The sequence below is a fragment of the Polynucleobacter sp. AP-Latsch-80-C2 genome, assembly GCF_018882185.1.
Taxonomy (GTDB): Bacteria; Pseudomonadota; Gammaproteobacteria; order Burkholderiales; family Burkholderiaceae; genus Polynucleobacter.
The window spans coordinates 56,948-111,997 of record NZ_JACVOY010000005.1 but is presented as its reverse complement, the minus strand read 5'-3'; the positions used below and the strand labels follow the sequence as shown (position 1 = coordinate 111,997).

The window sequence follows — 55,050 nt, the reverse complement described above, 5'->3', positions numbered from 1 at the left end:
ATTGAGCCGCGCTCAACCAGTGCTGGTGGTGGTGACCAAGTACTTGAAGATGCTCCTATTACCTCAGAAATGTTCCGCTCCGCCTATCAAGGAAAATTTATGACTGCGGGTGGATATGATCAGGCGATGGGTGAGAAGGTTTTGGAAGATGGTTTAGCGGATGCAGTAGCTTACGGACGTTTGTATATTTCGAATCCAGATTTAGCGGAGCGTTTCCAGAAAAATGCACCGTTAAATCCTTATAACCGAGCTACCTTTTATGGCGGACAAGAGGCTGGTTATACCGACTACCCAACGCTCTAATGTCACTTCTGCTTAACGCAGAATATAAGACCTCATTCTTTCGGGAATAGAGGTCTTATTTTTTATCTTCAGGATCTTTGAGAAGATCGTAATGATTGGCTACAAGCAGCAATGCGAGAGAGGCGCAGCCCATTGCAAAGAATTGCCATTGATGCAACATGGCAGTGCCTACAACGGTCATTAATACAGTCCAGCCAATTGCCACTTTAGCTTTTTTAGAGAGTGGTTTCATCCTGTGTAATCCTTAAGCGTGCGCTTTAATCTTATTTAACATGCGACGAAGTGTATCGTCTTTCAGTACGTAATGTTGCCATAAGCCGGCTAAGGCATGTATTCCAATTAAGAAATACAGCGAGTTTCCTAAGAATTCATGAATTCCTTCTACTGTCTTTTTCATCTCTGGATTAGGGGTGAGCAGTTGAGGCCATACCAATCCAAAGAAATGGATTTCTTTGCCACCATACTGAAAATACAGTACGCCAAAGATAGGCGCTATTAAAAGCAGGGCGTACAGTAACCAATGCATTGCTTTAGCTAAAGAGATGAATACAGGTTTTGGGTTGCTGGGCTTAGGAACGCCATAAACTAAACGAATTATCAGTCTGAGAGCCATTGCTATAAAGATGAGTTGTCCAAAGACACCGTGAACAGTTTTACAAAGCTCACGAGGCTCGCTACCCTTTGGGAATTGCCCTTTTAATTCGATGGCAATGAAGGCCGCTATGAATAGGAGGAAAACGAGCCAATGTAGGAAGATGGAAGCAGGGTGATAGTGTTTGGTTTGCATACATTGGATGTGAATAATTTATTCATTAATATAAATGATAATCATTCTTATTACCAATACATCTTATAGGGTTAATTCATCTCTAATTACCCCCTGAGGGTGGGGATGATCTTAGTTATTGAGTCTAACTTTGGCGCTCAACTCGTTTACAGCGCCTCGCTTATCGAGTTGCGAGAGCCTCAAAGCCTCGATTTCAAAGTCTGCTTGGCCAGGATGAAATTCTTCATCATTTCTCAGGTCAATGACGTATGTCCAGATGAGTTCGCGGCCGCGGTTCTTAAAAACATCTACTACTCGTTTCATGTATACCGCCTATTTATGGACGCTGAATTGCTGCGGGTAAATGAGTCTTTAAAGACTCTTTGAGTGTAATTAAATTCTTTGGTTGAATGCGAATGACTCCGCCTCTAGGGCTATCAATATCTGCAATCAAGAAAAAAGAGATGGCAATCACAAAGGGGAAGATGATGAATAAGCCAACATTCTTTTTGAAGTTGCGTGCACCAAAACCAATCAATAGACTAGCGCAGATTGCAATAGCACCCATCAAAGTCCAGGCCGTATTGGGAATGCGATTCCACCAAGCCGCTTGAACAAAGCCCTGAGCATTCAGAACATCATTCATGCCTGAAACTACTAACATCATCATGGGAGTATTGTGAGTGCGAGCTTGTGGAAGCACCTCATTCCATAAAGCTTCTTGTAACTCATCAGTCTGTTGGCGAATATTGATCACGACTTCATGAGGTTGTTTGGAATAAAACAAAATACGAAGATCTAAATATTGATTAAGTAAATCTTTAGTTTTGGCCGCAGAGCTTGAGGGTAAGAGGTCAGCCCTAAGGTACTCGGTACCAATCGCATTGGCTTCGGCCTCCTCTAATACCTCACGTTGATCATGGCGATTGATCGCCATGGAGAAGGTAAAGCCGATGATGAGGGCTAGCAGGGTGAGGGTTGCTGTTTGAATAACTCCCAGATCCTGCGAGGTTTCACTGTCTTTCGTGCGATAGCGGCTGAGAAAGATGTTGCCAATCCAAACCGCTAGGGTAAATACGACAAAGGAAACCCCAAATAGGATGATAGGGTGGTTTAGTAAATATTTAATTTAAAAAGTTCCTGGGTACAAAATATCGGTCGTTACATTTTGAATATCGCGATGGCCAACGTGTGCCATAGTGATATCTAATTCATTTTGAATGATCTCAAGACATTTGGTGACGCCTGCTTCACCCATAGCGCCCAAGCCATAAAGAAATGGACGTCCGATCATGGTGCCCCGTGCACCTAGAGCCCAAGCTTTCAATACATCTTGACCTGAACGAATGCCGCCGTCCATCCATACTTCAATATCGTTTCCAACTGCATTTACGATGCCAGGGAGCGCGGCGATGCTAGAGATGGCGCCATCTAATTGACGTCCACCATGATTCGAAACTACCAAAGCATCGGCGCCAGAATTTGCTGCCATGCGAGCATCTTCTTCATCCAAAATACCTTTGATGATGAGTTTTCCGCCCCAGAGTTTTTTAATCCACTCCACATCTGCCCAGCTCAAGCTAGGATCAAATTGCTCTGCGGTCCAAGAAGAAAGCGAAGACATGTCACCTACACCGGATGCATGACCAACAATATTGCGAAAAGTTCTACGTGGCGTCATCGCCATACCCATACACCAGCGCGGCTTGGTGGCCATATTGATCATATTGGCAATGGTGAGTTTAGGAGGCGCTGTTAAACCGTTTTTTAAATCCTTATGTCGTTGCCCCAGAATTTGTAGATCAAGCGTGAGTACTAAGGCTGAGCATTTTGCGGCTTTAGCGCGCTCAATGAGTCGTTCTATAAAGCCGCGGTCTTTCATCACGTAGAGCTGAAACCAAAATGGTTTAGTAGTTCTCTCGGCCACATCTTCAATTGAGCAAATACTCATGGTGGATAAGCAGAAGGGAACGCCAAATTTTTCTGCAGCAATCGCCGCCAAAATTTCTCCATCAGCGTGTTGCATGCCAGTGAGGCCGGTAGGTGCTAAAGCAACTGGCATGGTAACTTCTTGGCCAACCATGGTGGTTTTGGTCGTGCGGTTATTCATATCAACGGCTACGCGTTGACGGAATTTAATTTTTTGAAAATCAGACTCATTCGCTCGATAGGTGGACTCTGTCCAAGAGCCTGAATCGGCATAGTCATAAAACATCTTGGGAGTGCGTTTTTTATGAAGTACTCGTAAGTCTTCAATATTGGTGATGATTGCCACTATTTGTCCTTCAATTAATTGAGTATTGCCTTATTTATGCTCTATCTTAGCAATACCGAGGATTTGTTTCTACAATGGTGGGGTATCCCTTGCTTGGGGCCCCTGAATACCTATTCATCCTTGAACCTCCTAAATGCCCCAGCTTAATCTTGCAACCGTTTTCTACCTCCTCACTGCCACGGCCTTATGGGCTGGAAACGCTATTGCAGGACGCGCATTGGTTGGAAGTGTTTCTCCGATTACCTTAAGCGCTTTACGCTGGGGTTTGGCTGCCTTATTGCTGCTGCCTTTTGGTTGGCGTGTATTTAAGCCCAGCAGCCCATTATGGAAGAATAAAGTTCGCTTTTTACTGCTCGGATTATTTGGGGTGGGAAGCTATAACGTGCTGCTCTACCTTGCACTACAGACTTCTTCAGCTATTAATGTGACGCTGATTGGAGCAAGCATGCCGATTTGGATGCTGATCATTGGCGCAGTCTTTTATCAAGTCAAACCCAGTTTCTTGCAGATGATTGGAGCGGCCGTCTCTCTTGTCGGCGTCTCAGTTGTATTGACCAGGGGCGATCTCAGCGCTTTGATGTCAATGGAGATGGTGGCAGGGGATCTATTAATCATGATCGCCACAATCCTTTGGGCTTTTTACAGTTGGATGATCAGTCGTCCTGGAGCCAGTACTGAGCGTCAGTGGCCATGGGCAGATTTCTTGATGGCTCAAGTTTTAGTAGGTCTTGTTTGGACAGGTTTTTTTGATAGCTTTGAAATTGCTACTGGACATGCCTATGTTGACCTTAACTTATGGACGGGATCATTGATCCTATTTGTGGCTATTGGCCCCTCATTGATTGCTTATCGTTGCTGGGGCTTGGGCGTTAATGGGGCTGGACCTACGGTTGCTGCCTTTTTTGCTAATTTCATTCCTTTGTTCACGGCACTTTTATCAGCAGCCATCCTGGGCGAACCACCTCGCTTATTCCACGGCGCTGCCTTTGCATTAATTGTGGCTGGCATCTGGGTCTCATCGCCAAAAGGGCGCCCTCCCAAGTCTTGAGAGCTTGGCCCTGGTCCAGGTAAGAAACGCAAAAAAATAGTACAGTTACTCCTTTAGCTTTTTTGATTTTTCGGAATGTATGGTCGATGTTCTCGTAATTGGTGGCGGCAATGCTGCTCTTTGCGCCGCCTTGATGGCGCGTGAAGCTGGTGCTAGCGTAACAATCCTGGAGTCAGCCCCCAAAGAGTGGCGGGGCGGAAACTCTAGCCACACTCGAAATTTGCGTGCGATGCATGATGGTCCTCAGGACGTCTTGTTGGGAACCTATTCTGAAGAAGAGTATTGGGAAGACTTGCTCAAAGTAACGGGTGGCCTAACGAATGAAGCGCTTGCTAGGATGGTCATTCGATCTTCATCCAGTTGTCGTGCATGGATGATGAAGCATGGTGTCCACTTTCAAGCGCCTTTGTCGGGAACCCTACATCTCTCACGAACCAATGCATTCTTTATGGGTGGTGGCAAAGCGTTGGTGAATGCCTATTACCGTAGTGCCGAGAAATTGGGCATTCAGATTCGCTACGATTCCCCAGTAGATTCTCTTGAAATTAAAGACGGACAATTTATAGCGGCCTATGTTGGCAAAGAGCGTATCGAAGCAAAGTCGTGCGTATTAGCTGCTGGTGGATTTGAGTCCAACCGTGAGTGGTTGAAAGAGGCGTGGGGAAAAAATGATATTGGTGAGTTCCCAGCAGATAATTTCTTGATTCGCGGTACTAAATTTAATATGGGTGTTCTTCTCAAATACATGATTGGGGCTGGAGCAGATTCCATTGGCGATCCAACCCAGGCACATATGGTTGCTATTGATGCGCGAGCACCTCTGTATGACGGTGGCATCTGCACCCGCATTGATTGCGTATCTTTGGGCGTAGTGGTGAATAAAAATGCAGAGCGTTTTTATGATGAGGGTGAAGACTTTTGGCCCAAGCGTTACGCTATTTGGGGTCGATTAGTTGCACAACAGCCTGGTCAAACTGCTTACTCCATTATTGACTCCAAAGCCCTTGGGCGTTTTATGCCACCCGTCTTTCCTGGAGAGAAGGCAGATACCTTAGAAGAATTGGCGGATAAGCTAGGTCTTGATCGCGCCACTTTTTTGAAAACGATTCAGGATTTTAATGATGCATGCGTTGATGGCAGTTTTGACCATACTTCTTTAGATGATTGTCATACCGAAAACTTAAGCCCTCCGAAAACCCATTGGGCAAGAAAGATTAATGTGGGCCCTTTTTATGGTTATGCCGTGAAGCCAGGAGTGACGTTTACTTACTTAGGCCTAAAGACTGATCACGATGCCACCGTTTACTTCGATGGTAAGCCCAGCAAAAACCTTTTTGTTGCAGGCGAGATGATGGCCGGTAATGTGCTGGGTAAGGGCTATACAGCAGGAATTGGCATGACTATTGGTACGGTGTTTGGCAGGATTGCTGGTGTGAGTGCTGCAAAATCAATTGGCTTAAAAGCGGAGTTAAATGATGCAGCAGCTTAATTCTTTAATCAAGGAAGCATCTAATCTTGGTGGCGGAAGCGCAGACCAAGAGGTCGCACGCATCATGCAGATTTGTAATGCTTGTCGCTATTGCGAAGGTTTTTGCGCTGTCTTTCCAGCGATGACAAGACGGATTGAATTTAATACAGCAGATGTGCATTACCTTGCAAACCTCTGTCATAACTGCGGCGCTTGTTTGCATTCATGCCAATATGCACCTCCACATGACTTCGCGGTCAATGTCCCTTTAGCGATGGCGAAGGTCCGTCAGGAAACTTACATTGATTTTGCATGGCCACATGCCTTTGGAAAACTCTATAAAAAGAATGGCATTACGGTTGCACTGGCAAGTTCGCTTTCTCTCATTGCATTCTTGCTGTTAACTCTAGCGATCAATGGCAACTTGATGATCACTCCCAATGGCGGAAACTTTTATGCCATCTTCTCGCACAACACTTTAGCGTTGATGTTTGGCGCAGTATTCTTATTTGCTATTCTGGCTTTAGGGATTGGCGTTACCCGTTTTTGGAGTCAAATTTCCTCTGGATCTATTTCCGGTGCGGCTGCTGCTGAAGCTACGCATGATGTCTTAACACTGAAGTATCTCGGTGGTGGACACGGTGAGGGTTGCAACAATGAGAATGATGCATTCTCCCTTTGGAGAAAGCGTTTTCATCACTTCACTTTTTATGGTTTTATGCTGTGCTTTGCTGCAACTAGTGTGGCCACTTTGTATCACTACCTTTTAGGATTGTCAGCACCTTATGCTTTGAATAGCTTGCCGGTGATCTTGGGAACACTTGGCGGTATTGGTTTGCTTGTTGGCCCGTCTGGTTTGCTCTATCTCAATTTCAAGCGCGATAAGGCGCATGGCGATATCGATCAAAAGCCAATGGATAGGGCGTTTATTTTGCTGCTCTTGCTTATCAGCGCTTCTGGATTATTGCTATTGGTATATCGCGATACCGCTTGGATGTCAGTTTGGTTAGCGGTACACCTAGGTTTTGTGATGGGTTTCTTTTTGACGATGCCTTATGGCAAGTTTGCCCATGGCATTTTCCGCACTGCAGCATTATTAAAGAATGCAGTTGAAAAAAGGCAAAAAAGTACGCTTCAACTTGGTGCCGATTAAGTTAATGCATCCAAAACCCAACATGGGATGCCTCCAATAGGGGTCGTAAATCCCTTTTTATTTTCGATCCCCATAAATAGCCTTAAATCAGTATCATTTAGGGCTCACCTCAGAAATTCTTAGGAAACTACTATGCCAGGCTTATTACCAAACGTTGATCCAGATGGATTATTGGAGTTCTCAGTCGTTTATACCGACCGCTCCCTCAATCACATGTCTGAAGAATTCAAGCGTGTAATGGTTGATATTTCAAGCGTCCTCAAGGACGCCTACAACGCAAGCTCCGCGGTCATTGTTCCCGGTAGCGGCACTTTTGGTATGGAAGCGGTTGCGCGCCAATTTGCAAACCAGCAGAAGTGTTTGATCTTGCGTAATGGTTGGTTTAGTTATCGCTGGACCCAGATTTTTGATATGGCCAACATTACGAATGACATTTCGGTTTTGAAGGGCAAGCAATTAGAAGATACGACACAGGGTGTCTTTGCTCCTGCGCCAATCGAAGAGGTGGTTGCTTTCATTAAAAAAGAAAAGCCAGCTGTAGTCTTTGCTCCTCACGTGGAAACTTCTGCCGGAATTATTTTGCCGGATGATTACCTTAAAGCGGTAGGCGAAGCAGTTCGCTCGGTGAATGGTTTGTTTGTTTTGGATTGCATCGCCTCTGGCGCGATGTGGGTTGATATGAAGGCATGTAATGTCGATGTATTAATTACAGCACCACAAAAAGGTTGGAGTAGTTCACCATGCTGCGCATTAATTGCCCTCGGCGATAGAGCTCGTGAGCGTATTGATGCAACTCAAAGTAGCAGCTTCTCAATGGATCTCAAAAAATGGCTCCAAATTATGGAGGCCTATGAAAAGGGTGGCCATGTGTATCACACCACGATGCCTACTGATGCCTTGAAGATCTTGCGCAATGTGATGAAAGAAACTCAAGCGCTTGGTTTTGCTGCTCTAAAAGAGAAGCAGATTGAGTTGGGCAATAAGGTGCGTCAATTGCTAGTCTCTCAGGGTTATGACTCCGTTTCAGCTAAAGGCTTCCAAGCCCCAGGCGTGGTGGTGAGTTACACCAAGGATCCGGACATTCAATCTGGTAAGAAATTTATTGCTCTTGGCCTACAGACTGCTGCAGGTGTTCCACTGCAATGCGATGAAAGACCAGATTTCCGCACATTCCGTATCGGTTTGTTCGGCCTAGAAAAATTGGCCAATGTAGATCGTACCGTGCAGAGTCTTGCAAATGCGTTGGAGAAAATTACTGAAGCAGAAGCTCAGCCAGCTTAAGTTACAGTAGTTATAGATTTAAAAGGCCATCAGTTGATGGCCTTTTTTATTTACGGGCGAGTGGGTTGGGAGTAGCTTCACCAATTTTATGAAGTGTATTGTTGTCTACATGATGGAATAAGGCATCCTGATCTTTAATCTTCATCACGGTATCTTGCTCATACGACCAGGTTCCATTGTCATGAATATTAACCTGAATACGATATTCAACCGTTCTAAAGGCGTATTCTAAAAATGGATTAGAGGAGATGCCGGCATTAGGATCTCCTTCTTTTGCATAGAGCTCAAACTGTCTCGCATCCATCTTTGCTGTTCCACACGCCATTGTTGTCATTCCGCGTGGAATGGTGAGCGTGTGAATGACGTTACCTGTTGCAGGTTCCCATAACCAATAACCCACTTGATCATGATAGGTTTTGACTTGATCTGGCTTGGTGATGTGGGTGTGATAACGCAGTCCATAAAATAATTGGGGGCCATTAGTCTGGGGGTCAATGGGTTGCAACTCAATGCGCTCAACATAGGCTTGCTTCTTTGGTCCGTCTGCCTTGGGTTTGACATCAAGACCTCGTACCCCCTCCCAAATTCCGGCCATACCAGTCAAGGGTCCCAGCATGCTGAGGGTATCAACTGAGTAGCCTTGAGGCTCAGTAAAAATATCACTGGGAAAATCGTTCATAGACAACTTTCTAAAAATGAAGCATTTAAGTCAAATTTTTGAGTATTATCAAATTATCCACAAACATTAATGGAGAATTTCATGATTTCTCGTTTTGCTCGCTTAAGTATTACCTCCTTGATCTCGGCTGCTATTGGCCTATCCCCTTTATCAGTCATGGCGGCTGATCCTGCTCCAGCCCCAGCGCCGGCGCCTGTTGCTGCACCTGCCGCCGCTCCAGCTCCTGCACCTGTTGAGCAGACGGTGGAGAAAAAGACTAAGAAATCAAAGAAAGATAAAAAAGCGGAGAAAAAAGCAAAGAAGAAGTCTAAGAAAAAGGCTAAATCTGTTAGTCAACCTGCTGCACCTGCCGCTGCTCCAGCGCCAGCACCTGCTGCACAGTAGCTTGGTAAACCCCTCCTCAGTTGAGGGGTTCAGCACCGTCAAAGTCATCAGATTTATTTTTATCTGATGACTTTTTGCTTTCTGGGTTGTTCCGCACCAATAACCACATTGCTGCAATCACTAGGGACATTCCGCTAATCTGCATCCAGGTAATGGGTTCAGCTAAAAAGAGATAGCCCATAAAAATAGTGGAGACTGGGCCTAGTATTCCGGCCTGTGCAACCAAAGGCGACCCAATCCGATTAATCGACACCATAATCATGAGCATGGGAATGACGGTACATAGGCTGGCATTCAATAAGCTTAGCCAATAGATTTGAGGTAGCTGTTCAAATATTGCGCTTGGGTTATAGAGGAGTGATTGCGTGATGCTAAATACTGCAGATGCAGAGCTGGCATAGAACACTAAACGTACGCTACCAATGCGTTTGACCATTTCTCCGGCGCCAATCATATAGATAGCGTAGAAGCATGCACTGGAAAATACGAGAATCATTCCAAGCCACGCGCGTATCCCGCTGGAGCTAGCATCTTGAATGAAGACAATGATGACCCCTAGGTAGCCGACTACTAAGGCATACCATTGCAAACGTGAGATCGGTTTTTGTAAAACAAAGTAGGAGATGAGCAGCACAATCGTTGGGGTGAGATATAAAACGATTCTCTCTAGTCCTACTGAAATATATTGCAAGCCTAAGAAATCAACGTAACTAGAAAGAAAGTAGCCCAGAAAGCCTAGGCCAATTAACTTGCCTCGATCAAGCCAAGTAAGAGGGCTCATTACGCTCTTGCGTGAGTGCCACCAGTAGATTCCACAAAACATGGGAAATGCCATCAGCATCCGGAGGGCAATGAGGGTCTCAGCATTAGCCCCATCAGCATAGGCAAACTTAATCAGAACCGCTTTTCCGGAAAACAGCATCGACCCAATCGCGGCCATAAGGATGCCGTACACATAACGTCGATGATGTGCTGCGCTTACTGAATGCATAAAGATTTATAGAAGCTTATTCAGTAAGCTTCTCATCTCCAAAATAGTTTCGGATGGCGTGAGTCCAATGGGACCCACCCCTTTGCTCACCAAGCTATCCGCTGCAAGAGCATGGAGTTGAACGGCAATTTCAGTAGACTCCCAAAGACTAAGGTGATGCTTCACCCCTTGGGCAGCAATTGCAGCAATGCTCCCAGTGAGAACATCGCCCATCCCACCGGTACCCATACCGGGATTTCCTTCTTGACAAACGGTAATGGGGTTTACTGGGGAAGAGAGTAGGGTGTGTTGACCCTTCAGAACCACTATTGAACCTGTCAACTCAACGAGTTTCTCTATAGAGCCCAATCTGTCCGACTGAATTTCTGCTCCACTACATTTCAGTAGCTGAGCGGCTTCACCGGGGTGAGGGGTCAGAACAGTTTGACCTGGAAATTGTTGATTGCGGCCTTGCAGAGTTTTTAGTAATTCTTTCGAGGACGCTATTTGGTTAATAGCATCTGCATCGATTACCAAAGGGATCTTAGGTATGCTCAGTGCCTTCTCAAGACTAGTCAGGGCTAAGGTTGAATTTCCGAGCCCAGGTCCAATGGCGATGACATCAGACTTGATATGCTCAAGACCATTCACTACTTCCATATTGGCCAGTCGAATCATGAGTTCGGGATGATCCATGCAGGCATGGGCTGAGCTAGGGTCAAGCATTTCTAAAATAGTCCATCCCGCACCCAAATGCATACAAGCATTACCTGCTAGTAAAAGTGCGCCCGCCATCCCTGGTGCACCACCAATGAGTACAACTTTGCCGGCATCTCCTTTGTGCTCAGCGGGGTCTCGCTTAAGGTGAACAGCTAAGGAAAGCGCATTGAGTTGAGTTGGAGTTTGGGTCATCTTTCTAGGGGATCGGATAGATATCTAGGCTGTTTTCTTATTGTAAGGCGGAGTATGCTGGAAGAATGAAGATTCAATTTCTGGGTGCGGCAGGCGAGGTAACCGGCTCACGTCATTCGATAGAGGTTTTCCTCTCCGGAAGATCGCGTCGTTTCATGGTTGATTTTGGGATGTTTCAAGGGGGTCGTGAGGCCACCAACAAAAATCTAGAGCCATTACCATTTGCTGCTAAAGATTTAGATTTTGTCGTGCTGACTCATGCGCATATTGACCATAGCGGCTTATTGCCTCGGCTGTGTGCGCAAGGATTTAGTGGCCCCATCTATTGCACTAGCGCTACTTTTGAATTACTAAAAATCTTATTGCCCGATAGCGCCTATTTGCAGCGCTCAGATGTAGATAGAGCTGAAAGAAAACAAAAGGCAGGAAAGTGGCATGGTGAGATGCCCGTCGCACTCTATTCTCGTGAAGAAGTTGAGATGGCTCTGGCACAACTTGAGGTGCTAGATTATGGTCAAGTGATAAGCCCTTTGCCAGGCATCCATTTAGAGTTTCATAATGCTGGGCACATCTTAGGTTCAGCTATTGCAGTTCTTGATATTGAGGAGGATGGGCAGCAGAAAAAACGCTGTGTATTTTCTGGTGATATTGGCATGAAGGGTAAAGTGCTAATGCCCGATCCCGATCTTATTTCCAATGCAGATGTTCTGGTAGTTGAATCTACTTATGGCGATCGATTGCATCGTAGCTTGCAAGATACCGAGAAAGAATTTATTGAAGTAGTTTCCTCAACCCTGCAGGGACATGGCAATGTCGTTATCCCTGCATTTGCAGTGGGGCGTACACAAGAAATCTTATTTTTATTAATTGACTTAGTGAAAAGAGGTTTACTGCCACATCTGAGTATCTGGGTAGATTCCCCAATGGCCACAGCAGCAACCCATTTGACTCAGCATTTTTTCTCTCAGCTTGATACGCAATCTCAAGAGACTTTCGCCTGGTTTAAGGACCATCCAGCAGCAGTAGATCTGCGCTTTATTGCAGACGTGGAAGAGTCTAAGGCCCTCAATAGAATTAAGGGCGGTGCAATTATTATTTCTGCAAGTGGCATGTGTGATGCTGGACGGATTGTGCATCATTTGTTTAATAATTTACCGCGAGCTCAGAGCTCGATTGTGATTACGGGCTTTCAAGCCTACGGCAGCTTAGGTAGACGTTTGGTGGATAAAGCTAAGAAGGTACGTCTATTCGGAGAGGAGGTGCTGGTAAGAGCCTCTGTGCATACTATCGGCGGTTTATCAGCGCATGCTGATCAAGCGGGCTTGTTGGATTGGCTTAAAGGCTTTACTGCATCACCAAAAACAGTATTCGTGGTGCATGGTGAGCCTGAGTCTTCTTCTGTATTTGCTGCGACCATCCGCGAGGAATTGGGTTGGCAGCAGGTCATCATCCCTGAGAGATTGCATACCTATCAGTGCTAAAGTAAATTGGCTTATTCAGCCACCTTAGCACCTTGAATGTTATGACGTTTCATTGCTTCAGCGACAAAACCAGAAGACTTCAAGTCAGTAATGATGCTACTTAAGTATGTCGTTGTCTTTTCATAATCGGGACGTGCTTTCGGAATGCCGATGGCTTGATTAATGACCATGAATCGACCAGGCAACATACGTAACCCTTGGTAGCGTTTTGCATCGCTTTCTAATTGCTGCTTTACTCCAGCGGCAACATTACCTTTACCGGCCATAAAGTCATCAATCACCGCTTGGGAGCTGGCGGCACGTAATAAAGCAGCATTTTTGATTTCACGTGTCAGATATAAATCGTAGGCGCTCCCTTTACCAACGACGATTTCTACTCCCGAGCGATCCACTTCTTCATTGGTCTTTAATGAAGAATTTGCTTTCACCATATAGGCACCCTCTATTTGTATATAAGGTGGGGTATAGCTGACATCAGCTCCTCGCACAGGATCAATGGCAACAAAAATCATATCGATATTGCCTGTCTTGATAGCATCCACAGTTGATCCAGCAGTTTGAAAAGGAATCAACTCGACTGGAATGCCTGAGCGCTTACCAATTTCATTGGCAATATCAATCGTGACCCCTTTTGGTTTTTGGGTAGCAGTATCAAGACCCGCTAATACTGGGTTACCAAGATTAATGCCGACTCGTAGGGTTCCTGTAGGGGCAAAGGATTGAATCATTTTGGGGTCGATTTGGTTCATGGGCTGGCAAAAGCTTGCTGGTGAAATTAATAGGAAGAGCAGGGCGGCGATGATTTTCATCAGGTAATGATATAAAAAAACCGCGGCGAACCGCGGTTTAATTTTCCTTGAAAAAGAATTATTTCTTAGCGTCTGCTGCAGGGGCAGCTGGAGCTGCGGCTGGAGCATCTTTTTTAGCCTCTTCAACGTGAGTAGCTTCAGCACCGTGCTTCTCGCCACCCATATCAATATTACCGTCACCCTTAAGGAGTAAATAGGCTGTGGCACCAACTAATACTAGTACCATGATGATGATTGAACGGTTGCTCATTGCTTTTCCTTCGATTTGGTTGAAATTGTGACAATATTAACCTTTCTTCGAACCTGGGTAAATCCATATAAGCCCTAGGCTAGGTGTTAATACTAGTTTTTGGCTCAAAGCCAATAAATGGAAGGCTTGGTATTCAAGCGCTAATATGAAACATTGTCTACATCAAAGATAGCCTTATGAACTCCAAGCTTCCAACCAATAATTCTCAAACAATCACGGATTTTCTAAACCTGAAGAAGAGTCAGATTTCAGAGGAAAGTTCTAGCGATTCCTATAAATTTGCCTTTGACGATGAGGCATTTCTAGCGCGTCGAGAAACCATTGGAATTCGTTTTGAGCTCGAATTACTCAAGCCAGAAATTCTGTTAAATGAGCATGGCATTGAGCACACTATTACTGTGTTTGGTTCGACCCGTTTTGTCAGTTACGACCATGCGCTAGACATGGAAGCTAAAGCTACTACGCCTGAGGCTTTAGAGATTGCTAAAAAAGCCGTATTGCACAGTAAATATTATGAATCGGCCAGAGAGTTTGGTGGCATCGTAGCGCAATACAACGCCACACAATCCGAGGGAAGCAATAAGCTTTATATCTGTACCGGTGGTGGCCCTGGAATTATGGAGGCTGCGAATCGCGGCGCTTTTGAGGCGGGTGATGAAACAATCGGATTTAATATCAGTCTGCCAAGAGAGCAGCATCCGAATCCTTATATCAGCGAGGGTTTAAGTTTTCGGTTTCATTACTTTGCGCTACGCAAGATGCACTTCATGCTCAGGGCAAGAGCAATTGTGGCTTTCCCAGGTGGATTTGGATCCTTTGATGAGTTGTTTGAAGTGCTAACTTTAATGCAGACCAAGAAGGTGGCTCGCTTCCCAGTCATTTTGGTGAGTAAGTCTTTTTGGATGGAGATGGTGAATTTCAAGCAAATGATTGAATTTGGTGTGATAGATGAAACGGACCTCGAGGGGGTATATTTTGTCGAAACTGCTCAAGAGGCATGGAACATCATTCGTGATTGGTACAGCCTGGCTTAACAGCCCCTGTAAAATGGCCTAAATATCTCAGACCATGAATACACATCTCAGCCTCGCTACCGAACTAGACTTGCCAGCCTATTTGCTAGGTGCAAGCATCTTGATCGTGGTGATCATCTTTCACGGTATCGCGCTGCTGCAAATTGCTAAGCGCTACGAAGTGAGAACATTCTTATATCTCTCTGAAAAGAGATATTCATCAGTTGCCATTTGTTTTTATATCAGCGTATTTGGTTTGTTCTTAGCCCATATCGCTGAGATTGTGATCTGGGGATTTGCTTTATATCTATTCCGCTTATTACCTAATCTTGGGGATAGCATTCTTTTTGCTGGCAGCACTTATACCGCCATGGGCTTTATGGAAGATATCCTGCCAAACGGCTGGAAGATGCTGGCAGTCATTATTGCGTTCTCTGGCATGTTTGCTTTTGCTTGGACAGCATCTGTCATGATTTCTATGACGAAAAATTTTCGTCAGGCTTACACCAAACTGCACATGGAAAAACTCAATATTTCTTCGGAAATCATTGATCGCTTTCATTGATCCATGAGCAAAATATGGGATGCCGTCATTATTGGCGGTGGTGCTGCAGGTTTATTTTGCGCTGGTGTTGCGGGGCAGTTGGGTAAAAACGTTTTAGTGCTTGACCATGCTGAAGTATTGGGTGAAAAGATTCGCATTAGTGGCGGAGGCCGCTGTAATTTCACTAATGTGCATAGTAGCCCAGCCAATTTTCTTTCTTTAAATCCCCATTTTGTTAAAAGTGCATTAGCCCGATATTCCTCGAAGGATTTCATCAAGCTTGTCACTGCATATGGAATCGATTATCACGAGAAACATCAAGGACAATTATTTTGCGATGACTCTGCTATGCAAATTATTGCGATGTTGATGGCAGAGTGCGCTAAGGGAAAGGTGACGATACGTCATCCTGTCTCTGTGCAGTCCATCGGACATGAAGGTGATGAATGGCTCGTGCAAACTCAGCAAGGTGTCGAGAAGGCAAAGGCAGTTGTCATGGCCACTGGCGGATTACCAGTTCCGGCTATTGGAGCCAGCGCCTATTCTTTGGATATTGCTAAGCAGCTTGGTTTGAATGTGATTGAGCCAAGGCCGGCATTAGTACCTTTGTCCTTTACGGCCGAAACTTTCGGAAATCTGAATGACTTAGCGGGACTGGCTGTCCCAGTCAGGATTGCCTCGGGCTCTAAAGGCCAGCGCTATGGTGCCTGCCGCTTTAATGAAGATCTGCTACTAACGCACAAGGGGCTTTCTGGTCCAGCAGTGCTGCAAGCAAGTAGTTATTGGGTCGAGGGTGAACCTATACATGTAGATTGGTTGGGTGCAATTGAGCGCCCTGGCGGTTTTAATTGTGATGCGTTATTTAATCATGAAGATAATCATTTAAAGCTCACGGAAACAATACTGGCATCTGTCTTGCCTCAGCGCCTAGCCAAAGCATTTGCTGAGCAAAAAAATCTACTCGGAAAGAAGTGGGCTGAAGTTTCAAAAAAGGATCGACAGTCACTCAAAGAATTGCTCACCAACTGGTCAGTTAAACCAGCCGGAACCTTGGGCTGGAAAAAAGCAGAAGTGATGTTAGGTGGAGTCGATACTAAAGACTTAGATGGTCAAACGATGATGTCTCGTAAGCATCGGGGACTATTCTTTATCGGCGAATGCGTGGACGTCACCGGCCATTTAGGCGGGCATAATTTTCAGTGGGCCTGGGCAAGCGGTTTTGCCTGTGCGCAAGCACTTTAGGCTAGCAAGGTAGCCTTACCTAACCGCTTATTTTTTCTTCTTTTCTCGAGAGCGGATATTGAGCAACTCTACAGATAAAGAAAAGGCCATAGCCACATACACATATCCCTTGGGTATGTGAACGCCCATACCTTCGGCAATCAGAACCACACCTACGACCGTCAAAAAAGAAAGTGCCAATACTTTGATCGAGGGGTGACGATGTACAAAGTCTCCGATGGGTTTTGCTGCAATGAGCATGATCATCACAGAGACAAGTACTGCCGCAATCATGACGCTAATTTGATCCACCATACCGACGGCAGTAATCACGCTATCAAGTGAGAAAATGATATCGAGTAGTCCAATCTGAATGACAGAGCCTATAAATAAAGTAAACATCGATTTATTAGCATTCGAACTACTGCTAGCGCTGTCACCATCCGCATGATCGCCAACTTCTACCTCTGTATAAATTTCTTTTGAAGCTTTCCAAATTAGAAAGAAGCCGCCCAGTAATAAAATTAAATCTCTTCCGCTAATGGAGTGATCCAGAATGATCAACAGCGGGTTGGTTAAGCTCATGACCCAAGATAGGCTGAGCAATAAAAGAATGCGGGTTACCAGCGCAAATATCAAACCAAAACGACGCACCTTTTCACGAATCTCTAGAGGAAGGCGATTGGCTATGACGCTAATAAAAATAATGTTATCAATGCCCAGAATAATTTCCAAGGCAGAGAGTGTTAAAAAAGCGATCCAGGCATTGGGGTCGCTCACTAGCTGTAGAAGGCTATCGATCATGTTTGCTTTTGCAGGGTTTTACTTAAGGTAAAGTGTATCTAAGTAAATTGAAGGTGTAATTTCTATGGTTAAGCCCACACAAATCATCAGGACATTCTTGCTTGGGGCCTTGCTTCTGTTAGCTTTTGGCGCTGTGCATGCTGCTTACCCCGATAAACCAATCAAAATCATCATTGGATTTCCGGCGGGCGGACCTCTAGATGCCCATATCCGCCTGTTGATTGAAAAATTGCAAGCTTCACTGGGGCAACCTATTATTGTGGATTACAAGGTTGGTGCGGGTGGTGCTGTGGGCGCTCAATTCGTCGCGCAATCTCCGCCGGATGGCTACACATTGCTATTGGCGAATACCGGCACAATGGTGATCAATCCAGCGATTTATACAAAATCACCCTATGACACTCTGAAGGACTTTCAGCCGATAGCGCGGACTGCCCAACAACCATTAGCGTTAATTGTGAATAAGGATGTCGCCGCAAATTCTTTAAAAGAGTTTGTTGCTTATGCCAAAGCAAACCCAGGTCTAATAAATTACGGCTCTGCTGGTAATGGCGGCATTTCACATTTAGTTCCTGAGATGTTGAAAAATGAAACGGGCATATTCATGGTGCACATTCCATTTAAGGGGAGTGCGCCTGCGTTTACCGATTTGATTGCTGGGCATGTGCAATTTATGGCGGAATCCGTTCCTCAAGCTGCAAACTATGCCAAACAAGGAAAGGTGAAGGCCCTTGCGGTTACTAGCGCAAAGCGTAACCCTGCATTGCCCAATACACCAACCGTCCTAGAGACGGGTGTAGCTAATCTTGAGGTAGTTGGTTTTTATGGAATCTTGGCACCTAAAGCCACTCCTCCTGAAATTACTAACAAGCTGAGTCAGGCATTTAAGGAAACTCTTGAATCTCCTGATATACAAAAGAAGATGATTGATCAGGGTGCAGATCCCGCTTATTTAAACGCCGAGCAATTTACAAAGTTTTTAAATAACGAAATGCCACGTTGGGCTAAGGCGGTCAAGCAAGCAGGGGCAAAAGTGGATTAGAGCAAGACTTGTTGCTTAATTAGGCTGGTTGCGCATCCAGTCTGCAGTATTAAAAAAAGATTCCTCTAATTGCTTGGCCACATCGCCCTCGATACCACAATCCTCTAACGCTTGATACATACAAGTTAACCATTGATTGCGCTCTTTAAGGCCAATCTTAAAAGGTAAATGTCGTGCGCGTAGCATTGGGTGGCCATACTTTGGTGAGTAGATATCAGGTCCACCCATCCAGCCAGTGAGGAAAAATTTCAGCTTCTCTCGTGAGTTTGAGAGGTCCTGAGGATGCATTTCCCTTAGCTCCACCAAGCTAGGCTCAAGAGCCATGAGGTCATAGAAGCGATCAACCAATTCATCGATCTTATCGACCCCACCAATACAGTCATAAAGGTTTTTTCGTTCACTCATACCTTTATTTTAATGCCTGGAAACGGGACAATTGGCAGTTTTCCTTTTTCGGTATAGAGTGGAATCAGAGTCAGATAGGGCAGTTTCATAAACTTTAAAACAAGGGAGAGTGAAGATGGATACAAAAGATCTACAAAAATGGCAAAGAGAAAAAGCAAAAGAGCTTTTTGAATATTCGCATAAGCTATTAGATGCCGCTAAAAAATTAAGTGAGCATCATATTGCCGAGATGGAATGGGGTATGAAAAATGCCTTGGATAGCGCTAAATCAGCAGCTAAGAATGACTTGTCGAAGCTAAAAGACTTACAAGAAGAAGCTGCGAAAGAGGCTGCTAAGCGTGCAGCTTCATACCAAAAGAAAGTTAAGTCAGTGCTTAAGGATATCAGCGAAGGCGCGGCTGATGAGACTGAGAAGCATCTTGAGCAAGTTCGAAGTTCATTAGTAAGTTGGCTGGAGGATGCTGAAAATAAAATGCCGGCTCAGGCAGATCGGTTATCTAAGGTCGTGAATGAAATGTCCACTACGGGGCAGAATATGTTTAAAGAAGGTAGAAAAATTGTCAATCAAGTGGCGGAAGCTGCTGAAAATAAAATTGATGATCTCGTGAATAAATCTTCTGGCGGAAAAAAGTAAAGCGCGTTACTTCAATCAATCAAGCCGCCCTTAGCAAATAAGTGGCGGCTTTTTTATTTCCAGCCCTGTAACCATTTTTCAGAATTCGTGAGATCGCGCCAAGGAATCTGCGAAGTTTTCTTGCTGTAAACCGCTTCAATCTCGACGAATTCAATGGCTTGCTCAGGCTCTTCAGGTAGGATGACTTTGCTTACTAAGAAGTGCTTTTGTTTAGCAATGGGCTGAACCGCAGTCCATTTGCTGAGTAGTAATTTCTTGGGGCTGATGCGGTTCATGGGCTTAAAGTGCGTTGCATTGATATTGCTGACGATTGCCTAGGAGCGCCCCTGTTGAAGAGGTGAAGGTATAAGTGGATTCTTGAATATCAGCCGGGCACTTTTGTGCAAAGTAGCTGCGCTCACCTAAGCTGCCACAATAATCGAGCTGAAGATCCTTAAATTGCATTTGTGCTTTTTTAAGCACCATAGATATCTTTGTCTCCGTTGATGATGTGCAGGTCCAGGTGGTGTAGTTATCTCGCTCACATGCAGTAAGGGACATAAGGGCAATCAAAATTACTAGGAGTTGAGGCTTTTGGCTAATCATGGACCAAGCATAGCGAAGTTTTCAATTTTCTGCCCTAGAACTCTTTTTAGGATTAATATTTACAGCAGATTGTTTGCTAAAACAACGACTAACCAAATAGATCAAGGAGACGAAGTGGATACAAATCGAAGAGATGCCCTTAAATTAGGTGCTTCAGCCGCTATGGGCAGTATGTTTATTTCTAGTGCAATCGCAGCCCCAGGTGACTCCCAAAATATCGTTGTTGAACCGCTGACTGGTAAGGCGGGCTTCCGGGTTGCTAATTACATTCCAAAAATGGGCGCTTCATCAAGATTGGGTCTTGTTACCAATGATGGCTTTGTGGTGGATATACCCGCAGAAGCTACGCGTCAAAAAATCAAACTTTCTTTTGATCCGACTTCCATGGTTTCATTGGCAGCCGCTGGAAATCAAGGGCTATTAGATTTAGCTGCGATCTTTAAGGGGCGTAGCACTAAGCTAGCTAATGTAAATCAAGTAGCCTTACTTTCTCCCATCCCTAATCCTAGTAGCAATATTTATTGCGTCGGCTGGAACTATCTAGATCATTTTGAAGAGGGTAAAGATAGACGTGCTGATCAGGGTGTAAAAGAATATCCAACGGTGCCGGTGCTCTTCACTAAGGGAACGCAAACCATGAACGGTCCGTTTGACACCATTCCTTATGATGGAAGTTATTCCACCATGATTGATTGGGAGGCGGAACTCGCTGTGGTGATTGGGAAGAAGGGTAAAAATATCTCTGAGGAAAATGCCATGGATTATGTTTTTGGATACGCGGCTTATAACGATACTACGGCTCGTGATGTCCAACAAAAGCGCCATTCTGGCCAATGGTTTAAAGGTAAGAGCTTGGATGGCCATGGGCCTATGGGGCCTTGGATCGTGACTGCAGGCGGTGTTAACTTGGATGACACGCGGATTATTTGTCGTGTGAATGGCGTGGAGAAGCAAAACGCCAGTTACAAACAGATGTTCTTCAAAATTCCAGTAGTGATTGCCGAGCTTTCTCGCAGCCTCACTCTATTGCCGGGCGACATCATTGCCACTGGAACGCCATCAGGCGTTGGCAATAGTAGAAAGCCTCCAGAGTTTTTGAAGCCAGGCGATATGATGGAAACTGAAATTACCGGGGTCGGCATCATCCGCAACAAGATTGCTTAATTGCAAAATGAAAATGCCGGAGCTTAAAGGCTCCGGCATTTTTTTATGGCTAAAACTCACAGTACCCAAAAGTGGTGAGTGCCATCCTTGCCTAGCTGCTCCACAAGACCAAACTCCCAATCCAAGTAGGCTTGCATCGCTTTTGGATCAACGCTGGTCCCCTCATAGGGGCGCTTATATCGGTCTAAGGCTGGGGAGGCTAAATGGGTAGGCCCCTTTTCTACCTCTAAACCTGCATCCATCCAGGCTTTAGTGCCGCCCTCTAATACGTAGACCTCTGCATTGCTGAGCGCTGCAAATTCAGGGGCTGCAAAAAAGGCTAATTCACTAGGGGTACTAGTCAGTACGTAGCGGTCGACTTGAGGAATGCTTTTTAGCGCTTCCTTCAGTTGTGAGCGAAGGGCATACCAACTACCGGGAACGTGTCCCTTAACGTAATTAGCATGGGTACTGAAATCAATGGCGATCGTATTGCTATCAGTCTTTAGCCATGAAGAAACCGTTTTAGCATCAACGGTTTTTACTCGAGGGAGTGAGGGCAAAGCAGCCCTCCAAATACCTTTTTCAGTAAGCATTTCTTTTTGCATGCCATCCAGTACATAAACATCCCAAGCCATTTGAGCTAACCAGGATGCTGGCATATTGGCTCTCACGCCACTTGGATCGGCAAGCACAATCCGTGCACCCCGAACAGGAGCCACCATTTCAGTTTCTTGAACTAGTTGGCCCCCTGGCACTGATCGAAAGCCTGGAAGATGACCCGCTTCATATTCTTCTGGTGTACGGGTATCAAAGAAGTAAGTAGTGCGGTCTGTTTGTGTTTTCCAATTCTCGATATCGGCTAGGGTAGCTCTTTTAACTCCAGTGCGATCGGCAACACTACGTGCACGATCTGCGGCAGTATTTGCTGTGCCTTCGCTCACTTCGGTAAAGCGACGCGTTTGTCCTTTATCGAGATCCTGTCCTGCCAAGGTCCAGCCAATAGTCCCGTTGCGCAGAGCGTTGACCTCATTAGGGATACCCGCATTAATCAAGGATTGTGTGCCGATAATGCTACGGGTTCTCCCGGCGCAATTGACAATAATTTTCGTTTTAGGATTGGGCGCAAGCTCTGGTACCCGTAGTACTAACTCTGCACCAGGGACACTAATGCCAGTTGGAATACTCATGGTGTTGTATTCATCAAAGCGGCGGACATCAACTACCACTACATCTTCTTTGGCATCTAGCATCTGCTTCACCTCCTGAGCAGAGAGGGAAGGGGTATGTCTTTTTGATTCAACAAACTCACCAAAGGACTTGCTTGGTACATTGACGTCCTTAAATACTTCACCACCAGCAGATTTCCAGTTGGAAACCCCACCAGAAAAGACGGACACGTCGCTATAACCTAGAGCAATTAAACGTTCCGCAGCAAGTTGTGCATAACCTTCGCCATCATCCAAAGTAACCACTGGAATATCATTGCGCGGTAGTTTGCTAAAGGCATCTATTTCAATGTGAGATAGAGGAAGATTAGCGGCAAATAGTGGATGCTCTTGTGCATGGGGATCTTCTTCGCGTACGTCTAAGAAAGCAATCTCCTCTTTATTGAGAAGTTTGTTACGAATAAATGTGTAGTCTTTAGTGTTGATGCTCATATTGCCTCTAATGATTTAAATTAATCTAATTTGGCGTTGGATTTTTTAACCACTTCACTCCAGCGCACTACTTCTTGGTTGATATAGGTAGAAAGCTCAGAGCGTGACATTTTGGGAACGCTTGCACCCATGCCTGCCCAGCGCTCCTTGATATCGGGAGAGGCTAGGGCTGTTTGCACTTCGGCACTCATCTTTTCAACAATATCTTTTGGCGTCCCTTTAATTGCCCAAAGAGCATACCAGCTAGAGACAACGAAATTGGAGATGCCTAATTCTTGCGCTGTTGGAACATTCGGAAATGCATCGCTTCGTTTGCTGCTGGCGATAGCAATCGCTGTGAGCTGGCCATTTTTAATAAATGGTGCAGCACCTGCCAATGTGTCAAACATCATATCTACTTGTCCTGCCACTACATCTTGGAGTGCCGGTCCTGTGCCGCGATAGGGAATGTGGGTGATGAATAACTTGTTTTGCATCTTAAATAATTCACCTGTCAAATGCTGTGAGGTGCCGTTGCCAGTGGAGGCGTAATTATATTTACCTGGATGCTTACGAATCTCTTCAATGATGGATTTGAGATCATTCTTTGGAAACTTAGTGGGGTTAACAACAATCACATGCGGAACACTGCCGATAATTGCAATCGGCTCAAAATCTTTGGTGATGTCATAAGGAAGACTGGGGTACATGCTTGGAGCAATCGAGTGGTGCACTGCACCAAGTAGCCAGGTATATCCATCGGGTGCCATTTTTGCTGCAACTGCAGCACCAAGAGTGCCTCCGGCGCCACCGCGGTTATCGACTACGATGGAAGTGCCAAGCTGAGTGGAGAGTTGTCTCGCCAAAGGACGCCCAAAGGCATCTACGGCGCCACCTGGAGGAAAGGGGTTAATAAAGGTGATCGGCTTTCCTGGGTTGGGCCAGGAGCTCGTTTGGGCGCCTGCCGTGAGGGCAATTAGGCTTGTTACCGCCAATAGAATCCACTTTTTTAGCATCTCTTAAGTCTCCGAGTATATTTTTATCCAATGTACCCATTTTGGCTGAACCCTGCTTTCTAAGCGTTATCCCTGATGAAATGGGCTAATTTCTATAGTTTTTATAGGGATATACTGACTGCGTTGTTGGAATGAATATTTTTTAGATTAATAGGAGACACGATGTCACAACACGATACATTGTTAGCTGCTTTTGAAACTTACAAAGCCGAAAACGAAAAATTTATTGAAAAAGGAATTAAGGCATCAGCAGCGCGTGCTCGTAAAGCCTTGCAAGAAATTGCTGGTGCATGCAAAGAGCGTCGCAAAGAAATTACTGCTGCAAAAGAGGCGATGGAAGCTAAGAAGTAATTCTTTCCCCAATGTCATAGCAAGCCTAGCCTTCAAACGCTAGGCTTCTTTTTTGGGTGCGTTAAATAGCTACCCCAAACAGGGTTAGCTTCATGGCTTTATTTCGAATGGGAACTAAAGCTTGGTAGTCGGGACTATGCGCCCATGCATAGGCATCTTCCGTGCTGGGAAACTCAAGTTCAACATAAGCATGAAAGGGTGCACAGCCTAGCTCATTCCAAAAGAGTTCAGTTATCGTTCCGCGCACATGGATGTGGCCTCTATATAGCTCTACTGTTTGACTGACCTGATTGCGGTATTGCTCAAAAGCACCTTGATCCGTTAATTCAATTAAACCTATAACTTTGAATGACATATCACCTCGTGAAATTAGCGCAATGATAGGAGTGTATATCCGCGCTATAGTAAAGGAATGAACCGTGAAGAATTTATCCAATTACTAAAACGAGAGGCTTATCCTGATCCCGTGGAGGTGCAGCGTGAACCTAATGGGCATTTAGATCTGCATACGCATCCATTTGAGGTTAAAGCGCTTGTCTTAAGTGGCAGTATTGATTTGGTCATTGACCATCAGAGTCAAACCTTTGGGCCGGGTGATATTTTTCATTTGAGTTACGAAGAGTTGCATGCAGAATCCTATGGCTTACAGGGCGTGAAATATTTAGCCGCTAGAAAGCAATCCGTTATTTAATTGGGGGCGATATGAAAGTCGGATTTATTGGTTTAGGCAATATGGGTTTGCCAATGGCGCTCAACTTGCTAAAAGTAGGTCATGAAGTGATGGGTTTTGATTTAGTCCAGAGTCAGTTGGAGGCATTCTCTGGTGCTGGTGGTGCTATTGCATCCAATGCAAATGCCACCGCCAAAGATGCCGATATTGTGATTACCATGCTGCCGGCCTCACGGCATGTTGAAGGCCTATATCTTGGGGTTGATGGTTTATTAGTACATGCAAATCCCAAGACTTTATTAGTTGATTGCTCAACAATTTCACCTAAGGTTGCCCAGGCCGTAGCAGCCGCCGCAAAAGAAAAAGGTCTCGCTATGATTGATGCGCCGGTTTCCGGTGGAACTGCTGGCGCGCAAGCGGGCACCTTGACCTTTATGGTTGGCGGAGAAGGGGTGGATGTAGAGCGTGCTCGTCCCTTACTGGAAAAAATGGGTAAGAATATTTTTCACGCAGGTAACAGTGGTGCCGGCCAAACGGTGAAGGTCTGTAACAACATGTTGTTGGGTATCCAGATGCTGGGCACTAGTGAGGCTCTCCGTTTAGGAATTGCCAATGGCATGGATCCCAAAGTGCTATCGGACATTATGTCTAAAAGTTCGGGTCGCAATTGGGCATTAGAGTTGTACAACCCTTGTCCAGGTGTAATGGAAAATGTACCCTCATCTAAAGGCTACGCTGGTGGCTTTGGCGTTGATTTAATGCTGAAAGATTTGGGGCTGGCTGTAGAAAATGCTGAAAATCTAGAAGCTAATATTCCGCTGGGTAAATTGGCGCAATACTTATATGAAAGCCATAGCAAAGCCGGCAATGGACAGCTCGATTTCTCGAGTGTCTTCAATCTACAGAAAGCCGATTAAGAAACCACCACCGGTTTATCTTGAGATTTACTCATCTGCCCAATGACGCGAGCGCCTAAAAAGTGGTGTTGATTGAAAATTTCTAGTACCGTCTTAACAGTTTCAGGGCTGCACGATACTAAGAGTCCGCCACTAGTTTGAGGATCGGTTAATAGTGCTAACTGTGCTGCGCTAAAGTTTGCAGGGATGGCAACATCATGCCCATAACTCTCCCAGTTGCGACCAGAGGCGCCAGTCACTATTCCATCCTCAGCAAATTGCTCAACATTCGAAAGAAGGGGCACTTGGCTCCAGTCAATGTGCGCCGTGCAATGAGACCCTCTTGCTAGCTCTAACATGTGCCCCGCCAAACCAAAGCCAGTGACATCGGTGAGGGCATGAACACCTGGAAGCTTTGCAAGGTCGGGGCCTGCAGAATTGAGTTTGGTGGTGTTGGCAATCATCTCTTTGTAACCATCTGGTCCGAGCACATCTTTTTTTAGCGCTGCTGACAAGACGCCAACACCTAGTGGTTTGCCGAGAATGAGAACATCACCTGCCTGTGCGGAAGCATTACTTTTAACGCGCTTAGGATCAACGATTCCAATGGCCACTAGTCCATAAATTGGTTCAACAGAATCAATCGTGTGTCCGCCAGCAATGGGAATGCCTGCGCTACGACATGCTTCAGCGCCACCTTCCAGGATGCGAGCAATCGTTTTGTTGGATAAGACTTTAATGGGCATACCCACTAATGCCAGAGCAAACAAAGGGGTGCCGCCCATTGCATAGATATCGCTGATGGCATTGGTAGCCGCAATTTTCCCAAAATCAAATGGGTCATCCACAATCGGCATGAAGAAATCGGTTGTTGCTACGATTGCCTGGGATTCATTAATTTGATAAACCGCCGCGTCATCGGATGTCTCAATGCCGATGAGTAGTTCTTTCGGAAAGGGCAGTTGCGGAACATTCTTCAAAATCTCAGAAAGAACACCTGGTGCAATTTTGCAGCCACAGCCGCCTCCATGCGATAGGGAGGTTAGGCGGGGTTCAGTGGGGGTAGTGGGTAAATTCATAGCAGAACAGTATCAGACTTCAATCTATTGACGTAAAAGGGACTCAATTTTTCCTTTGACCGCATCGGAATCAACATTATCTATGGCGCCTATCCACACACCCTCAACCTTAGCATTTTTACCAATGAGGAAAGTAGTTGGAATGCCTCTAGCTTTCCAGGATTTGTAGGCAATGCTATTTCGGTCTAGCAAAATTTCAAGCTTATTCTCTGAAATCCCATTACCCTTCAAGAACTGGGTAATACGAGGCTGCATTTCTGCAAGATTTACTGCAAGAACAACCAAGCCTTTGGATCGATAGTCTTCCTGCAGTTGAATGAGTTCATTGAATTCTTCTCTGCAGGGTTCACACCAGCTTGCCCAGAAATTGACAACGACAACTTTGCCTTTATAGGCGTTCAGGTCAATTGTTTGGCCTGATAAATTCTTTAGCTGCAAGCTAGGAGTTTGATTTACTCCTATTTGGGAGGGCGACTTCCATTCTGCATGTGAATGGCTGCTCAAAAGCACTAGACAAGAAAATGCCAGCGAAAAAATTGAAGTCTTGGCTGGCATATCCATTAGAAGAAAAGAGTAATAGGAAAGGAAATGCTTACCCAATACGTCTGCTAGTGATTTTGTATTTAAAGTTGTCTGGATCCAAGGAGTCGAAGCGACCTTCTGTATTTTCGGCTTGCGGATACATCAAGAAAGGAATGTCTCCATTTTTACCTAATTTAGATCCAGGCAGGGATAAATCATGGTCGTAGTTATAGGCCATCCAATTCATTTCCCAGTTGCCGAAAAGATAATCACGAATTGCCACTACCCTGGGATCGGTGACTGCTAAACCGCCAGTTTCTTCTAGGATGACTTTACGCACATCGGCAGGATCAACGGGGATCCAACCATAGCCAGCTGCATAGAATTCTGCACGGCAATGTTGAGCTTTGGTGATATCGCCAGCCTTACCCAAGCTCTTATAGCCACGAGCAGAGTCCGCGACACGAATACCGTAGACATCACGCGCAGGAAGGCCGGCGGATCGTGCTAATGCCACAAATACGGCATTGATATCAGCGCACTTACCACCAAGATTATTGGTTTCAAGCATGAGCTTCACATCGCCTTGACCGCAACCACGAGTGCTGGCGTTGCGATAGGTATTGTCAACAACCCAGTTGTATATAGCTTTTGCTTTATCGATATCACTAGCGTTATTTGGTAGCTTGGCAAGGGCTTCTATAGATTTGGATTTAACGATGCCATCTACAGGTAGGTAGTGGGTTCCACGAGTCCAAAACTTTTGCTCACCCTTGCTTAATTTGATGGCGGGGTTAGGAGTAGAAAACGTTTGATTACGATTGCGTGTGCTTATCAACATAGATACCTTGACGGTATGACTATCTGCTGACTTATCCCATTTAGTCCAAAGCATGCGAGCTTGCCTGTTTGGGGTTTCGTAGACTTGACTGATTGCTTTTGGATCGCTCGCTTCAGATCTAATGGCTAGCGTTTTAAAGTAGTCAGTATCGAGAACCAGTGGCAGAGGAATCCAAGTTTCTGCAAAGCCTTTTGGGGACTCTAAGTTAACTTCCGTCACTATTTCGTAAGTAGTCCACTCGGATGTAGTTTGAGACAAAGCATTCGAGATTGGGTTGAATACTGGCAGCACGAAAGCGCCAGCGAGAGTTTTGAGGACTGAACGGCGATTAAAGGTCATATGTTTTTGCTTATGCTGTGGTCAATTAAAGTTCTATTTTATAGGATGAGTTATCTGCTAAAGCTCTTCTTTGGTGGGCTGCTGCGCTTGGCTGCAGGTTTACCTCGTCCTGAGTTCGCGTTACCGCCACCAGGTTTTTGAGTACTCGGTTTTCTAGATTGTTGGTGCTGCTGGCTGCGTAATTGGATCGGTTGTGCCACAGCATTTGGATCTGGTTCAAATCCAGCAATAATTTCTTGCGGCAGTTTTTGCTTAATCAGCCTCTCAATATCTCGAAGCATTTGGTGTTCATCGACACATACCAAAGAAACTGCCACACCATTTGAGCCAGCACGGCCCGTTCTGCCGATGCGGTGAACATAGTCTTCTGAAACATTTGGCAGATCAAAGTTCACCACATGGGGTAGTTGATCAATATCAATACCGCGTGCAGCAATATCGGTTGCAACTAATGCTGTGAGTTTCCCAGCTTTAAAGTCAGCCAAGGCTTTGGTACGTGCTGACTGGCTTTTATTGCCATGAATAGCCATACAAGTAATGCCATCTTTTTCTAATTGAGTTACCAGCTTATTGGCACCATGCTTTGTGCGCGTAAAGACTAGGACTTGTTTCCAATCGTTGCCTTTAATGAGGTGAGCAAGCAAAGCCTGCTTCTTAGTGCGATCCACAGGATGGATTAATTGGGCAATTGCCTCATTGGTGCTATTGCTACGCGCTACTTCAATTAACTCAGGAGAATTCAATAAGCCGTCAGCGAGGGATTTGATTTCATCTGAAAAGGTTGCAGAAAATAACAGGTTCTGACGCTTTTTGGGCAAGGCTGCCAAGACTTTTTTAATATCCCGTAAAAAGCCCATATCCAGCATGCGATCTGCTTCATCTAAAACCAAAATCTCAACCGCATCCAAAGAGACGCATTTCTGTGACATTAAATCTAAAAGTCGACCTGGCGTTGCCACCAAGATATCTAGGCCAGCAGCAATCGCTTTGATTTGTGGATTGGCACCAACACCGCCAAAGATGACGGTGGACTTGAGGTCGGTATATCTGCCATAAGTCATTACAGACTCTTGAACTTGAGCGGCTAATTCACGGGTAGGGGTCAGAATCAATACACGCAATAAACGCTTACCGCCGCTTGTTTTGCTGCTACTAAGCCGTTGCAGAATAGGAAGCGTAAATCCAGCGGTTTTACCCGTGCCGGTTTGAGCTGCAGCAAGTAGATCCCCCCCTTTTAAAACAGCGGGAATAGATTTGGCTTGAATAGGGGTAGGGCTGGTGTAGCCTTCTTCTGCGATAGCGCGAAGAATGGGTTCGGATAAACCGAGTTCTGTAAATAACATAGGGACCAAAGAAATATTGGCCCGTATTCAATTAAAAGACTATCCCGGCCAATGGGGTGAACTGCCACGCTAAAGCATTTGCAGTAAGAATCTCTATTTTAAGCCATTAGCTCCGTGTGCCAATTTATTGAGACTGGCTCCAGAGGTTAGGCACAAGCCTATTGGCATAGCCGGAAATAAAGACTTTCTCGCTACCCGTAATAGGATCAAATACGGCGCGCTCAACTTTGACCATATTTCCGCCATAAACATGAATGCTGATTGAAGTTTGGTCTTGATGGTTATTGGCAACTTCATGAATGTCATGTGTATTGGGGGAGACGGTATCGACATGGCCTGGTGAACAGATCGTGGGTGATCCAGGCTTATAGCTTCCATCCGCTTGTTGGTAGTAGAGAGTACCTTTCTCTTGACCGCGTAATTGGCCAATCATGCCCCAAACAGTATGGTTATGTACTGGCGTTTTTTGACCAGGGCCCCATACAAAGCTGAGGATTGAAAATCGATCAAAGGGATCTGCATACAGTAAATATTGCTGGTAATACTGAGGGTGCGGCTGAGCGAATTCATTAGGAAGCCAGTCATCAACCGAGATTAAATTCTCGAGCAGCTTTTTTCCTTGGGTGAATATCACTTCTTCGCTAGCGTGTTGTTCTAGCAAAACAGTGAGTCCTTTGACAAAAGTCAGTAATTTTCCATCAGCCATATTTCAATCAATCAATAAAAAGCCAGTCAGGTATTGCTTTAGGTTTTAGCGTCGTGGTGTCGACACAAACAATGTGAAGTAGAGCGCTTGCAATAATTTGTAAGTCATCGGCATTGCCTTCATGAATCATGCGACTAGCGGTTTGCTTTACTGCAACCTGGGTTCGGCCGCGATGTTCAATTACTTGATCAATATAGAGAAGATCGTCTAGTCGACCCGGTTTATAAAAGTTCATCGTGAGCTCGCGAACGGGCAATAGAATGCCAAACTCATTCACTAACTTGGTGGGGCTGAGGTCGTGTTGATAGAGCCATTCAGCTCGGCTGCGTTCAAAAATCTCAAGATAGCGACCATGGTAGACAAAGCCAGCTGCATCAGTATCGGAGTAACAAACGCGATGTAAATAGGGGGTAGGGGTCGTAGGCATTTGAACTGAATTTAATTTCGGTAATAGAAGAATCATATTACGATGTGGAATACCTGCTTCATCGTAAATATCCCCCTGTACCCGAAAACCGTGTTTTTCATAAAAGGGAATAGCTACGACTTGAGAATGTAGGACGAGGCTCTGTATGCCAAGGGATCGTGCATGTTCAATGAGTTGCTCTAATAGGGCTCGTCCAACCCCAGTATTTCTATAGTCAGGAAGCACGGCCATTCGGCCGATTTGGCCGCATTTATCCTTAAGGGGCACTAGTCGGCCTGTGCCTATGCACTCAGATTTCTGAAAAGCGAGGGCATGGGTTGCCAGTGGGTCGAATTCATCTAACTCCAGATCTTCTGGAACCCCTTGCTCTTCGATAAAGACTTTTTGACGAATGGCAAATGCTGCCTTTGCAGCTTCTTGCCAGGATTGAATCAAGATCACTAAGGTCCAGTTCTCTAAGTTATGCGCTTGGGTTGAATTCCTAAGCTAATTTACCAAACTTGCCAAAACAGGGTCTAAAGGGAGAATGGCACTAGGACTAGGAATTTAAGGTGGCATGGGTACAATGAATGTGTGACCTCCCTTTGGATGCACATTTAACCTTCACCCCTTATTAGGAGTTATCTTGAAAAAAACACTCATTGCTAGTTTATTTGCATCGGCAGGTCTTGTTTTCGCAGCCTCTGCAATCGCCCAAGTGCCAGCCAAAATGGTGCCATTGGCAGCGGATGCAGTTGTATTAAATGCTACGGTTGATTCTGTTGACGTTAAAAAGCGCATCATCGTTCTAAAGGACGCAAACGGTAATTTGGCGCAAATGAATGTATCAAAACAGATTAAAGATTTAGAAAAAGTTAAAAAGGGAGATGTATTTTTGGTTGAGCATGCGCAAGCTGTTGCTGTTGGTCTTACTGCCGCAGTGAAGGATGCAAAACCAGGCGTTTCTGGAGTGCGCTCAGTCACTATTGCTGGCAAAGGTTCTGCCAAGCCATTTGAAGAAACTACAGATACTATTTATGCCACCGTCAAGATTTCTACGATCGATGCAAAAACACGTATTGTGACTTTCACTATGCCTAGTGGTGAGAAGCAAAAAGTTAAAGTGGATCCAAGCGTTCTTGGACTTGAGAAATTTAAAGCAGGCGATGACGTGATGATTGAGTTCGTAGACGACACTGCGATTGGTTTCGTAACGCCTAAGAAATAAATCAGTAAATCAGTATGAGATCCAGTAGTTTATGGATGTAAAAAGCCCGCAATTGCGGGCTTTTTCATTAGCCTTGCATCACTTAAGCGCTTTTGGCTACCATCACATCAGAGGCTTTAATAACCGCCCATGCTTCATCGCCTACCTTGAGGTTGAGCTCATCGACCGCCTCATTGGTGATAGATGCAGTGACAATATGACCGGCGCCAATATCTATCTTCACATGTGAAGTCGTTTGGCCCATCTTGAGCTCAACAACTTTTCCATTGAGCGTATTGCGTGCGCTGAGTTTAACTTTTAGTTCCATGATTTCTCCTAGTTAAATTTATTTCTTAGCATTTGGGAAGAAAAGTTGTTCCCCACCAACTTGATAACTGGCGATAACGTCTTGACCATTCTTTGACAGAAGCCAGTCAATGAATGCTTGTCCTTCTGCCTTTTTAACATTGGGAAATTTTGCGGGATTCACTAACATTACACCGTACTGATTAAAGAGCTTGGGATCGCCTTGAACAAGGATTGCAAGATCGCCACGATTTTTAAAGGTGAGCCAGGTAGCACGATCTGCCAGGATGTAACCGTTCATGGCGGAGGCGGTATTGAGGGCAGGCCCAATCCCTGAACCAGTTTCTTTGTACCAATTTGTTCCTGGGGCGATGGTAATTCCGGCATCCTTCCAATAGCGCAGCTCAGCTGCATGGGTGCCACTCTTATCGCCGCGAGATACAAAAGGTGCTTGTGAGCTAGCAATCTTTTTAAAGGCTGCTTGAATATCTTTGCCTCCACTAATTTTTGCTGGGTCAGACTTTGGTCCAATGAGGACGAAATCGTTGTACATCACTTCATTGCGCTGGGTAGCATAGCCTTCAGCAACAAATTTCTCTTCCGCTGGTTTGTCATGAACAAAAACTACGTCAGCATCACCACGGCGTCCAATATCAAGGGCTTGTCCTGTGCCAACGGCAACAACCTTGACATCAATGCCGGTCTTCATTTTAAAAATAGGCAAAATGAATCCAAATAAACCAGATTGCTCTGTAGAAGTGGTCGAGGAAACGACGATGCTTTTTTCCTGAGCATTTACAGGCTGGATCATGAGGCTGATGGTTGTGATTGCGAGTGCAAGGAAGCGCATCAATAAAGCTTTCATTTGTTGTCCCTAAGGTGTTCAGTTAATATCTGTCATATTACAAAATATCAATATGCAATAAATTACATATGCGAATTCAGATTAGGCCAACCTTAGTCTTTGGCAGCAAGGCAAGCAAAGATCCTGCAGTCATTGATTTGGTATGGCTGACGGGCTTATTAAAGGATATAGATCAGGGCAAAACCTTGATGGCAGCATGTAAAAAGGCTGGCCTGTCTTATCGCAATGTTTGGCAAAAGGTCAATGAAGTAGAAACTGCATTGGGCTTTAAGCTGATGGATCGTGTCCGTGGGCATGGCTCCCAACTTTCTGAATACGCTCAATATCTCATTCAATTTACAGATGACTTTGATGATAAGACTCGGCGTCTTGGTCAAACCAGTCTTGCACACTTAGAAGAAGGCTTTGCACTCTTTCGTGATAAGTCTGAGAAACAGTGGAAATTTGCCAGCAGTAGTGATCCCATTATTCAGGCTGCTGTAGGTGATTTTGAAAAATTCGAATTAAGCACTGCAGGTTCTGGTGAAGCTCTAGAGCGTTTGTTCAACTACGAAGTAGATATTGCCGGATACCATGTTTCAGAGCCTCAAGCCTCGAAGACCATTGCCAAGCGTTTGCAAAAAGAGGGTATGGAGATATTTCCAGTTATGAAACGAGTTCAGGGCTTAATGGTTGCTAAGGGGAATCCACTCAATATTTTAGGGATCAAGGATTTAGTGCGTCCCAAAATTCGTTTCATGAATAGACAAAAAAGCTCAGGTACAAGACTGTTGTTAGATACGCTTTTGACAAAAGAAAAAATAGATCCCAAACAAATTAATGGTTACGAGCGAGAAGAGTTCACCCATTCCGCTATTGCTAACGCTATTCTTGCCAAAAAGGCAGATGTTGGAGTGGGCGTGAAGAGCGTTGCGATCGAGAATGGTCTAGATTTTATTCAGCTGAAAGATGAGTTATTTTTCTTGGCCATGTCTGAGGAGCTAACTCTTAACAAGGATGTGATGAAGCTGGTGCGTCGTATTCGTCAGCTATCGGAAGAGTTCGCGGGCTATAAGTCCGTGGGTTTAAAGCGGCAAATCACCGGATGGATTTAAGCTTAAACTGATCTTATCCAACAAGGACCCATTTTGCGCACTCTGATCGTAAGTCTCATCTTGCTATGTTCTCAAAGCCTCGGCGCTCAGCCGGTGATGGTTGCAGTTGCGGCCAATATGAAAGAGGCATTTACGGAAATTGCTGCTGCATATAAGACTAATAATCAATCTGACTTTAGAGTGGTTTACGGATCTTCAGGAAACTTTACCGCCCAAATCATGAATGGCGCTCCATTCAAACTCTTTATATCAGCAGATGAGCATTTTCCACTTGAGCTATACAGGCAGGGAAAAACGATTAATGAGGGTACTGTCTATGCCATTGGTAAATTGACATTCATTTCTAAAAAATCATTTAATGCCTCATCACTAAAAAATAAGGCTGATCTCGCTAAGTTAATTGGCAACGCAAACAAGGTTGCAATTGCGAAACCGGATCTAGCTCCATACGGCAAAGCGGCTATCGAGTACCTGAAAGCAGAAGGGCTTTGGGAGCTGGCAAAAGATAAGTTGATCTATGGTGACAATATCGGCGTTGCCACGATGTATGTTGTTTCTGGTGCTGCCGACGTGGGTTTTACTGCGCTATCGCTTGCAAGCTCTGCCGATGTTGCAAAAGAAACTTCCTATACCGTGCTTGATAGCAAGCAATACCAGCCCATTGCTCAGCGTATGGTCTTAATGAAGCGCGCACCTAAAGAGGCGATCGAGCTATATCAATTTATGCAAAGCCCACAAGCTAAGGGCATCTTGCAAAAGTATGGCTACATCACCCCTTAATCGGGCTTCATATATTTAGCCATCTCTTGCAGTGTCTTATCAGGAGAATTATTAAGCTCAGAAAGTACCGCTGCATAATCTTGGGCAGGACGGTTTTGACTTAATTTAAATTTGCCCACTAAGCTGCTGATCTCAATTTCAATTCCGACGATTGCCTTGAGCATCATCTGAACGTATTCCTCGGGAGCATCATCTAATTTCCAGTGAGATTGATAAGTTGGCTCATGGATATTGGTCATTTGGGCAACATGGCTTCGCAACCAGTCGGCATCATGAATAACGCGAAGATTGCCTTGTGCATGAACTACTGCGTAATTCCAGGTGGGGACCACTTTTCCAGCCTCTTGTTTGGATGGATACCAAGATGGTGTCACATAGGCATTGGGACCATTAAATACCGCAGTCAGTTGCGGTACTGTTTGTTCAGCAATGCGGAGCAGGGGATTGGTCTTGGCAACATGCCCAAATAAGCGAGTCTTGTCCTCGCTAAGCATTAAAGGGAGATGATTAATTTCCGTTTGGCCATCAAGCACACCAAAGAGGGTGGCTAATGGATATTCTTTGATGAGCTTAGCCAAGATCTCTAGATCATCAACTTGGAAGTGTTTGGGCAAATACATGAACAGCGTCTCCGAGGCTATAGGAATAAATAACACTATGCCTTAAGCCTCGAGTTTTTGTCATGGATCAAGCACTAAAGGGCGTAAATAGACCATTATTCAGCATGGGATGAGCATCTTTTATGAATGATATTCATTTTCATTAATGGATATAATGGCTTATTAGCTCATCAAAAAGCGTATTGAATGAATTTAGACCAGGTCGATTTGGGTAGTTTGTATCGCGTTAGCGAAATTATTGCTCCAAAGGGTGCTCCGCAAATTAAAGGGCAGCTGGAAGACATTGGATTTTTGCCTGGCGAGCAGGTCAGCGTGCTCCGTAAGGGATTATTGGGAAAAGGTCCTTATATGGTCCGCGTGGGGGCCTCCACTTTTGCGCTGCGCCAATCTGAAGCGCGCATGATTTCTGTTGAATGTATTGCGCATGTCTGAATCCAAAATTCATTTTTTCTCAAATGAACCTGTTGTAGCTTTGCTGGGCAACCCCAACTGTGGGAAGACTGCTTTATTTAATCTATTGACTGGCAGCCGACAAAAAGTCGCCAACTACTCTGGTGTAACGGTTGAAAGAAAAGAAGGGCGCCTCCCCTTAGATTCTGGAAAAAATATTCGTATCTTAGATTTGCCTGGTGCTTATAGTTTGTATCCTCGCTCCTTAGACGAGAAGGTAACTTGCAATGTCCTCTTAGGTAGGGCGCAGGGTGAAAAGCGACCTGATCTCGTCATTTGTGTTTTAAGTGCGATGAACCTCAGAAGAAACTTGCGCTTGGTGCTTGCGGCTAAGCGCCTAGGCCTTCCTTGTGTTGTGGTGTTGAATATGCTCGACATTGCTCAGCGCCAAGGCTTAAGCATTGATACAGCAGCTCTATCGGATGAGCTCGGTTTGCCCGTATTAACTAGCGTGGGAATTGAGGCAAGCGGTGCAGATGACATCAAGGCATTTTTATCCAAGCTTGATTGGCGCAACTTAAGTGCTATGCAGACTGGTACGGGTGATGCCACATTAGAAAACGTGGCCTCTCACATTGCGCATACTGAGTCAGACAATATTCAAGTGCAAAAAATCTTGCAGCGCTTGGGCTTGGATAAGATTATTCCGGACCAATTGAGTGATCGCCTAGATTCCGTGCTGTTGCATCCAGTCATTGGCCCTATCATTTTGGTGGCATTACTGTTTTGTATATTTCAGGCGGTATTTAGTTGGGCAACCTTACCGATGGAGCTTATTAAAGGTGCTATTGAGATCTTGGGCGCCCAAATTGGAGCCTTGCTGCCAGATACCTGGGTTCGTAGTCTTCTGATTGATGGAATATTGGCAGGCTTGGGCGGCGTCATCATCTTCCTTCCCCAAATCTTAATTTTGTTCTTCTTTATTCTTTTGTTGGAAGAGTCGGGTTACTTGCCGCGTGCTGCGTATTTATTGGATCGAGTGATGGGCTCAGTTGGCTTGTCTGGCAGATCTTTTATCCCACTCTTATCCAGTTTTGCTTGCGCTATTCCCGGCATCATGGCGACGCGCAGTATTTCAAATACACGTGATCGCTTGGTCACCATTTTAATTGCACCCATGATGACCTGTTCTGCACGCTTGCCGGTGTATGCATTATTAATTTCGGCATTCATTCCAGAGCAAAAGCTTTGGGTAGGCATTGATTTGCAAGGCTTAGTCTTATTTTTGCTTTACCTGTCTGGCATCTTAGGTGCCATGGGCGTGGCCTGGATATTAAAACGCTTTACAAGTGAGCAGTTCAAAATGAATGCACTCATGATGGAGCTTCCAAGCTACCATCTGCCTCGCATCAGTAATTTAGCAATTAGCCTTTGGCAACGCGCAGAGATATTTATGCGTCGGGTAGGTGGAATCATTTTGATCATGACGATTGCTCTGTGGGTGCTCTCTAGTTTCCCATTTCCACCCGAGGGTGCTACTGGATCGGCTATTCAATACAGTTTTGCTGGCATGTTAGGGCAGGCTTTGGCTCACATCTTTGCGCCCATTGGATTTAATTGGCAGATTAGTATTGCCTTAGTTCCTGGTATGGCTGCTCGTGAAGTGGTAGTTAGTTCCTTGGCAACGGTCTACGCTTTATCGAGCTCTAGTGCCGATGCTGCAGATGCTTTAGTGCCATTAATTTCTGCAAGTTGGACTCTAGCAACTGCATTGTCGCTTTTAGCTTGGTTTGTATTTGCACCTCAGTGCCTCTCTACGATTGCTGCGGTAAAGCGGGAGACTGGTGGTTGGAAAATTCCTATCATCATGCTCAGTTACCTATTTGGCTTGGCGTATTTAGCCGCCTTCATTACCTATCGAGTCGCCTGCTTCTTTGGCCTAGGATAGAAAAAGCCACCCGAGGGTGGCTTTTGATTTGGCGAAGTATTTAAATACAGTCAATCCGTAAATGAAATCCTTATTCGGCAATAAAAGTATTTTCGAGTTTGCCAATGCCACCCATCTCAACAACGACGACATCGCCATTCACTAAATATTTTGGCGGCTTAAATCCAATACCTACGCCTACCGGTGTACCAGTAGCAATGAGATCACCAGGATAAAGTGTGATGCCCGCAGAAACAGTAGCGATCATATTGGGAATATCAAAAATCAAATCTTTGGTATTGGAGTTTTGGCGTAACTCCCCATTGACCCAGCATTTCACAGAAATATCATTGGCATCAACTTGGTCGGCGGTGACGACCCATGGACCCATTGGGCAAAAAGTATCAAAGCTCTTGCCCAAGAACCACTGTTTATGGCGCTGCTGCCAATCGCGCGCAGTAACGTCGTTTATGGCCGTGTAGCCCCAGACATGCTTCATTGCATCTGCTTCGCTAATACCTTTGCCGCCCTTACCAATAACAATCGTTAATTCCGCTTCGTAATCAATTGCAGTTGAAACGGCAGTAGGGATGATGACATTGGTATTAGGCCCTGTGACAGACTCGGGTGGTTTAGTAAAGAAAATAGCGTGACTTGGAATATCTTCACCTGGCTTGGCGCTAGCATCAAATCCGCTATTGGAGAATTCTTTAGCGTGCTCATGATAATTTTTTCCTACACAGAAAATATTTCTGCGAGGCCGTGGAACTGGCGCTAGTAAGCGAATATCCGCAAAAGCATGTTTTGCTACGGGCTTAGGTAATTTGCCATTTAAATCAGCGCGCAAAATCGCAACGATGCCATCCTCGCTAACATCCACTCCTAGGTCGAACTCATCTATCGATGCGCCATCGGCTGAAATAGAGCCCACACGGGTTTTGCCTGGCTCACTCTTTAAAGAAAATGCTGCATATTTCATGATTGCTATCTCCGTTGGGGTTCTTGTATGGGAAAACCCCTGTTTATTGTGATGAATCTTATAGTAGGATAAAGAATATAAATAATAACTAAATAACTACTATGAGACAAAAAATGAATGCTAGTCGTTTACTGACCTTAATAGCCGCTTCTTTGCTATTTGGTACTACATTTGCACAAACACCGGAAGTTTGGCCCACAAAATCGATCACGATGGTGGTCCCATTTCCGCCGGGCGGGGTAGCAGATGCCGTTGGTAGGCCGGTTGCCGAGGCCTTATCCAGAATTCTAGGTCAGCCGGTGATTGTCGAAAACAAGGCGGGTGCTGGAGGCGGCATCGGTATGGCGGCGGTTGCTAAATCTAAGCCCGATGGCTACACCATATTGATGGCCTTATCTTCCATTTCGATTATTCCTGAGGCTGACAAAATTGTGGGGCGGGAGCAATCATTTCAGTTAAACCAGCTCAAGCCAATTGCCCGTTTTACAGCAGACCCAACCGTTTTAGTGGTGCGGGCTGATAGCCCTTGGAAGGATTACAAATCCTTTGTGGCGGCAATGCGAGCAAATCCTGGTAAATACAACTTTGGTTCTTCGGGCAATTACGGCACGATGCATGTGCCTATGGAAATGTTGAAGTCCTCTGAAAAGTTTTACATGGTGCACATTCCATACACAGGAGCTGGTCCTGCAATTGTGGGTCTACTAGGCGGTCAAGTGGATGCGATTGCAACCGGACCATCTTCTATCGTTCAGCAAATCAAAGCCGGTAAAGTTCGTGCGCTAGCCCATTGGGGTGATGGCAGATTGGCTAGCATGCCGGACGTACCTAGCTTCAAAGAAATGGGTGTCAAGGTTGAGTTTTCACAATGGGCCGGCCTCTTTGTTCCTAGTGCTACACCCGATGCCATCACCAATAAGTTACGTGATGCGGCTAAACAAGCTGCTAATGATGATCGTGTTCGCGCAGTGATTAACGGCGCTGGTAGTCCGATCCAATATCTCGATGCACCGGAGTTCAAAGTTTACTGGGATAAAGAGTCTGCACAGATGGGTGAGATAGTGAAAAAAATTGGCAAGGTTGAATGATGAAAAGATCCTTCATTTTTAGCGTAACCAGTTTTTTACTGTCTGCCTCAATCACCACCACCTTAAGTGCGGCAAGTGTTCAGGAACAGATGGAGCAAAACCCCACTGTCAAAACAGCGGTGGAAGAGTTGGTCATCGCCAATCATATTTTGTATGACCAAAATGCAGTTGATGGTTATGGTCATATTAGCGTTCGTAATCCCAGCAATCCGAATACATTCTTTTTAGCCAGAAGTGTTGCCCCTTCAGTAGTGCAGGTTGAGGACATCATGGAGTTTGATCTGAATGGCAAGGCCTTGAATGGCGACACTCGAGTGGCTTATGGTGAGCGTTTTATTCACAGTGGGGTAATGCGTAATCGCCCTGATATTAATTCGGTAATCCATGGACATGCTGCGCCGATTCTGCCCTATGGACTAACGGGTACCACGCTAAAGCCTGTTTATCACATGAGTGCATTTTTAGGTGAGGGCGCGCCTATTTTTGAGATTCGGAACTTTGCCAAGCCAAGCCCTGATACTGATATGTTCGTGAGTAGCCCAGAGCTAGGTGATGCGCTATCTAAGACAATGGGGATTCAATACTTTGTGTTGATGCGCGGGCATGGATACGCAGCAGGAGCTGACTCGATTAAGAAGGCAGTATTCAGAGCGGTTTATGCCATTCAAAATGCCAGTATTCAGTCTGAAGCGATGAAGATGGGGCAGGTACAGTATTTGACTGTTGGCGAAACTGTCAATTCTCAAGAAACAATTGAAAAGACTATTGGTAGGCCATGGCAACTGTGGAGTGAGCGGGTCAAAAAGCCTTAGGCGCTTTTTGTTCCCCAAAATAAAAAGCCACCCGAGGGTGGCTTTTTACATAGTGCATCTATAAAGATGAGTGATGCTTAGTCTGCAATATTTGACTTGCGAATCACTGGACCCCATTTATTAATCTCTGCTTCAAGATGGGCTTTTAATCCGGCTGGAGTCATCTTTTGAGCTGGCACGATATCAATGTTCGAATCAGCTAAGCGTTTTTGTACGTCAGGGGAGTTGAGTGCCTTAACGAGGGCGGCATTCAATTTATCCAAGATTGGTTTTGGAGTGCCCTTAGGCGCATAGAGGCCATGCCATACCTTGACCTCAAAACCTTTGAGACCTTGCTCATCCAATGTAGGTACATTTGGAATTGCTGGGAGGCGCTTGAGAGTGGTGGTGCCGTAGGCTTTCACGCTACCATCTTTGATGTAAGGAATGGTTTGGGTAGTTTGATCGCAGAGTAAATCTACTTGACCGCCCAAGAGATCTGTCAAAGCAGGCCCAGTACCTTTGTAAGGAACGTTAGTGAGCTTGACGCCTAGACGACTCTGAAAAAGCAAGCCACAAAGTTGTGAAACGGCACCAGGACCAGCGTTCGCCATAGTGATTTTTGCACCATTGGCTTTGATATAGGCTTCCAGTTCTTTAAAGGTCTTAGGAGGCAAATCTTTTTTAGCCAAGAGCACCATTGGTACATCTGCTACCTGACCAATAGGCTCAAAACTGGTGAGTGGATCGTAAGGGAGTTTGTCATAGAGTGCATTCGCAGTAGCCATGCCCATATGATGTAAATAAATCGTATAGCCATCAGGTGCAGCACGTGCAACCTTAGTTGAGGCAATCGTGCCACCAGCACCATTGACGTTTTCAACAACAATGGTTTGGCCAAGGGACTGCCCCATTGGCACTGCAATCAAACGAGCAACTGAATCAGTTGGGCCGCCAGCAGCAAATGGAACAATCAGGGTAATCGATTTGGTAGGCCAATCTTTTTGGGCCATCGCAGTATTGCTGATTAGCAAAGCACTAGCGGCAACGCTAGCTACAATTCCCGTAATGAGGGATTTCTTGAATTTCATAACAGTCTCCATGTTTTGCTATATGTTTGATTTTGCCATTTTTAAGGCTTTAATGGGCTGGTAATTACCTAGTATTTACCAGCAAGTGCAATGGTTCTTTGGGCCAATAAAACCACCGGGCGGTCAATCATGCGCCCATCCAGTTTGACAGCGCCGCCATTGGAGTTCTGGTCCGCTTCAATAACCCGATGCGCCCAGGCCAATTCGTCATCTGTGGGCATAAAGGCTGCTTTTACGATGCTGACTTGCTTAGGGTGTATGCATAGTTTTGCTCCAAACCCCATTCTTTTTGCCCGCTGCGCATCATTGCTAATCCGAGCGCTGTCATCTGTTGATGGAGTAACCCCATCAATGGGAGGGGCGATTTTGGCAAGACGTGAGGCCAAAACAATTTGGTAGCGAGCAGTTTGAAGTTCGGTTTCATCTTGGTCGCACACCATGCCGAGGTCTGCCTGTAAATCGAGATTGCCTAATGCCAAACGAATGACTTGATTGGAATTTGCAATTTCGCGAAGATGGTCTAAGCCCAGTGCAGTCTCAATCATCGGAATGATGGCGGTATTAGGCAAGATGAGGGCTGCACCATTTACTTCATCTGCCAATTCACTTTTAGGAATCAAAATACAAGGGACATTTAGTTCTTGCGCCAAAATCAGATCCGCTGAATAGAATCGGCTACCCGGCGCATTGGTGCGTATTACTAGGCGCTGTTTTTGTTCATCAGTAAAGTTTGGCCAAGCTGAACGGATGGCATTACGTGCATCTTCTTTATTCTCCTCTGGCACCGCATCCTCAAGGTCCAGTACTACTGCAGTAGCGCCACTATCTAATGCTTTAGAAAAGCGCTCAGGGCGTGTACCTGGTACAAATAAAAAGTTACTACTGAAAGCTAGGGATGTGAGTGATTTTTCAAGAGGGTTCATAAGGGAGGGTATTAAAAGTTGGGTAGCAATAAGCCTATCTTGGCCTGTTTACGGATATTCCACAAGACATCAATCGCATGACGCATTTCAGCGGGATTGGCTCCGCCACTAAATGCTGCTAAGCGCATGGCCTTATCGGTGATCTCAGATCGGCTCAGAGTATTACCGGGATCGCCTTTGGGTTCATCAACGCGACCTTCCAATACTTGACCATTGTTCAAATACACTTTCACTTTTCCGATCCAGCGCTGAGGATAGGCGCTATCTACTTCAGGATCAAGTGTCATTGTCACGCGATCACGAAATAGACAAATAGCGTCATCATGAAAATGCTGATCAAATTCTTGCAGTCCCGCAAATTGGTAGTGGGCAATTAATGCCAGAACCGTGCCCATCGAAAACTTCGATTGATGAACAGTTGCAGGATCAGTAACGGGTCCTAATACGTCAATCGCTCCTTGATGAACTAGAGTTTCAACGCTAGTAATATCGCTAGGCTTGAGTTGATGTGACAGCATCACTTGCAAGAGGGCATCAGCAGCAGGGTGAGTATGCCTGCAAGAGGCGTGATATTTAAAGCTAGTCTCTGCAAGCGTCCAACGACTTCCAAGTTGATCCACCAATTTGCTTGGATCGGCATCGCTAGACATTCCCGCTGCCAGACCTTGCTTGCCTTCTAAGATATGTTGGGCACCAGTGAAGCCAGCCAGCGCAATGTAGGCTGACATTAAGCCGGTAGAGGCAGCATGTGCCGTATGCAATTGTTTAGAGTCAGCAGCATCGCGTAAGAATTCCCAAAGTCCTGCGGATTGCGTACCTGCAGAACCAAAAGCATTGAGCATTTGACTGGGATTGAGTTTTAGTAAGCGACCAACGGCAGCGGCAGCGGCAATTGTTCCGGCAGTGCCCGTAGTGTGAAAGACTTTGTAATGCGAGCGACCTAAAAATTCGCCGACGCGAATACCCACTTCATATCCTGCAACTGCCGCCACCAATAAATCCTCACCTGACGCACCGATTGCTTGAGCGCAGGCGAGTGCTGGAGGAAAAACGACGGTAGCTGGATGAAAGACTGAGCCGTTATGGACATCATCTTGTTCTGCAACATGAGATGCAGCTGCATTGGCCATAGCTGCTAAAAAAGGACTAGAGTTTTTGCGTGCAATGAGAATCTCGGAGGGGCCAGAGTGAGTAGCGGTGAAGCCACCCATATCTTGTGCAAACTGCGTAATGATTTCAACTGGGCGAGACCCTTTACCTGCGATGGCCGAACCAAACCAATCTACTAATAAGTCTTCAGCGCGACTCATCACGTCTGTAGGAATATCTTTCGCTTGAAGCTTAGAAGCAAAGCTCGCCAATTCTTGGGATAAATGTTGAGTTGTCATAGAGTCGTTCCTTAGGCTAGTACTGCAGTAGCCTGCATGGTAAGCCAGCCTTCATGGTCTTGCGCCCAGATGGTAATGGTGTTTCCTGAAGGATCTTTGTCTAGATCTGGCTTAGCGGAGACTTTAAATATATTGATGTCAAAAGTTGGGCGAATAGCGCGGAACTCAAAACTTTTTAATTTGCATCCCGGAATACTTTGCCGCACAAGATCTACCAGCAAGGTGGCGATGAGCGGTCCATGAACAATGAGTCCTGGATATCCTTCAACCTCAGTCACATATTTACGATCGTAATGAATGCGATGACCATTAAAAGTCAGTGCAGAGTAGCGAAACAAGAGAACATCATCGGGTGCAATCGTTTTGCTCCACTTGGCATCGCTTGGTGCTGCAGTTGGGGCAACCGGTTTGTCATCTGGCCCTGGAGCATCGCGATACACAATGTCATGTTCTTCAATAATCGCAAGGCCATGTTGGTTGGAGATTTGGTGCTCCACCAAAACAAAAATCAAGTCACCAGTTCGTCCAGCTTTATGGGTAATCGATTTAATTGTAGACACACGTTCGATTTCGTCACCAACAGACAATGGCGCTAGCCATTGAATTCGGCTACCGGCCCACATGCGGCGCGGAAGCGGAACTGGAGGCAAAAAGCCACCACGCTTCGGGTGACCATCAGGGCCAATTTCTGATTCTCGTGCGTGAGGTAGAAAATAGAGCCAGTGCCACAACTCAGGTAAGAAGCTTCCTGTCGCTGGCCTTGGATCATCGCGATCTAAGGTGGCCGATAAGGCGCGAACTGGAACGGCCGTAATGGTGTCAGTTAGTAACTCAGATTTACCGAGCCACTCTTGTAAGTGAGTAATAGTTTGGGGTTCGATTCGCATAAGTCCCATTATGCCAATCTTAGAGAAACGCTTATGCCATTAAGGTGGTGACAAAATAAATCAATAGGCCAGCTAGTGCACAGCCACCCAGCACACTCATTACCCCTTTTTGGAACCTAAACAAGGCGATTGCTGCCATGAGGCAGATGACCATGGAGATCCAAGAAATAGAGCCGCCAATACCCCTGGGTAGAAACACATGATAGGCAAAAAAGAGACCTAAGTTAGCAATGACGCCCACAACGGCTGCGGTGATCGCGGTTAATGGCGCAGTAAATTCAAGCTTGCCATGAGTCGACTCAATGAGGGGGCCGCCTACCAAGATAAAAAAGAAAGAGGGTAAAAAAGTAAACCAGGTAGCAACGCAGGCACCAATGACGCCAAACCAAAATGGATTGCTGCTACCAATCAGGTGCTGGATGTGGCCGGCAAGATACCCAACAAAGGCAACCACCATGATGAGTGGTCCAGGGGTTGTCTCACCAAGTGCTAAGCCATCGATCATTTGATTTGCGCTTAGCCAATGAAAGTGATCTACCGCACCCTGGTAAACATAAGGCAGTACCGCATAGGCGCCACCAAAGGTAAGAAGTGCTGCTTTGGTAAAGAACCACGCGAGCTGCGGATATAAGGTTTTCCAACCAAAAATGAAGAGCAGTCCAAGCATGGGCAGCAGCCAGCACGTTAATGCAATGATGCTGTGACGAATTGTTTTTTGATAACTAAATAGAGCGTGTGCTGGTGTTGGCGTGTTGTCATCAATGATGGCGGCACCATAAGATTGATCAGCAGCTTTTCCATGGGAATTGTTTTTTTGAAAATATTCGGGATAGCGTTTGCCACCCCAAAAGCCAATCGCCGCAGCAATCAACACAATTATGGGAAAAGCCAGATTCAGAATAAAGATGGCAAGAAAGGATCCAAGGGCAATCCATTGCAGCGCTTGGTTATGGAGAGTGCGCTTACCAATACGAACCGCAGCATGCAAAACAATGGCGGTGACTGCCGGTTTGATGCCAAAAAAGATTGCGGCAATCCAGGGTACCTGCCCAAAACTCAGATATATCCAAGAGAGAGCAATCAAGATAAAAAGAGAGGGGAGTATAAAAAGCGTGCCAGCAAGAATGCCACCCCAACTGCGATGCATCAGCCAGCCAATATAGGTCACTAATTGTTGTGCCTCTGGCCCAGGCAGTAGCATGCAGTAGTTCAGCGCATGTAAAAAGCGCCGCTCCGAAATCCAGCGACGCTTCTCGACTAACTCCTGATGCAAGACAGCAATCTGTCCTGCGGGCCCGCCAAAACTAATGAAACCCAGTTTGGCCCAAAACTTCAGAGCCTCACGAAGCGGAACGCTCAAGCGTCTTCCATTCCGCCAACGACTTGGCTAAAGCCGTTATCAACATAGATGATTTCAGCGGTAATGCCGTTTGCTAGATCAGACATGAGAAAGGCAGCAGAGTTACCAACATCATCAATCGTCACATTGCGACGTAAAGGTGCAGTCTGCTCAACCGCTTCAAGGATCTTGCCAAAACCTTTAATACCAGAAGCGGCGAGGGTTTTAATTGGACCAGCAGAGATACCATTCACGCGAATACCTTTAGGTCCAACGGAGCCTGCAAGGTAGCGAACGGATGCCTCTAAGGAGGCTTTCGCCAATCCCATTGTGTTGTAGTTCGGTATATTGCGCATAGAGCCTAAATAAGTCAGGGTCAGCAATGCGGATTTATCACGCAACATCGGAAGCGCTTCCTTAGCCATCGCGGGAAAGCTATACGCAGAAATGTCGTGGGCAATTTTGAAGCCCTCGCGGGATAAACCTTCCAAGAAGTCACCGGCAATCGCCTCGCGAGGAGCAAAGCCGATCGCGTGTACAAAACCATCGAACTGGGGCCAGGTTTTGGCCAAGTCCTTAAATAGGGCGGAAATTTGCTCATCACTGCCAACATCACAGTCAAAAATCAACTCGGTATTGAATTCTTTAGCAAAATCAACGATTCGGCCCTTAAAGCGCTCGCCGACATAGGTAAATGCCAGTTCTGCACCTTCGCGGTGGCAGGCTTTAGCGATGCCATAGGCAATAGAGCGGTTCGAAAGTAGGCCGGTAATAAGAATTTTTTTGCCGGAGAGAAAACCCATGATGTGTCCTTTGCGTCAAATATGATTTGCTAACTACAATTGTTGCATATATGCCCAGACTGATCTCCATTCGCCAAATGACCGTTTTTTGTCTACTGGCCCTCTTAGCAGGGTTTGGACTCAGTTCGGCAGAGGCTACTCAGGGGATTGCGCAATATGGAAAGCCAAAATATCCCGATGGGTTTAGTCACTTTGACTACGTCAATCCCAATGCGCCTAGGGGTGGCACCCTTACTTTGCCCAATCCAGGGCAAAGAACCAGTTTTGATAAGTTCAATCCTTTTACTTTGCGAGGCGTGACTGCGCCAGGCATTGAGTTGATGTTTGAATCTTTAGCAGAGGGTAGTGCGGATGAGGTATCCAGTATTTATGGTTTACTTGCTGAGGATATTGCAGTGGCAAGTGATCATAAGTCTGTCACATTTCGAATTCGTCCTGAGGCAAAATTTTCCGATGGCACACCAGTCCTGGCCGCAGATGTTAAACACAGTTTTGATATTTTGATGAGTACTAAAGCACATCCAAGATACAAAACAACTTTTGCCGATATTAAAGAAGCAGTAGTGTTGTCGGATAGATCAGTACGTTTCGATTTTAAAAACAACAATGCTGAGCTGCCAATCCTAGCTGGAACTCTCCCCATCTTTTCTCGTAACTGGGGAAAGCAAGCTGACGGCTCTACGGTTCCGTTTGATAAGCTTGCATTCGAAGTCCCTTTAGGTAGCGGGCCATATTTGATCGAATCATTTAAAGCGGGTAAATCCATTGTCTTAAAGCGTAATCCGCAATACTGGGCTGATCAACTTAGCAAACCCCTGAATGTCCGTGTGGGTTTCTATAACTTTGATCGCATTCTCTACAAACTTTATAGCGATGATGCGGTTCGCTTAGAGGCATTTAAGGCGGGCGAGTTTGACGCCATCGTGGAATACCGCGCCAAGATTTGGGCCAAAGGCTATGTGGGATCTAAGTTTGATAACGGCACTTTATTAAAGAAAGCGTTCTTAAATCACAATGGCGCAGGCATGCAAGGTTTTGCTATGAATCTGCGTCGCCCACTGTTCAAGGATGTGCGTGTACGTGAAGCCTTAGGTTATGCCTTGGATTTTGAATGGCTTAATCGCCAAATATTTTTTGATCAATACAGTCGCATTAATAGTTATTTTACGAATAGCGATTTAAGTGCAAACTTTGATGGGCCAAGAAGACCCACTGAAGCCGAATTAAAACTCTTGAGACCATTAAAGGCTAAATATCCGCAGTGGGTTCCTGATGCAGTATTTGGGCCCATGCCTTCTGCCCCATCCACTAAATCACCTAGTAGCTTACGTCAAAATTTACGCAAAGCAAGAGAGCTCTTGATGCATGCAGGCTGGCAGTATCGCGACGGTGCACTTCGCAATGAACAGGGCGAACCATTTCGGTTTGAAATTGTCGAGGATGGTGGATTCTTTTTAAGAGTAATTTCAGCTTATATCCGCAATCTGGAAAAGTTGGGGGTTCAGGTGGATATTCGGACAAGCGATTTCGCTCTTCACCAAAAACGGATGGATGAGTATGACTTTGATATGACGACCATTCGTTTTCCAGACTCACAAAATCCAGGCAATGAGTTACGAGATCGTTTTGGCAGTCAGGCTGCCAAGGAGAAAGGTTCCGACAATGTGATCGGGGTGCAATCACCGGTGGTAGATGCGCTCGTTGAAGAAATTACTAAAGCGCAGGATCGAGAAGAGTTGCGTGCTGCTACAAGGGCGTTAGATCGAGTTCTATGGAATAGCTACTTTGTAGTTCCGCAGTGGTACAACCCAACCCATCGTGTGGCCTATCGTAAAGAGATGCGTTACCCCGAGCCTCCTTTGTATTATTCAGCTGAGCCCTGGATTATGCAAAATTGGTGGAAAGAGGAGTCTAAATAATGCAAGGACAAATACGCACTTACATCTTTAAACGCCTGCTCTTGATGATCCCAACCTTATTGGGCGTTCTGACATTGACCTTTGCAGTGGTGCAGTTTGTACCAGGCGGCCCGGTTGAACAGATGGTACTGGAGTTAAAGGGGAAGGGTAGCGCCGCAACTGGGGGATCAGAATCATCAGGTGCTGGCTCCACATATCGTGGACGTCAAGGTGTTGATGCACAGCGCTTGGAGGAGGTTAAAGCACTTTATGGCTTTGATAAACCCCCAATAGAGCGCTACTTCATGATGTTAGGTCGATTCGCTAGATTTGATTTGGGGCAAAGTTATTACCAGCATCAAAGTGTTTGGGGCCTCGTCGTTTCTAAGTTGCCCGTATCGATTAGCATCGGTTTATGGACTTTTTTCATTACGTACTTAGTGTCCATTCCCTTGGGTATTGCAAAAGCCGTTCGTGATGGTTCTCGCTTTGATGTCGTCACTAGCAGTTTTATATTGGTGGGCTATGCCATTCCAGGGTTTGTTTTAGGAGTTTTGCTCTTAGTGGTCTTTGGGGGCGGGAGTTTCTTGCAAATATTCCCCCTACGAGGTCTTACATCCGATAACTGGAGTGATTTGAGTTTGATGGGTAAGATCATGGATTATCTGTGGCACTTAGTTTTGCCAATAACAGCCTCTGTTCTTGGAAGTTTTGCAGTGGTAACCATGCTTACCAAGAATTCTTTCTTAGAAGAGATTCGCAAGCAGTATGTGTTAACTGCCAGGGCAAAAGGCTTAACTGAGAAGCAAGTTCTCTGGAAGCATGTGTTTCGTAATGCGCTTTTGCCACTGGTGACTGGCTTTCCAGCAGCATTTATCGGCGCATTCTTCACGGGTTCGCTATTAATAGAAACACTCTTCTCATTAGATGGGCTTGGCTTACTATCATTTGAGTCTGTGATGCGCAGAGACTATCCAGTGGTCCTTGGGACTTTGTATTTATTCACTTTGATTGGTCTATTTACCAGGCTTATTTCAGATCTTTGTTATGTTTATGTTGATCCGCGCATTCAGTTTGGTGCCGGAGGTGGTTCATGAGTCGTTGGCACCGATTTAAGAATAGTCGCATCGGGTATGCCAGCTTATGGATCTTTTTGATTCTCTTTGGCATCTCTTTATGTGCCGAACTGATTGCTAACGACAAACCTTTGGTAGTGCACTACCAAGGCCATCTCTATTTTCCGATTATCAAAAGCCAACCTGAGACCGTTTTTGGCGGAGACTTTGCTACTCCTACTGATTTTTTAGATCCCGATATCCGTCATAACATCACAAGTAATGGCAATTGGGCTATCTATCCTCCCATTCACTATAGCTACGAGACGTTGAATTACTTCTCTAAAGATCCAAACCCAGCACCACCTTCTTGGGAAAATTGGTTGGGCACGGATGATCGAGGGCGTGATGTTCTGGCGCGTCTGATTTATGGTTTCCGTTTATCTATTTTATTTGGATTGGCGCTCACTATTGTAGGCGTGAGTGTCGGCATTGCTACAGGTGCTTTGATGGGTTTTTTTGGTGGCAAATTTGATTTAGTCTCACAGCGGCTGATTGAAATTTGGTCAGCGATGCCAGAGCTATATCTACTGATTATTTTTGCCTCGATCTTTAACCCAAGCGTTTCTCTCTTGATCATTCTTTTGGCCGCTTTTGCATGGATGGACTTGTCTAGCTATGTTCGTGCAGAATTTTTTCGCAATCGCGCCTTAGAGTATGTGCGGGCAGCACGGGCATTGGGCTTAACCAATTTACAAATCATGTGGCGTCACATCTTGCCCAATAGCTTGACTCCGGTGATTACTTTTTTACCATTTCGTATGAGTGCAGCTATTTTGTCTCTAACAAGTTTAGATTTTTTGGGTCTTGGTGTGCCACCAGGAACTCCAAGTCTTGGCGAATTGCTTTCTCAAGGCAAGAGTAATCTAGATGCATGGTGGATCTCCCTTTCCACTTTTGTGGTTTTGGTAACAACCCTCTTATTGCTTACTTTTATTGGCCAGGCATTGCGTGATGCATTTGATTCACGCAAGGCGGGCCTGATGAGTGGAGGTCGATCATGAGTAAGACGCCCACTAATTCTCAGAACCTAAATACTGCTTTATTGAAGTATGAAGATCTCAGTATTTCTTTTGGATCAGGTCGCCGTGAAAAATTTGCCGTAAAAAATCTCGATTTAGAAATTGGCATTGGTGAACGTGTAGCATTAGTAGGGGAGTCAGGCTCAGGCAAAACCTTAACCGCACTTGCTCCATTAAGGCTAGAGCCGGAAGGTGCAAAGGTATCTGGCCGCATCGTATGGAATCAACAGGGTGGGCGCGCCACAGTTGATTTATTGAAGCTACCGATACAAGACATTCGACAGATTCGAGGACGTGAAATTGCGATGGTGTTTCAAGAACCTATGACTGCGCTGAATCCCTTATTTACTGTCGGTAATCAAATTATTGAAGCGGTGCAAATATATCAACCTTTAATTTCTAAATCAGATTGCGTTGATGCTGCGATTGATTTATTAAGAAAGACTGGTATTCCTGAGCCGGAGCGTCGTATTCATTCTTACCCACATCAACTGTCTGGGGGTCAAAGACAGCGCGCCATGATTGCGATGGCGCTTGCTTGCAAGCCTCGCTTATTAATAGCAGATGAACCAACTACCGCTCTGGACGTGAGTTTGCGTTTGCAGATTTTGGAGTTGCTCATCGAGTTGCAGGAGGAGTCCAAGGATCATGGCGGTATGGGAATATTGCTCATTACCCATGATCTCAATTTGGTAAAACATTTTGCCCAGCGCGTGGCAGTTCTCAATCAAGGCAACTTGATGGAGTCAGGTCCCACTAAGCAAGTCTTTGAACATCCAACAGATGCTTACACGCGCGCTTTAGTAAATAGTGAACCAGTGCGTGATTTGGCTCCAGTGATTCCTTTAGCCCCGGTATTGTTAAAAACAGAAGAGCTCTCAGTTGCTTATCCGAGCCAAGAGTCTGGCTCCTGGTTCAAGAAGGCGGCACCTCATAAAGTATTGCGTAAGGTGAGTTTTGCATTAAAGCAAGGTCAAACCATTGGTGTGATTGGCGAATCAGGTTCTGGAAAAACGACTCTGGGTATGGCGGTTCTGGGTTTGCTAGGAGATTCTGCTGCTCAGGTCAGCGGTGAGGTTGATGTGCTCGGAAATGATTGGCAAGCGCTCAAGCCAGTTCAGAGGCGTGCTATGCGCTCTAGTTTGCAAGTGATTTTTCAAGATCCCTTTGGCTCACTATCACCGCGCATGAATGTGATGCAAATTATTTCTGAGGGATTGGATATTCACTTCCCCAAGTTATCCAGTGCAGAACGTGAGGCTCGGGTGTTGGATATGTTGCGTGAGGTCGGCATAGATCGCTCAGCGCTCACACGTTATCCCCATGAGTTCTCTGGAGGGCAGAGGCAACGCATTGCGATTGCGAGGGCATTGATATTACGTCCGCAAATTCTAGTGTTAGATGAGCCTACTTCAGCATTAGATGTCTCTATACAGAAGCAAGTATTGGCACTTTTGTCCGAATTACAGAAAAAATATAACTTGGCTTACCTCATGATTAGTCATGATTTAGCAGTGATCAGGGCAATGTCTCACGAGGTCATGGTCTTAAAGGATGGCAAAGTCATTGAATTTGGTGATACCGAAACCCTGATAAAGCATCCCAAACAGGTCTATACCAAGGAGCTATTTGCCGCTGCCGCGCTAGTTTAGATTCCTCTAAAACCTTGGCTCCAATGGGCTAATTTGGTGCATTTGCCCTGTTTTAAGGCAAATTTATCATTAGAAACAATGACTTAAGACTACAGTCAAAGCTTGGTTAATCAAGCGTTCTTTGTTAAACTGATCAGATGTCGTTGAAAAACACACTCTTTCCAAAGCTGGCTCTAAGCCTGCTGGCCCTGTATTTTGCGGCGGCAATTTCTGCGCATGCTGCTGATGCAGTAGCGGAGGCTACGCCTGAGTTGGTGGTTCCTAAAGAGAGCATGTTCCAGGCCGGTAAGTCTTATATCTCTCGCGTCTCGGATCGCTTGGTGGACACCGTCACCGGTAAGTCTGATGAATTAATTAATCGCGCCATGGAAGTCATTGGTGTGCGCTATCGCTGGGATGCAGAGTTGCCTCAGTCCGGTCTCGATGGCAGCAGTTTCGTTGGCTACGTCTTTAAAGACAAATTGGGATTTTTATTGCCGCGTAAGTCGACACAAATGAGTCGTGTTGGTAAGCCAATTAATCGTGAAGAATTACAACCAGGTGATCTGGTGTTCTTTAATACGATGCGTTTAACCTTCTCTCACGTCGGCATTTATGTTGGAGACAATAAATTTATCCACTCTCCCTCCAAGGGGACTAGCGTTCGCGTTGATGATCTAGGCAGTCTTTATTGGGATAAGCGCTTTGATGGCGCGCGCCGCTTAGATGGTAGTGACAACCTCGATGACACCGAGCGCCAAGAACTTTTAAACGAAGTCAAAAATCTCAAGCGTAACTCACGCAGTCTTTAACTTTTCTTTAATCAGCGTCATTTGCTCCTGAGCAGCAACTTCACCTGCCAAGATCGCTGCATTTCTGGATCTGAAATCGCCACTACTCATTTGCAATAGATGGGGTTGAATCACAATGTCAGCACTCTTTAATTCATATTGATTGATGCTTCGCTGCATGATAGAAATAGTTTGTTGCAATACCCCCAGAGTGCCGCTGGCATCCTGATGTACTGGTTCCGAGGAAATGTTGACCGCAATCACGAGGGTTGCTCCCATCTGCCGGGCATAACTAACGGGTACCGGCGCTACAAGGCCACCATCGACATATTCTCTGCCGCTAATCACAGCCGGCTGAAATACGCCTGGCACACTGCAAGAGGCTCTTACCGCTAAACCAGTATTGCCTGTGCGAAACAAGATTCCTTTGCCTGATTGCAGATCAGTCGCAACAATCCCCAGGGGGATGCGCATTTGCTCAATACTTTTGTTTTGAACCTCACGGTTCACCATATTCTGTAATGCATCGCCTTTGATCAGTCCGCCAAAACGTCCGGCGAACGGCAGACCCCAGTCTGCAATCGTTGCCTCATCTAAGTTCAATGCGAGACGATTCAATTCATTTCCTGTGGCGCCAGAAGCAAGAAGGGCAGCAATGACGCTGCCTGCGCTGCTGCCCACCACAATATCGGGACGGATCCCCTGGGCTTCCAAGGCCTTGATTACGCCAATATGGGCAAAGCCACGTGCTGCTCCGGCACCGAGAACTAATCCGACCACTGGTTTGCGAGTGCTAAATAAACTGCAGGAGCTCAGGGCGCCAGCTCCCAGGAGGCCTCCTAGTGCAGCGCCAAAGCCCAAAACACGGCGCCGTGAAGGGGATTGGGCTTGAAGGGGGGTTTCTTGGTCCGAAAATGGAGTCATATGGCTATTGTATTGAGCCTACCTTATAATGGGTGCACGGTGAACGAAAAGAACTTCGTTTCAGCGCGGACATATCTGCTAACAAGAATTCAGGGATAAATTGTCCGTAGTAGCTAAAGAACACCAAAAACCCATTACTGAAATACATTATTTAAAGCTCAGTCAGGAATATTCCTGCTAGCCCGACTTTTATGGACGATCACAACAAGCGC

Annotated in this window: 63 protein-coding genes (2 of these 63 only partly in view); 29 read left to right on the top strand and 34 right to left on the bottom strand. The window is 45.6% G+C overall.

What is annotated here, in order from left to right; all coding sequences use genetic code 11:
- Positions 1-303: the 3' end of an alkene reductase gene (locus tag ICN47_RS07240; protein ID WP_216219265.1), read on the top strand. The gene continues 798 nt to the left of window position 1, outside the view; the window shows 303 of its 1,101 coding nt (coding positions 799-1,101); its start codon lies beyond the left edge, outside the window; the stop codon is at positions 301-303.
- 55 nt (positions 304-358) lie between these two features.
- Here the strand turns inward: ICN47_RS07240 and ICN47_RS07235 are convergent, their stop codons facing one another.
- From ICN47_RS07235 to ICN47_RS07215, 5 genes are all read right to left on the bottom strand, one after another.
- Positions 359-535 (bottom strand): hypothetical protein, encoded by a 177-nt coding sequence (locus tag ICN47_RS07235; RefSeq protein WP_216219264.1) that lies wholly within the window; start codon positions 533-535, stop codon positions 359-361.
- A 12-nt stretch (positions 536-547) separates the two neighbouring features.
- Positions 548-1,090 carry a cytochrome b gene (locus tag ICN47_RS07230; protein WP_216219263.1) on the bottom strand — a complete coding sequence of 181 codons (543 nt, stop codon included), beginning with the start codon at positions 1,088-1,090 and terminating at the stop codon, positions 548-550.
- A 111-nt stretch (positions 1,091-1,201) separates the two neighbouring features.
- Positions 1,202-1,393: a hypothetical protein gene (locus tag ICN47_RS07225; RefSeq protein ID WP_216219262.1), complete on the bottom strand. Its 192-nt coding sequence runs from the start codon at positions 1,391-1,393 to the stop codon at positions 1,202-1,204.
- Between the two features lie 13 nt (positions 1,394-1,406).
- Positions 1,407-2,006 carry a hypothetical protein gene (locus tag ICN47_RS07220; RefSeq protein WP_255538963.1) on the bottom strand — a complete coding sequence of 200 codons (600 nt, stop codon included), beginning with the start codon at positions 2,004-2,006 and terminating at the stop codon, positions 1,407-1,409.
- Between the two features lie 192 nt (positions 2,007-2,198).
- Positions 2,199-3,344 carry an L-lactate dehydrogenase gene (locus ICN47_RS07215; RefSeq protein WP_216219261.1) on the bottom strand — a complete coding sequence of 382 codons (1,146 nt, stop codon included), beginning with the start codon at positions 3,342-3,344 and terminating at the stop codon, positions 2,199-2,201.
- Between the two features lie 133 nt (positions 3,345-3,477).
- Here ICN47_RS07215 and ICN47_RS07210 point away from each other — a divergent pair, with 133 nt between their 5' ends.
- From ICN47_RS07210 to ICN47_RS07195, 4 genes are all read left to right on the top strand, one after another.
- Positions 3,478-4,392 (top strand): DMT family transporter, encoded by a 915-nt coding sequence (locus tag ICN47_RS07210; protein WP_216219260.1) that lies wholly within the window; start codon positions 3,478-3,480, stop codon positions 4,390-4,392.
- Positions 4,393-4,471: 79 nt separating this feature from the next.
- Positions 4,472-5,881, top strand: coding sequence for an FAD-dependent tricarballylate dehydrogenase TcuA (gene tcuA / locus ICN47_RS07205; RefSeq protein ID WP_216219259.1), 1,410 nt, complete (start codon positions 4,472-4,474; stop codon positions 5,879-5,881).
- Positions 5,868-7,013, top strand: a complete 1,146-nt coding sequence (gene tcuB / locus ICN47_RS07200; RefSeq protein WP_216219363.1) for a tricarballylate utilization 4Fe-4S protein TcuB — start codon at positions 5,868-5,870, stop codon at positions 7,011-7,013. Before tcuA ends, tcuB begins: the two co-directional genes overlap by 14 nt.
- A 132-nt stretch (positions 7,014-7,145) precedes the next feature.
- A complete protein-coding gene (locus ICN47_RS07195) occupies positions 7,146-8,294 on the top strand; it encodes an aminotransferase class V-fold PLP-dependent enzyme (RefSeq protein WP_216219258.1) in 1,149 nt (382 codons plus the stop codon).
- A 46-nt stretch (positions 8,295-8,340) separates the two neighbouring features.
- Here the strand turns inward: ICN47_RS07195 and ICN47_RS07190 are convergent, their stop codons facing one another.
- Positions 8,341-8,973 (bottom strand): FABP family protein, encoded by a 633-nt coding sequence (locus tag ICN47_RS07190; RefSeq protein WP_216219257.1) that lies wholly within the window; start codon positions 8,971-8,973, stop codon positions 8,341-8,343.
- Positions 8,974-9,054: 81 nt separating this feature from the next.
- Here ICN47_RS07190 and ICN47_RS07185 point away from each other — a divergent pair, with 81 nt between their 5' ends.
- On the top strand, positions 9,055-9,357 hold the full coding sequence (locus ICN47_RS07185; protein ID WP_216219256.1) for a protein tyrosine phosphatase: 303 nt from the start codon (positions 9,055-9,057) through the stop codon (positions 9,355-9,357).
- A 16-nt stretch (positions 9,358-9,373) separates the two neighbouring features.
- On the opposite strand, the gene ICN47_RS07180 is transcribed toward ICN47_RS07185, so the two are convergent.
- Together ICN47_RS07180 and ICN47_RS07175 are read right to left on the bottom strand one after the other, a co-directional pair.
- Positions 9,374-10,348 carry a DMT family transporter gene (locus ICN47_RS07180; protein WP_216219255.1) on the bottom strand — a complete coding sequence of 325 codons (975 nt, stop codon included), beginning with the start codon at positions 10,346-10,348 and terminating at the stop codon, positions 9,374-9,376.
- 6 nt (positions 10,349-10,354) lie between these two features.
- Positions 10,355-11,239, bottom strand: a complete 885-nt coding sequence (locus tag ICN47_RS07175; RefSeq protein WP_216219254.1) for an NAD(P)H-hydrate dehydratase — start codon at positions 11,237-11,239, stop codon at positions 10,355-10,357.
- A 65-nt stretch (positions 11,240-11,304) separates the two neighbouring features.
- Between ICN47_RS07175 and ICN47_RS07170 the strand changes: the two genes are divergently transcribed.
- Positions 11,305-12,720 (top strand): MBL fold metallo-hydrolase RNA specificity domain-containing protein, encoded by a 1,416-nt coding sequence (locus ICN47_RS07170; protein ID WP_216219253.1) that lies wholly within the window; start codon positions 11,305-11,307, stop codon positions 12,718-12,720.
- 11 nt (positions 12,721-12,731) lie between these two features.
- Here ICN47_RS07170 and ICN47_RS07165 read toward each other — a convergent pair whose 3' ends face one another.
- Entirely contained in the window at positions 12,732-13,529 is a 798-nt protein-coding gene (locus ICN47_RS07165) for an ABC transporter substrate-binding protein (RefSeq protein ID WP_255538962.1), read from the bottom strand.
- 58 nt (positions 13,530-13,587) lie between these two features.
- Complete coding sequence (locus ICN47_RS07160) at positions 13,588-13,779, bottom strand: hypothetical protein (protein ID WP_216219252.1); 192 nt, start codon at positions 13,777-13,779, stop codon at positions 13,588-13,590.
- Between the two features lie 176 nt (positions 13,780-13,955).
- On the opposite strand from ICN47_RS07160, the gene ICN47_RS07155 reads away from it, so the two are divergent.
- From ICN47_RS07155 to ICN47_RS07145, 3 genes are read left to right on the top strand one after another with little or no spacing between them, the layout of a single operon-like run.
- Positions 13,956-14,813 (top strand): LOG family protein, encoded by an 858-nt coding sequence (locus tag ICN47_RS07155; RefSeq protein ID WP_216219251.1) that lies wholly within the window; start codon positions 13,956-13,958, stop codon positions 14,811-14,813.
- 34 nt (positions 14,814-14,847) lie between these two features.
- Positions 14,848-15,357: an ion channel gene (locus ICN47_RS07150; RefSeq protein WP_216219250.1), complete on the top strand. Its 510-nt coding sequence runs from the start codon at positions 14,848-14,850 to the stop codon at positions 15,355-15,357.
- A 3-nt stretch (positions 15,358-15,360) separates the two neighbouring features.
- Complete coding sequence (locus ICN47_RS07145) at positions 15,361-16,578, top strand: NAD(P)/FAD-dependent oxidoreductase (protein ID WP_216219249.1); 1,218 nt, start codon at positions 15,361-15,363, stop codon at positions 16,576-16,578.
- A gap of 27 nt (positions 16,579-16,605) precedes the next feature.
- Here the strand turns inward: ICN47_RS07145 and ICN47_RS07140 are convergent, their stop codons facing one another.
- On the bottom strand, positions 16,606-17,361 hold the full coding sequence (locus ICN47_RS07140; RefSeq protein WP_216219248.1) for a TerC family protein: 756 nt from the start codon (positions 17,359-17,361) through the stop codon (positions 16,606-16,608).
- Between the two features lie 64 nt (positions 17,362-17,425).
- Between ICN47_RS07140 and ICN47_RS07135 the strand changes: the two genes are divergently transcribed.
- On the top strand, positions 17,426-18,403 hold the full coding sequence (locus tag ICN47_RS07135; protein WP_216219247.1) for a tripartite tricarboxylate transporter substrate binding protein: 978 nt from the start codon (positions 17,426-17,428) through the stop codon (positions 18,401-18,403).
- A 15-nt stretch (positions 18,404-18,418) separates the two neighbouring features.
- Here the strand turns inward: ICN47_RS07135 and ICN47_RS07130 are convergent, their stop codons facing one another.
- Entirely contained in the window at positions 18,419-18,808 is a 390-nt protein-coding gene (locus tag ICN47_RS07130) for a group II truncated hemoglobin (protein ID WP_216219246.1), read from the bottom strand.
- A 115-nt stretch (positions 18,809-18,923) separates the two neighbouring features.
- Here ICN47_RS07130 and ICN47_RS07125 point away from each other — a divergent pair, with 115 nt between their 5' ends.
- Positions 18,924-19,442 (top strand): hypothetical protein, encoded by a 519-nt coding sequence (locus tag ICN47_RS07125; RefSeq protein WP_216219245.1) that lies wholly within the window; start codon positions 18,924-18,926, stop codon positions 19,440-19,442.
- Positions 19,443-19,495: 53 nt separating this feature from the next.
- On the opposite strand, the gene ICN47_RS07120 is transcribed toward ICN47_RS07125, so the two are convergent.
- Both ICN47_RS07120 and ICN47_RS07115 read right to left on the bottom strand, forming a co-directional pair.
- A complete protein-coding gene (locus ICN47_RS07120) occupies positions 19,496-19,717 on the bottom strand; it encodes a TIGR02450 family Trp-rich protein (RefSeq protein ID WP_216219244.1) in 222 nt (73 codons plus the stop codon).
- Positions 19,718-19,721: 4 nt separating this feature from the next.
- Positions 19,722-20,027: a hypothetical protein gene (locus ICN47_RS07115; protein WP_216219241.1), complete on the bottom strand. Its 306-nt coding sequence runs from the start codon at positions 20,025-20,027 to the stop codon at positions 19,722-19,724.
- Positions 20,028-20,141: 114 nt separating this feature from the next.
- Between ICN47_RS07115 and ICN47_RS07110 the strand changes: the two genes are divergently transcribed.
- Entirely contained in the window at positions 20,142-21,191 is a 1,050-nt protein-coding gene (locus tag ICN47_RS07110) for a fumarylacetoacetate hydrolase family protein (RefSeq protein ID WP_216219240.1), read from the top strand.
- A 56-nt stretch (positions 21,192-21,247) separates the two neighbouring features.
- Here the strand turns inward: ICN47_RS07110 and ICN47_RS07105 are convergent, their stop codons facing one another.
- Both ICN47_RS07105 and ICN47_RS07100 read right to left on the bottom strand, forming a co-directional pair.
- Complete coding sequence (locus tag ICN47_RS07105) at positions 21,248-22,831, bottom strand: rhodanese homology domain-containing protein (RefSeq protein WP_216219238.1); 1,584 nt, start codon at positions 22,829-22,831, stop codon at positions 21,248-21,250.
- A gap of 20 nt (positions 22,832-22,851) precedes the next feature.
- A complete protein-coding gene (locus ICN47_RS07100; RefSeq protein ID WP_216219237.1) occupies positions 22,852-23,826 on the bottom strand; it encodes a tripartite tricarboxylate transporter substrate binding protein in 975 nt (324 codons plus the stop codon).
- A 162-nt stretch (positions 23,827-23,988) separates the two neighbouring features.
- Between ICN47_RS07100 and ICN47_RS07095 the strand changes: the two genes are divergently transcribed.
- On the top strand, positions 23,989-24,177 hold the full coding sequence (locus ICN47_RS07095) for a hypothetical protein (RefSeq protein WP_028819023.1): 189 nt from the start codon (positions 23,989-23,991) through the stop codon (positions 24,175-24,177).
- A gap of 61 nt (positions 24,178-24,238) precedes the next feature.
- On the opposite strand, the gene ICN47_RS07090 is transcribed toward ICN47_RS07095, so the two are convergent.
- The gene (locus ICN47_RS07090; RefSeq protein WP_216219236.1) at positions 24,239-24,532 is read right to left on the bottom strand and encodes a DUF1330 domain-containing protein; all 294 of its coding nucleotides are present in this window, start codon (positions 24,530-24,532) and stop codon (positions 24,239-24,241) included.
- 57 nt (positions 24,533-24,589) lie between these two features.
- On the opposite strand from ICN47_RS07090, the gene ICN47_RS07085 reads away from it, so the two are divergent.
- Both ICN47_RS07085 and mmsB read left to right on the top strand, forming a co-directional pair.
- Positions 24,590-24,868 (top strand): cupin domain-containing protein, encoded by a 279-nt coding sequence (locus ICN47_RS07085; protein WP_216219235.1) that lies wholly within the window; start codon positions 24,590-24,592, stop codon positions 24,866-24,868.
- Between the two features lie 11 nt (positions 24,869-24,879).
- The gene (gene mmsB / locus ICN47_RS07080; protein ID WP_216219234.1) at positions 24,880-25,764 is read left to right on the top strand and encodes a 3-hydroxyisobutyrate dehydrogenase; all 885 of its coding nucleotides are present in this window, start codon (positions 24,880-24,882) and stop codon (positions 25,762-25,764) included.
- Here the strand turns inward: mmsB and selD are convergent.
- The 6 genes from selD to ICN47_RS12970 all read right to left on the bottom strand — a co-directional run bounded on the left by selD (position 25,761) and on the right by ICN47_RS12970 (position 31,435).
- The gene (selD, locus tag ICN47_RS07075; RefSeq protein ID WP_216219233.1) at positions 25,761-26,822 is read right to left on the bottom strand and encodes a selenide, water dikinase SelD; all 1,062 of its coding nucleotides are present in this window, start codon (positions 26,820-26,822) and stop codon (positions 25,761-25,763) included. The genes mmsB and selD overlap by 4 nt on opposite strands.
- 24 nt (positions 26,823-26,846) lie before the next feature.
- Positions 26,847-27,260, bottom strand: coding sequence for a TlpA disulfide reductase family protein (locus tag ICN47_RS07070; RefSeq protein WP_216219231.1), 414 nt, complete (start codon positions 27,258-27,260; stop codon positions 26,847-26,849).
- Positions 27,261-27,414: 154 nt separating this feature from the next.
- Positions 27,415-28,524 (bottom strand): transglutaminase family protein, encoded by a 1,110-nt coding sequence (locus tag ICN47_RS07065; RefSeq protein ID WP_216219230.1) that lies wholly within the window; start codon positions 28,522-28,524, stop codon positions 27,415-27,417.
- Positions 28,525-28,574: 50 nt separating this feature from the next.
- Positions 28,575-29,867 carry a DEAD/DEAH box helicase gene (locus ICN47_RS07060; RefSeq protein ID WP_216219229.1) on the bottom strand — a complete coding sequence of 431 codons (1,293 nt, stop codon included), beginning with the start codon at positions 29,865-29,867 and terminating at the stop codon, positions 28,575-28,577.
- Positions 29,868-29,991: 124 nt separating this feature from the next.
- Entirely contained in the window at positions 29,992-30,573 is a 582-nt protein-coding gene (locus ICN47_RS07055; RefSeq protein WP_216219227.1) for a hypothetical protein, read from the bottom strand.
- A gap of 7 nt (positions 30,574-30,580) precedes the next feature.
- Positions 30,581-31,435 (bottom strand): YbgC/FadM family acyl-CoA thioesterase, encoded by an 855-nt coding sequence (locus ICN47_RS12970; protein ID WP_255538960.1) that lies wholly within the window; start codon positions 31,433-31,435, stop codon positions 30,581-30,583.
- 190 nt (positions 31,436-31,625) lie between these two features.
- On the opposite strand from ICN47_RS12970, the gene ICN47_RS07040 reads away from it, so the two are divergent.
- Positions 31,626-32,207, top strand: coding sequence for a hypothetical protein (locus ICN47_RS07040; RefSeq protein WP_255538959.1), 582 nt, complete (start codon positions 31,626-31,628; stop codon positions 32,205-32,207).
- Positions 32,208-32,289: 82 nt separating this feature from the next.
- Here the strand turns inward: ICN47_RS07040 and ICN47_RS07035 are convergent, their stop codons facing one another.
- The gene (locus tag ICN47_RS07035; protein ID WP_216219225.1) at positions 32,290-32,514 is read right to left on the bottom strand and encodes a molybdopterin-binding protein; all 225 of its coding nucleotides are present in this window, start codon (positions 32,512-32,514) and stop codon (positions 32,290-32,292) included.
- 18 nt (positions 32,515-32,532) lie between these two features.
- Entirely contained in the window at positions 32,533-33,303 is a 771-nt protein-coding gene (locus tag ICN47_RS07030; RefSeq protein WP_255538967.1) for a substrate-binding domain-containing protein, read from the bottom strand.
- A 122-nt stretch (positions 33,304-33,425) separates the two neighbouring features.
- On the opposite strand from ICN47_RS07030, the gene ICN47_RS07025 reads away from it, so the two are divergent.
- Together ICN47_RS07025 and modA are read left to right on the top strand one after the other, a co-directional pair.
- On the top strand, positions 33,426-34,451 hold the full coding sequence (locus tag ICN47_RS07025; protein ID WP_216219224.1) for a substrate-binding domain-containing protein: 1,026 nt from the start codon (positions 33,426-33,428) through the stop codon (positions 34,449-34,451).
- Positions 34,452-34,484: 33 nt separating this feature from the next.
- Complete coding sequence (gene modA, locus ICN47_RS07020; RefSeq protein ID WP_255538958.1) at positions 34,485-35,231, top strand: molybdate ABC transporter substrate-binding protein; 747 nt, start codon at positions 34,485-34,487, stop codon at positions 35,229-35,231.
- Here the strand turns inward: modA and ICN47_RS07015 are convergent.
- On the bottom strand, positions 35,228-35,851 hold the full coding sequence (locus ICN47_RS07015; protein ID WP_216219223.1) for an FMN-binding negative transcriptional regulator: 624 nt from the start codon (positions 35,849-35,851) through the stop codon (positions 35,228-35,230). The genes modA and ICN47_RS07015 overlap by 4 nt on opposite strands.
- Positions 35,852-36,037: 186 nt before the next feature.
- Here ICN47_RS07015 and ICN47_RS07010 point away from each other — a divergent pair, with 186 nt between their 5' ends.
- Both ICN47_RS07010 and ICN47_RS07005 read left to right on the top strand, forming a co-directional pair.
- Entirely contained in the window at positions 36,038-36,283 is a 246-nt protein-coding gene (locus ICN47_RS07010; RefSeq protein WP_216219221.1) for a FeoA family protein, read from the top strand.
- Entirely contained in the window at positions 36,276-38,189 is a 1,914-nt protein-coding gene (locus tag ICN47_RS07005) for a ferrous iron transporter B (RefSeq protein WP_216219219.1), read from the top strand. The genes ICN47_RS07010 and ICN47_RS07005 overlap by 8 nt, the downstream gene beginning before the upstream one ends.
- 70 nt (positions 38,190-38,259) lie before the next feature.
- On the opposite strand, the gene ICN47_RS07000 is transcribed toward ICN47_RS07005, so the two are convergent.
- The gene (locus ICN47_RS07000; protein ID WP_216219218.1) at positions 38,260-39,147 is read right to left on the bottom strand and encodes a fumarylacetoacetate hydrolase family protein; all 888 of its coding nucleotides are present in this window, start codon (positions 39,145-39,147) and stop codon (positions 38,260-38,262) included.
- A 113-nt stretch (positions 39,148-39,260) separates the two neighbouring features.
- Here ICN47_RS07000 and ICN47_RS06995 point away from each other — a divergent pair, with 113 nt between their 5' ends.
- Together ICN47_RS06995 and ICN47_RS06990 are read left to right on the top strand one after the other, a co-directional pair.
- Positions 39,261-40,235 (top strand): tripartite tricarboxylate transporter substrate binding protein, encoded by a 975-nt coding sequence (locus ICN47_RS06995; RefSeq protein ID WP_216219217.1) that lies wholly within the window; start codon positions 39,261-39,263, stop codon positions 40,233-40,235.
- Positions 40,232-41,047 carry a class II aldolase/adducin family protein gene (locus tag ICN47_RS06990; protein ID WP_216219215.1) on the top strand — a complete coding sequence of 272 codons (816 nt, stop codon included), beginning with the start codon at positions 40,232-40,234 and terminating at the stop codon, positions 41,045-41,047. Before ICN47_RS06995 ends, ICN47_RS06990 begins: the two co-directional genes overlap by 4 nt.
- Positions 41,048-41,124: 77 nt before the next feature.
- Here ICN47_RS06990 and ICN47_RS06985 read toward each other — a convergent pair whose 3' ends face one another.
- The 6 genes from ICN47_RS06985 to fabI form a co-directional block, all read right to left on the bottom strand.
- Positions 41,125-42,117 (bottom strand): tripartite tricarboxylate transporter substrate binding protein BugD, encoded by a 993-nt coding sequence (locus ICN47_RS06985; RefSeq protein ID WP_255538957.1) that lies wholly within the window; start codon positions 42,115-42,117, stop codon positions 41,125-41,127.
- Between the two features lie 68 nt (positions 42,118-42,185).
- Positions 42,186-43,040 carry a CoA ester lyase gene (locus ICN47_RS06980; protein WP_216219213.1) on the bottom strand — a complete coding sequence of 285 codons (855 nt, stop codon included), beginning with the start codon at positions 43,038-43,040 and terminating at the stop codon, positions 42,186-42,188.
- A gap of 11 nt (positions 43,041-43,051) precedes the next feature.
- On the bottom strand, positions 43,052-44,428 hold the full coding sequence (locus tag ICN47_RS06975; RefSeq protein WP_216219212.1) for an MmgE/PrpD family protein: 1,377 nt from the start codon (positions 44,426-44,428) through the stop codon (positions 43,052-43,054).
- A gap of 11 nt (positions 44,429-44,439) precedes the next feature.
- Positions 44,440-45,324, bottom strand: coding sequence for a MaoC family dehydratase N-terminal domain-containing protein (locus tag ICN47_RS06970; protein WP_216219211.1), 885 nt, complete (start codon positions 45,322-45,324; stop codon positions 44,440-44,442).
- Positions 45,325-45,346: 22 nt separating this feature from the next.
- Positions 45,347-46,675, bottom strand: coding sequence for a chromate efflux transporter (gene chrA, locus ICN47_RS06965; RefSeq protein WP_216219210.1), 1,329 nt, complete (start codon positions 46,673-46,675; stop codon positions 45,347-45,349).
- Complete coding sequence (gene fabI / locus ICN47_RS06960) at positions 46,672-47,457, bottom strand: enoyl-ACP reductase FabI (protein ID WP_216219209.1); 786 nt, start codon at positions 47,455-47,457, stop codon at positions 46,672-46,674. Before fabI ends, chrA begins: the two co-directional genes overlap by 4 nt.
- 77 nt (positions 47,458-47,534) lie before the next feature.
- Here fabI and ICN47_RS06955 point away from each other — a divergent pair, with 77 nt between their 5' ends.
- From ICN47_RS06955 to ICN47_RS06935, 5 genes are all read left to right on the top strand, one after another.
- A complete protein-coding gene (locus ICN47_RS06955; protein WP_255538956.1) occupies positions 47,535-49,376 on the top strand; it encodes an extracellular solute-binding protein in 1,842 nt (613 codons plus the stop codon).
- Positions 49,376-50,452, top strand: coding sequence for a microcin C ABC transporter permease YejB (locus ICN47_RS06950; RefSeq protein ID WP_216862634.1), 1,077 nt, complete (start codon positions 49,376-49,378; stop codon positions 50,450-50,452). The genes ICN47_RS06955 and ICN47_RS06950 overlap by 1 nt, the downstream gene beginning before the upstream one ends.
- Positions 50,449-51,474: an ABC transporter permease gene (locus tag ICN47_RS06945; protein WP_216219207.1), complete on the top strand. Its 1,026-nt coding sequence runs from the start codon at positions 50,449-50,451 to the stop codon at positions 51,472-51,474. The genes ICN47_RS06950 and ICN47_RS06945 overlap by 4 nt, the downstream gene beginning before the upstream one ends.
- The gene (locus ICN47_RS06940; protein ID WP_216219206.1) at positions 51,471-53,144 is read left to right on the top strand and encodes an ABC transporter ATP-binding protein; all 1,674 of its coding nucleotides are present in this window, start codon (positions 51,471-51,473) and stop codon (positions 53,142-53,144) included. The genes ICN47_RS06945 and ICN47_RS06940 overlap by 4 nt, the downstream gene beginning before the upstream one ends.
- A gap of 137 nt (positions 53,145-53,281) precedes the next feature.
- Positions 53,282-53,935: a C40 family peptidase gene (locus tag ICN47_RS06935; protein ID WP_216219205.1), complete on the top strand. Its 654-nt coding sequence runs from the start codon at positions 53,282-53,284 to the stop codon at positions 53,933-53,935.
- On the opposite strand, the gene ICN47_RS06930 is transcribed toward ICN47_RS06935, so the two are convergent.
- Positions 53,921-54,838, bottom strand: a complete 918-nt coding sequence (locus ICN47_RS06930; protein ID WP_216219204.1) for a patatin-like phospholipase family protein — start codon at positions 54,836-54,838, stop codon at positions 53,921-53,923. The genes ICN47_RS06935 and ICN47_RS06930 overlap by 15 nt on opposite strands.
- 191 nt (positions 54,839-55,029) lie before the next feature.
- Between ICN47_RS06930 and scpB the strand changes: the two genes are divergently transcribed.
- Positions 55,030-55,050, top strand: partial view of an SMC-Scp complex subunit ScpB gene (scpB, locus tag ICN47_RS06925; protein WP_216219200.1) — the beginning only. It continues 696 nt past the right edge of the window; only the first 21 of its 717 coding nucleotides appear in the window; its start codon is at positions 55,030-55,032; its stop codon lies beyond the right edge, outside the window.

Excerpts from the sequence above, each read along its gene's own strand:
- ICN47_RS07095 (WP_028819023.1), top strand. The coding sequence starts at position 23,989 with ATGTCACAACACGATACATTGTTAGCTGCTTTTGAAACTTACAAAGCC.
- ICN47_RS07060 (WP_216219229.1), bottom strand. The coding sequence starts at position 29,867 with ATGTTATTTACAGAACTCGGTTTATCCGAACCCATTCTTCGCGCTATC.
- ICN47_RS06990 (WP_216219215.1), top strand. The coding sequence starts at position 40,232 with ATGATGAAAAGATCCTTCATTTTTAGCGTAACCAGTTTTTTACTGTCT.
- tcuA (WP_216219259.1), top strand. The coding sequence starts at position 4,472 with ATGGTCGATGTTCTCGTAATTGGTGGCGGCAATGCTGCTCTTTGCGCC.
- ICN47_RS07135 (WP_216219247.1), top strand. The coding sequence starts at position 17,426 with ATGGTTAAGCCCACACAAATCATCAGGACATTCTTGCTTGGGGCCTTG.
- ICN47_RS07230 (WP_216219263.1), bottom strand. The coding sequence starts at position 1,090 with ATGCAAACCAAACACTATCACCCTGCTTCCATCTTCCTACATTGGCTC.
- ICN47_RS07210 (WP_216219260.1), top strand. The coding sequence starts at position 3,478 with ATGCCCCAGCTTAATCTTGCAACCGTTTTCTACCTCCTCACTGCCACG.
- ICN47_RS07165 (WP_255538962.1), bottom strand. The coding sequence starts at position 13,529 with ATGAAAATCATCGCCGCCCTGCTCTTCCTATTAATTTCACCAGCAAGC.
- ICN47_RS06970 (WP_216219211.1), bottom strand. The coding sequence starts at position 45,324 with ATGGGACTTATGCGAATCGAACCCCAAACTATTACTCACTTACAAGAG.
- ICN47_RS07030 (WP_255538967.1), bottom strand. The coding sequence starts at position 33,303 with ATGATCCAGCCTGTAAATGCTCAGGAAAAAAGCATCGTCGTTTCCTCG.
- ICN47_RS07155 (WP_216219251.1), top strand. The coding sequence starts at position 13,956 with ATGAACTCCAAGCTTCCAACCAATAATTCTCAAACAATCACGGATTTT.
- ICN47_RS07150 (WP_216219250.1), top strand. The coding sequence starts at position 14,848 with ATGAATACACATCTCAGCCTCGCTACCGAACTAGACTTGCCAGCCTAT.
- ICN47_RS07180 (WP_216219255.1), bottom strand. The coding sequence starts at position 10,348 with ATGCATTCAGTAAGCGCAGCACATCATCGACGTTATGTGTACGGCATC.
- ICN47_RS07170 (WP_216219253.1), top strand. The coding sequence starts at position 11,305 with ATGAAGATTCAATTTCTGGGTGCGGCAGGCGAGGTAACCGGCTCACGT.
- ICN47_RS07005 (WP_216219219.1), top strand. The coding sequence starts at position 36,276 with ATGTCTGAATCCAAAATTCATTTTTTCTCAAATGAACCTGTTGTAGCT.
- ICN47_RS07185 (WP_216219256.1), top strand. The coding sequence starts at position 9,055 with ATGATTTCTCGTTTTGCTCGCTTAAGTATTACCTCCTTGATCTCGGCT.
- ICN47_RS07065 (WP_216219230.1), bottom strand. The coding sequence starts at position 28,524 with ATGACCTTTAATCGCCGTTCAGTCCTCAAAACTCTCGCTGGCGCTTTC.
- ICN47_RS07100 (WP_216219237.1), bottom strand. The coding sequence starts at position 23,826 with ATGCTAAAAAAGTGGATTCTATTGGCGGTAACAAGCCTAATTGCCCTC.
- ICN47_RS06980 (WP_216219213.1), bottom strand. The coding sequence starts at position 43,040 with ATGAACCCTCTTGAAAAATCACTCACATCCCTAGCTTTCAGTAGTAAC.
- ICN47_RS06995 (WP_216219217.1), top strand. The coding sequence starts at position 39,261 with ATGAATGCTAGTCGTTTACTGACCTTAATAGCCGCTTCTTTGCTATTT.
- ICN47_RS07225 (WP_216219262.1), bottom strand. The coding sequence starts at position 1,393 with ATGAAACGAGTAGTAGATGTTTTTAAGAACCGCGGCCGCGAACTCATC.
- ICN47_RS07235 (WP_216219264.1), bottom strand. The coding sequence starts at position 535 with ATGAAACCACTCTCTAAAAAAGCTAAAGTGGCAATTGGCTGGACTGTA.
- ICN47_RS07175 (WP_216219254.1), bottom strand. The coding sequence starts at position 11,239 with ATGACCCAAACTCCAACTCAACTCAATGCGCTTTCCTTAGCTGTTCAC.
- ICN47_RS06945 (WP_216219207.1), top strand. The coding sequence starts at position 50,449 with ATGAGTCGTTGGCACCGATTTAAGAATAGTCGCATCGGGTATGCCAGC.
- ICN47_RS07025 (WP_216219224.1), top strand. The coding sequence starts at position 33,426 with ATGCGAATTCAGATTAGGCCAACCTTAGTCTTTGGCAGCAAGGCAAGC.
- ICN47_RS06975 (WP_216219212.1), bottom strand. The coding sequence starts at position 44,428 with ATGACAACTCAACATTTATCCCAAGAATTGGCGAGCTTTGCTTCTAAG.
- ICN47_RS07085 (WP_216219235.1), top strand. The coding sequence starts at position 24,590 with ATGAACCGTGAAGAATTTATCCAATTACTAAAACGAGAGGCTTATCCT.
- ICN47_RS07105 (WP_216219238.1), bottom strand. The coding sequence starts at position 22,831 with ATGAGCATCAACACTAAAGACTACACATTTATTCGTAACAAACTTCTC.
- ICN47_RS07190 (WP_216219257.1), bottom strand. The coding sequence starts at position 8,973 with ATGAACGATTTTCCCAGTGATATTTTTACTGAGCCTCAAGGCTACTCA.
- mmsB (WP_216219234.1), top strand. The coding sequence starts at position 24,880 with ATGAAAGTCGGATTTATTGGTTTAGGCAATATGGGTTTGCCAATGGCG.
- tcuB (WP_216219363.1), top strand. The coding sequence starts at position 5,868 with ATGCAGCAGCTTAATTCTTTAATCAAGGAAGCATCTAATCTTGGTGGC.
- ICN47_RS07090 (WP_216219236.1), bottom strand. The coding sequence starts at position 24,532 with ATGTCATTCAAAGTTATAGGTTTAATTGAATTAACGGATCAAGGTGCT.
- ICN47_RS07010 (WP_216219221.1), top strand. The coding sequence starts at position 36,038 with ATGAATTTAGACCAGGTCGATTTGGGTAGTTTGTATCGCGTTAGCGAA.
- ICN47_RS07160 (WP_216219252.1), bottom strand. The coding sequence starts at position 13,779 with ATGAGCAACCGTTCAATCATCATCATGGTACTAGTATTAGTTGGTGCC.
- ICN47_RS07145 (WP_216219249.1), top strand. The coding sequence starts at position 15,361 with ATGAGCAAAATATGGGATGCCGTCATTATTGGCGGTGGTGCTGCAGGT.
- ICN47_RS07220 (WP_255538963.1), bottom strand. The coding sequence starts at position 2,006 with ATGGCGATCAATCGCCATGATCAACGTGAGGTATTAGAGGAGGCCGAA.
- ICN47_RS06985 (WP_255538957.1), bottom strand. The coding sequence starts at position 42,117 with ATGAAATTCAAGAAATCCCTCATTACGGGAATTGTAGCTAGCGTTGCC.
- fabI (WP_216219209.1), bottom strand. The coding sequence starts at position 47,457 with ATGGGTTTTCTCTCCGGCAAAAAAATTCTTATTACCGGCCTACTTTCG.
- selD (WP_216219233.1), bottom strand. The coding sequence starts at position 26,822 with ATGAATTTACCCACTACCCCCACTGAACCCCGCCTAACCTCCCTATCG.
- ICN47_RS07035 (WP_216219225.1), bottom strand. The coding sequence starts at position 32,514 with ATGGAACTAAAAGTTAAACTCAGCGCACGCAATACGCTCAATGGAAAA.
- ICN47_RS06935 (WP_216219205.1), top strand. The coding sequence starts at position 53,282 with ATGTCGTTGAAAAACACACTCTTTCCAAAGCTGGCTCTAAGCCTGCTG.
- ICN47_RS07115 (WP_216219241.1), bottom strand. The coding sequence starts at position 20,027 with ATGATTAGCCAAAAGCCTCAACTCCTAGTAATTTTGATTGCCCTTATG.
- ICN47_RS07120 (WP_216219244.1), bottom strand. The coding sequence starts at position 19,717 with ATGAACCGCATCAGCCCCAAGAAATTACTACTCAGCAAATGGACTGCG.
- ICN47_RS06950 (WP_216862634.1), top strand. The coding sequence starts at position 49,376 with ATGCAAGGACAAATACGCACTTACATCTTTAAACGCCTGCTCTTGATG.
- ICN47_RS07140 (WP_216219248.1), bottom strand. The coding sequence starts at position 17,361 with ATGATCGATAGCCTTCTACAGCTAGTGAGCGACCCCAATGCCTGGATC.
- ICN47_RS06940 (WP_216219206.1), top strand. The coding sequence starts at position 51,471 with ATGAGTAAGACGCCCACTAATTCTCAGAACCTAAATACTGCTTTATTG.
- ICN47_RS06930 (WP_216219204.1), bottom strand. The coding sequence starts at position 54,838 with ATGACTCCATTTTCGGACCAAGAAACCCCCCTTCAAGCCCAATCCCCT.
- ICN47_RS07015 (WP_216219223.1), bottom strand. The coding sequence starts at position 35,851 with ATGTATTTGCCCAAACACTTCCAAGTTGATGATCTAGAGATCTTGGCT.
- ICN47_RS07195 (WP_216219258.1), top strand. The coding sequence starts at position 7,146 with ATGCCAGGCTTATTACCAAACGTTGATCCAGATGGATTATTGGAGTTC.
- ICN47_RS07130 (WP_216219246.1), bottom strand. The coding sequence starts at position 18,808 with ATGAGTGAACGAAAAAACCTTTATGACTGTATTGGTGGGGTCGATAAG.
- ICN47_RS07000 (WP_216219218.1), bottom strand. The coding sequence starts at position 39,147 with ATGAAATATGCAGCATTTTCTTTAAAGAGTGAGCCAGGCAAAACCCGT.
- ICN47_RS06955 (WP_255538956.1), top strand. The coding sequence starts at position 47,535 with ATGACCGTTTTTTGTCTACTGGCCCTCTTAGCAGGGTTTGGACTCAGT.
- ICN47_RS07055 (WP_216219227.1), bottom strand. The coding sequence starts at position 30,573 with ATGGCTGATGGAAAATTACTGACTTTTGTCAAAGGACTCACTGTTTTG.
- ICN47_RS07125 (WP_216219245.1), top strand. The coding sequence starts at position 18,924 with ATGGATACAAAAGATCTACAAAAATGGCAAAGAGAAAAAGCAAAAGAG.